This is a genomic window from Burkholderia sp. Bp8994 (assembly GCF_003853805.1).
Classification (GTDB): Bacteria; Pseudomonadota; Gammaproteobacteria; order Burkholderiales; family Burkholderiaceae; genus Burkholderia.
In genome coordinates this window covers 1-50461 of record NZ_QTQH01000034.1, presented here as the reverse complement: position 1 = coordinate 50461, position 50461 = coordinate 1, and the positions used below count along the sequence as shown (strand labels likewise).

The 50461-nt window shown below is 67.7% G+C and carries 43 protein-coding genes and 2 pseudogenes; 17 read left to right on the top strand and 28 right to left on the bottom strand.

The window, feature by feature from the left end; translation table 11 throughout:
- Positions 1-342 (top strand): hypothetical protein (locus DIE04_RS29980; RefSeq protein WP_221621963.1); only part of this gene is annotated, 342 nt, incomplete at its 5' end.
- Between the two features lie 130 nt (positions 343-472).
- Here DIE04_RS29980 and DIE04_RS28450 read toward each other — a convergent pair.
- Genes DIE04_RS28450 through phnS form a run of 7 tightly spaced genes read right to left on the bottom strand, consistent with a single transcriptional unit; the run spans position 473 to position 7764 of the window.
- Positions 473-1024, bottom strand: coding sequence for a phosphonate degradation HD-domain oxygenase (locus DIE04_RS28450; protein ID WP_124489365.1), 552 nt, complete (start codon positions 1022-1024; stop codon positions 473-475).
- 4 nt (positions 1025-1028) lie between these two features.
- Positions 1029-2483 carry a phosphonoacetaldehyde dehydrogenase gene (gene phnY / locus DIE04_RS28445; RefSeq protein WP_044845721.1) on the bottom strand — a complete coding sequence of 485 codons (1455 nt, stop codon included), beginning with the start codon at positions 2481-2483 and terminating at the stop codon, positions 1029-1031.
- Entirely contained in the window at positions 2480-3790 is a 1311-nt protein-coding gene (gene phnA / locus DIE04_RS28440) for a phosphonoacetate hydrolase (RefSeq protein WP_124489364.1), read from the bottom strand. Before phnA ends, phnY begins: the two co-directional genes overlap by 4 nt.
- Complete coding sequence (phnV, locus tag DIE04_RS28435) at positions 3787-4647, bottom strand: 2-aminoethylphosphonate ABC transport system, membrane component PhnV (protein ID WP_044845723.1); 861 nt, start codon at positions 4645-4647, stop codon at positions 3787-3789. Before phnV ends, phnA begins: the two co-directional genes overlap by 4 nt.
- The gene (locus tag DIE04_RS28430) at positions 4637-5557 is read right to left on the bottom strand and encodes a 2-aminoethylphosphonate ABC transporter permease subunit (protein ID WP_124489363.1); all 921 of its coding nucleotides are present in this window, start codon (positions 5555-5557) and stop codon (positions 4637-4639) included. Before DIE04_RS28430 ends, phnV begins: the two co-directional genes overlap by 11 nt.
- Positions 5535-6638, bottom strand: coding sequence for a 2-aminoethylphosphonate ABC transport system ATP-binding subunit PhnT (gene phnT, locus DIE04_RS28425; protein WP_124489362.1), 1104 nt, complete (start codon positions 6636-6638; stop codon positions 5535-5537). Before phnT ends, DIE04_RS28430 begins: the two co-directional genes overlap by 23 nt.
- Positions 6639-6672: 34 nt before the next feature.
- Positions 6673-7764: a 2-aminoethylphosphonate ABC transporter substrate-binding protein gene (gene phnS / locus DIE04_RS28420; RefSeq protein ID WP_044845726.1), complete on the bottom strand. Its 1092-nt coding sequence runs from the start codon at positions 7762-7764 to the stop codon at positions 6673-6675.
- A gap of 255 nt (positions 7765-8019) precedes the next feature.
- Between phnS and DIE04_RS28410 the strand changes: the two genes are divergently transcribed.
- A complete protein-coding gene (locus DIE04_RS28410) occupies positions 8020-9129 on the top strand; it encodes a 2-aminoethylphosphonate--pyruvate transaminase (protein WP_124489360.1) in 1110 nt (369 codons plus the stop codon).
- 102 nt (positions 9130-9231) lie between these two features.
- Here DIE04_RS28410 and DIE04_RS28405 read toward each other — a convergent pair whose 3' ends face one another.
- The 3 genes from DIE04_RS28405 to aroQ are packed head-to-tail and all read right to left on the bottom strand — an operon-like array spanning position 9232 to position 11920.
- Positions 9232-10572, bottom strand: coding sequence for an MFS transporter (locus DIE04_RS28405; protein WP_124489359.1), 1341 nt, complete (start codon positions 10570-10572; stop codon positions 9232-9234).
- Positions 10573-10613: 41 nt separating this feature from the next.
- Positions 10614-11468: a shikimate dehydrogenase gene (locus DIE04_RS28400; protein WP_124573307.1), complete on the bottom strand. Its 855-nt coding sequence runs from the start codon at positions 11466-11468 to the stop codon at positions 10614-10616.
- Positions 11465-11920, bottom strand: coding sequence for a type II 3-dehydroquinate dehydratase (gene aroQ, locus DIE04_RS28395; protein WP_044845730.1), 456 nt, complete (start codon positions 11918-11920; stop codon positions 11465-11467). Before aroQ ends, DIE04_RS28400 begins: the two co-directional genes overlap by 4 nt.
- 257 nt (positions 11921-12177) lie before the next feature.
- Here aroQ and DIE04_RS28390 point away from each other — a divergent pair, with 257 nt between their 5' ends.
- A complete protein-coding gene (locus tag DIE04_RS28390; protein ID WP_124489357.1) occupies positions 12178-14070 on the top strand; it encodes a bifunctional sugar phosphate isomerase/epimerase/4-hydroxyphenylpyruvate dioxygenase family protein in 1893 nt (630 codons plus the stop codon).
- Positions 14071-14354: 284 nt separating this feature from the next.
- Entirely contained in the window at positions 14355-14618 is a 264-nt protein-coding gene (locus tag DIE04_RS28385) for a hypothetical protein (RefSeq protein ID WP_059528378.1), read from the top strand.
- Between the two features lie 62 nt (positions 14619-14680).
- On the opposite strand, the gene DIE04_RS28380 is transcribed toward DIE04_RS28385, so the two are convergent.
- Positions 14681-15475 carry an AraC family transcriptional regulator gene (locus DIE04_RS28380; RefSeq protein ID WP_044845733.1) on the bottom strand — a complete coding sequence of 265 codons (795 nt, stop codon included), beginning with the start codon at positions 15473-15475 and terminating at the stop codon, positions 14681-14683.
- 649 nt (positions 15476-16124) lie between these two features.
- Between DIE04_RS28380 and DIE04_RS28370 the strand changes: the two genes are divergently transcribed.
- Both DIE04_RS28370 and DIE04_RS28365 read left to right on the top strand, forming a co-directional pair.
- Positions 16125-17261 carry a branched-chain amino acid ABC transporter substrate-binding protein gene (locus DIE04_RS28370; RefSeq protein WP_044845855.1) on the top strand — a complete coding sequence of 379 codons (1137 nt, stop codon included), beginning with the start codon at positions 16125-16127 and terminating at the stop codon, positions 17259-17261.
- Positions 17262-17582: 321 nt separating this feature from the next.
- Complete coding sequence (locus tag DIE04_RS28365; protein ID WP_044845735.1) at positions 17583-18893, top strand: MFS transporter; 1311 nt, start codon at positions 17583-17585, stop codon at positions 18891-18893.
- Positions 18894-19019: 126 nt separating this feature from the next.
- Here the strand turns inward: DIE04_RS28365 and DIE04_RS28360 are convergent, their stop codons facing one another.
- From DIE04_RS28360 to garD, 4 genes are all read right to left on the bottom strand, one after another.
- The gene (locus tag DIE04_RS28360; protein ID WP_044845736.1) at positions 19020-19457 is read right to left on the bottom strand and encodes a DoxX family protein; all 438 of its coding nucleotides are present in this window, start codon (positions 19455-19457) and stop codon (positions 19020-19022) included.
- A gap of 225 nt (positions 19458-19682) precedes the next feature.
- Positions 19683-20138 carry an RbsD/FucU family protein gene (locus tag DIE04_RS28355; protein WP_124524219.1) on the bottom strand — a complete coding sequence of 152 codons (456 nt, stop codon included), beginning with the start codon at positions 20136-20138 and terminating at the stop codon, positions 19683-19685.
- A 79-nt stretch (positions 20139-20217) separates the two neighbouring features.
- Complete coding sequence (locus DIE04_RS28350) at positions 20218-20610, bottom strand: nuclear transport factor 2 family protein (RefSeq protein ID WP_124489353.1); 393 nt, start codon at positions 20608-20610, stop codon at positions 20218-20220.
- Between the two features lie 224 nt (positions 20611-20834).
- Positions 20835-22388, bottom strand: a complete 1554-nt coding sequence (gene garD / locus DIE04_RS28345; protein WP_124489352.1) for a galactarate dehydratase — start codon at positions 22386-22388, stop codon at positions 20835-20837.
- Positions 22389-22621: 233 nt separating this feature from the next.
- Here garD and kdgD point away from each other — a divergent pair, with 233 nt between their 5' ends.
- Positions 22622-23536, top strand: coding sequence for a 5-dehydro-4-deoxyglucarate dehydratase (gene kdgD / locus DIE04_RS28340; RefSeq protein ID WP_124489351.1), 915 nt, complete (start codon positions 22622-22624; stop codon positions 23534-23536).
- 118 nt (positions 23537-23654) lie between these two features.
- Here kdgD and DIE04_RS28335 read toward each other — a convergent pair whose 3' ends face one another.
- Both DIE04_RS28335 and DIE04_RS28330 read right to left on the bottom strand, forming a co-directional pair.
- Positions 23655-24209: a hypothetical protein gene (locus tag DIE04_RS28335; RefSeq protein ID WP_124489350.1), complete on the bottom strand. Its 555-nt coding sequence runs from the start codon at positions 24207-24209 to the stop codon at positions 23655-23657.
- Between the two features lie 289 nt (positions 24210-24498).
- Positions 24499-26076, bottom strand: a complete 1578-nt coding sequence (locus DIE04_RS28330; RefSeq protein WP_124489349.1) for an aldehyde dehydrogenase (NADP(+)) — start codon at positions 26074-26076, stop codon at positions 24499-24501.
- A 278-nt stretch (positions 26077-26354) separates the two neighbouring features.
- On the opposite strand from DIE04_RS28330, the pseudogene DIE04_RS28325 reads away from it, so the two are divergent.
- Both DIE04_RS28325 and DIE04_RS28320 read left to right on the top strand, forming a co-directional pair.
- Positions 26355-26568 (top strand): annotated as a pseudogene (locus tag DIE04_RS28325) (MFS transporter); the annotation flags it as partial.
- A 132-nt stretch (positions 26569-26700) separates the two neighbouring features.
- Entirely contained in the window at positions 26701-27549 is an 849-nt protein-coding gene (locus tag DIE04_RS28320) for a helix-turn-helix domain-containing protein (protein ID WP_124489348.1), read from the top strand.
- A gap of 6 nt (positions 27550-27555) precedes the next feature.
- On the opposite strand, the pseudogene DIE04_RS28315 reads toward DIE04_RS28320, so the two are convergent.
- From DIE04_RS28315 to DIE04_RS28285, 7 genes and pseudogenes are all read right to left on the bottom strand, one after another.
- Positions 27556-27855 (bottom strand): annotated as a pseudogene (locus DIE04_RS28315) (LysE family translocator); the annotation flags it as partial.
- A gap of 33 nt (positions 27856-27888) precedes the next feature.
- Positions 27889-29100 (bottom strand): acyl-CoA dehydrogenase family protein, encoded by a 1212-nt coding sequence (locus DIE04_RS28310; RefSeq protein WP_185500438.1) that lies wholly within the window; start codon positions 29098-29100, stop codon positions 27889-27891.
- Positions 29097-29954, bottom strand: a complete 858-nt coding sequence (locus tag DIE04_RS28305; protein ID WP_124489347.1) for a hypothetical protein — start codon at positions 29952-29954, stop codon at positions 29097-29099. Before DIE04_RS28305 ends, DIE04_RS28310 begins: the two co-directional genes overlap by 4 nt.
- Before the next feature lie 53 nt (positions 29955-30007).
- Positions 30008-30664 (bottom strand): methionine ABC transporter permease, encoded by a 657-nt coding sequence (locus DIE04_RS28300; protein ID WP_124489346.1) that lies wholly within the window; start codon positions 30662-30664, stop codon positions 30008-30010.
- Positions 30657-31865 (bottom strand): methionine ABC transporter ATP-binding protein, encoded by a 1209-nt coding sequence (locus DIE04_RS28295; protein ID WP_124489345.1) that lies wholly within the window; start codon positions 31863-31865, stop codon positions 30657-30659. Before DIE04_RS28295 ends, DIE04_RS28300 begins: the two co-directional genes overlap by 8 nt.
- An 18-nt stretch (positions 31866-31883) precedes the next feature.
- Complete coding sequence (locus DIE04_RS28290; RefSeq protein WP_124489344.1) at positions 31884-33302, bottom strand: LLM class flavin-dependent oxidoreductase; 1419 nt, start codon at positions 33300-33302, stop codon at positions 31884-31886.
- Between the two features lie 10 nt (positions 33303-33312).
- Complete coding sequence (locus tag DIE04_RS28285) at positions 33313-34143, bottom strand: MetQ/NlpA family ABC transporter substrate-binding protein (RefSeq protein ID WP_124489343.1); 831 nt, start codon at positions 34141-34143, stop codon at positions 33313-33315.
- A gap of 434 nt (positions 34144-34577) precedes the next feature.
- On the opposite strand from DIE04_RS28285, the gene DIE04_RS28280 reads away from it, so the two are divergent.
- The 6 genes from DIE04_RS28280 to DIE04_RS28250 all read left to right on the top strand — a co-directional run bounded on the left by DIE04_RS28280 (position 34578) and on the right by DIE04_RS28250 (position 41104).
- Positions 34578-35942 (top strand): 2-hydroxycarboxylate transporter family protein, encoded by a 1365-nt coding sequence (locus tag DIE04_RS28280; protein WP_124523783.1) that lies wholly within the window; start codon positions 34578-34580, stop codon positions 35940-35942.
- A gap of 146 nt (positions 35943-36088) precedes the next feature.
- Positions 36089-37975 carry an ATP-binding protein gene (locus DIE04_RS28275; RefSeq protein WP_124489341.1) on the top strand — a complete coding sequence of 629 codons (1887 nt, stop codon included), beginning with the start codon at positions 36089-36091 and terminating at the stop codon, positions 37973-37975.
- A complete protein-coding gene (locus tag DIE04_RS28270) occupies positions 37965-39326 on the top strand; it encodes a sigma-54 dependent transcriptional regulator (RefSeq protein ID WP_124489340.1) in 1362 nt (453 codons plus the stop codon). The genes DIE04_RS28275 and DIE04_RS28270 overlap by 11 nt, the downstream gene beginning before the upstream one ends.
- Before the next feature lie 25 nt (positions 39327-39351).
- On the top strand, positions 39352-39687 hold the full coding sequence (locus DIE04_RS28265) for a DUF3579 domain-containing protein (protein ID WP_124489339.1): 336 nt from the start codon (positions 39352-39354) through the stop codon (positions 39685-39687).
- A 272-nt stretch (positions 39688-39959) separates the two neighbouring features.
- A complete protein-coding gene (locus tag DIE04_RS28255) occupies positions 39960-40256 on the top strand; it encodes a hypothetical protein (RefSeq protein WP_124489338.1) in 297 nt (98 codons plus the stop codon).
- The gene (locus tag DIE04_RS28250; RefSeq protein WP_044845756.1) at positions 40253-41104 is read left to right on the top strand and encodes an alpha/beta fold hydrolase; all 852 of its coding nucleotides are present in this window, start codon (positions 40253-40255) and stop codon (positions 41102-41104) included. The genes DIE04_RS28255 and DIE04_RS28250 overlap by 4 nt, the downstream gene beginning before the upstream one ends.
- Before the next feature lie 249 nt (positions 41105-41353).
- Here DIE04_RS28250 and opcM read toward each other — a convergent pair whose 3' ends face one another.
- The 4 genes from opcM to DIE04_RS28230 are packed head-to-tail and all read right to left on the bottom strand — an operon-like array spanning position 41354 to position 48260.
- Positions 41354-42892, bottom strand: a complete 1539-nt coding sequence (opcM, locus tag DIE04_RS28245) for a multidrug efflux transporter outer membrane subunit OpcM (RefSeq protein ID WP_124489337.1) — start codon at positions 42890-42892, stop codon at positions 41354-41356.
- Positions 42893-42902: 10 nt separating this feature from the next.
- Positions 42903-46103 (bottom strand): multidrug efflux RND transporter permease subunit CeoB, encoded by a 3201-nt coding sequence (gene ceoB / locus DIE04_RS28240; RefSeq protein WP_124489336.1) that lies wholly within the window; start codon positions 46101-46103, stop codon positions 42903-42905.
- Positions 46104-46149: 46 nt separating this feature from the next.
- Complete coding sequence (gene ceoA, locus DIE04_RS28235) at positions 46150-47367, bottom strand: multidrug efflux RND transporter periplasmic adaptor subunit CeoA (protein ID WP_044845762.1); 1218 nt, start codon at positions 47365-47367, stop codon at positions 46150-46152.
- Positions 47368-47399: 32 nt separating this feature from the next.
- On the bottom strand, positions 47400-48260 hold the full coding sequence (locus tag DIE04_RS28230) for an alpha/beta hydrolase (RefSeq protein WP_044845763.1): 861 nt from the start codon (positions 48258-48260) through the stop codon (positions 47400-47402).
- Between the two features lie 173 nt (positions 48261-48433).
- Between DIE04_RS28230 and ceoR the strand changes: the two genes are divergently transcribed.
- On the top strand, positions 48434-49438 hold the full coding sequence (gene ceoR / locus DIE04_RS28225) for a putative multidrug efflux transcriptional regulator CeoR (protein ID WP_044845764.1): 1005 nt from the start codon (positions 48434-48436) through the stop codon (positions 49436-49438).
- Between the two features lie 418 nt (positions 49439-49856).
- Positions 49857-50153, top strand: coding sequence for a DUF4148 domain-containing protein (locus DIE04_RS28220; RefSeq protein ID WP_044845765.1), 297 nt, complete (start codon positions 49857-49859; stop codon positions 50151-50153).
- Positions 50154-50461: the final 308 nt, after the last annotated feature.

The following is a 50461-nucleotide window of genomic DNA, read 5'->3' as shown; positions in this document are numbered from 1 at the left end:
GACAGGAATATGAATCACTTCATAAACCTGACTTACTTTAGTGTGAGACTCTTGATACTTTCGCTATCTGATCCGAAGATCAGCTCGCTGCCATCAAGCGCCCACACTTATCGGCTGTTAATTTTTAAAGAGCATTTCTGCGAGGACCCGGAGGTTTTCTCAGCAGCGCTGCGTTTTCAGCAGCAGAGAAGCGAGATTATGAACCGCTTTTTTTCAGTTCGTCAACAACTTTTTAACTACTTCGTTGCGACGGCTGGGGTTCAACTTCCTGCACCGCCGAGGCCGCTACGACCCGCCCGACAGCACCGCTTCCCTTCTTCTCCCGCGCTGCGTTTCCGTTAGCGCGAAAGAGGCGTGATTCTAAGCACCTGCCGGCAATCGCGCAAGGGGTTTCGTGAAAAATATAAGGCCCCGCACGCTGCCGCGTGCGGGGCCTTATATTGCGAGGCCTTATATGGATGCAGCCGAATCGTCAGCTCACGCGCACCTGGCGCGCCACGATCTCGATATAGTGATCGAGATCCGGCGTCGCCTTGCCCTCTTCCTTGGCCGCATCGTCCCAGCGGCGCAGTCGCAGCGCGTCTTCCGCGAACGGGCGCTGCAGGAATGCCGCCGTCTCCGCTTCACTGAAGATGCCGCCCTGCAGCGCGAGGCTGCGCACCGAATCCGGCGACAGGCTCTCGAAGTAGCCGGCGTCCGTGCGGCACAGGCAACGCTTCGCGTCGACGTGCAGCCGGATCGGCTCCAGAACCGCGTCCGAAAACAGCGGCCGCAGGAACGGCAGCACGTAATACTGATGCAGGTCGTCGATCCCGCGCGCGCTCGGCGTCTCGCCCTGCCGATTCAGCAAATGCCCCAGGTCATGCAGGAACGCCGCCGCGACCAGCGCCTCGTCGGCACCCGCCTCCTCCGCCAGCAAGCCGCTCTGCAACGCATGCTCCAGCTGCGTGACCGGTTCGCCGCTGTACGCGACATGGCCGTGCTCGCGATACAGTCCGTCGATCTCTTCCACCGTCAATGCCATCCGCTCACTCCCAAGGCAGCGAAAACGTCTTCAGGTTCGTGAAGCTCTTCATCGCTTCCTGAACGCCTTCCTTATAGCCGAGCCCCGAATCCTTGATCCCGCCGAACGGCGACAGCTCGATCCGGTATCCGGGCACCTCCCAGACATTCACCGTCCCGACGTTCAGCTCGTTCACGAACCGCACGACCGCGGCCGTACTGTCCGTACAGATACCCGACGACAGCCCGAACGCCGTCCCGTTGCTGATCCGGATCGCGTCGTCGATCGTGTCGAACGCGATGACGGGTGAAACGGGGCCGAAGGTCTCCTCGCGCACGAGCGTCATCGACGGATCGACGTTGTCGAGCACGGTCGGCGAATAGAGCGCACCGCGCCGCACGTTGCCGGTCAGCAGGCGCGCCCCCTGCGCGACCGCCTCGCCGACCCGGGCCTCGAACAGCCGCGCCGCGACGTCGTCGATCACCGTGCCCATTTCGTTTGCGGGATCGAACGGATCGCCGTACTTCCAGGCGCGCGTCTTCTCGACGAGCAGCTCGGTAAACGCCGGCGCGACCGAGCGCTGTACCAGGATCCGCTTGACGGCCGTGCAGCGCTGCCCCGAATTCCGGTACGAACCGAGCACGGCCAGGGATGCCGCACGTTCCAGATCGGCATCGTCGAGGACGATCAGCGGATCGTTGCCGCCCAGTTCCAGCACGATGCGCCGGTAGCCGGCCCGCGCGGCGATCGCCTTGCCGATCGACACGCCGCCCGTAAAGGTAATCAGCGATGCATGCGGATGCGTGACGAGTTCGTCCGCGATTTCGCGCGGGTCGCCGGTCAGCACCTGCAGCATCGGCTCCGGCAAACCGGCTTCATACAGCAGGTCCGCCAGATAAAACGCCGACAGCGGTACCTTCTCCGACGGCTTCACGATCACGCGGTTGTTGGTCGCGATCGCCGGCGCGATCTTGTGCGCGACCTGGTTCATCGGGTGATTGAACGGCGTGATCGCGACGATCACGCCGTCGAGCGGCTGGCGCTGCGAGAACACGCGGCGCGCCTTGCCGTGGGGCGTCAGGTCGCACGAGAAGCTCTGCGCGTCGTCGCGCAGCGCTTCGACCGACGCAAACTTCAGCACGTCGGCAACGCGACCGATCTCGTAGCGCGAATCCTGTTTCGACAATCCCGACTCGAGCGTGATCAGGTCGGACGCCTCCTCGGCACGCTCGCGCAGCAGCGCGGCCGCGCGCTCGAGGATCTGCGAACGCTCGTAGCGCGTGAGCGCGGGCCGGTATGCCATCGCGTAGTCGAACGCGGCGCGCACATCGTCGACGCTCGCCAGCGGCGCCGTACCGACGCGCGTGCCGGTGTACGGATCGGCGACGTCGAGCACACGGTCGCGCGTCGCGCGCGTGCCGCACCAGCGCAGCGTCTCGGCGCGGAACGCGGGGTGATCCTGTCGAGGGTGAGCCATCATGTCGCGACCCGATTCAGCACGAAATCGAAGACGTCGAAGTTGCGCGGACGACGTGCAGGGTCGTCCCGCTCGATCCGACGGTTGAACAGCAACGGCACCTCCTGCTCGGACACGCCGCCGTGCGAACGCAGCGGCACGGTCAACCCGGACAAGTCGTGTTCGCGCTCGCGCGTGCCGAGCGTCATGTCGCGCCGCGCGATCACGACGAGATCCCCGATCCGGTCGGCCGGCAGTTCGAAGCGCGCGGCCGCTTCCGCGTTGTCGAGTACGAGCTCGACGCCGTCGAGCCCGCCGACGCGCCACATCGCTTCGACCCGGTCGACGCCGGGCGCCAGGTAGACGGTTGCGAACGAGCCGAGCGCGCCGTGGTGCACGACGTACGGATCGGTGATCGGCAAGATCACGCGTGCGGCCCGCACACCGAACCAGCCGTCGAACGCGTCCTGAAGATAGATCACGTTCGGGCGACCCGTGGCCGGATCGTGCTTCGCGTTCATCCCGTGGTCGGCCGTGAGCCCGATCGCCCAGCCGAGCGCATCGAGCTGCGCGAGATAGCCGTCCATCATTGCGTAGAACGCGTTCGCGCCGGCACTGCCCGGCTCGCACTTGTGCTGCACGTAGTCGGTGGTCGACAGATACATCAGGTCGACCTGGCGCGTCTGCGCGAGCCGCACGCCGGCCGCGAACACGAATTCGGACAATGCCGCGCTGTACACGTCCGGCGACGGCAGGCCGACCCAGTCGAGCACGTCGACGATCCCGTTTTCCGCGAGATTCGCCTGCGCGGCCTTCTCGGCGGAAAAACAGATGCCGTTCATCTGCCAGCCGAGCAGCCGGCGCAGCTTGTCCTTCGCCGTGACGACGGCCACCCGCGCGCCGGCGTCGGACGCCGCCGCGAGCAGCGTGCCGGCCCGCAGGTAGGCCGGGTCGTTCATCATCACTTCGGCGCCGCGACCGCCGTCGGCGGCCGGATCCCAGAAGTAGTTGCCGCAGATTCCGTGGACCGACGGCGGCACGCCGCAGACGATCGACAGGTTGTTCGGGTTGGTGAAGGTCGGCACGACGCAGTCGGCGCGCCACGCGGTGCCTTGCGCGATCATCCGGCCGATGAACGGCGCGACGCCCGCTTCCACCGCACGCTCGAGATAGTCGTACTCGCAGCCGTCGACGCAAATGACGACGGTCGGTTCGACCGGTAGCCGGTGGCGTCGGCCGTTGACGTCGACGGAACGTCCCGCGAGATCCGCCGAACCCTTGCCCGCGGCCGATTGCTCGCCGGGCTGTCGCAATGCGAACGCGGCGTTCATGATGCCGCCCGCTTGCCGCGCGGCACGCGCGCGGCGATCAGCAGCAGCGCCGCGAGCGACGCGCCGAGCATCAGCAGCGACAGCGCCGAGGCGGGCAGGTAATAGCCGCGCTCAACCTGGCCGATCACGACGATCGGCACGGTCGCGAAACCCGGCGGGTAGACGGTCAGCGTCGCGCCGAGTTCGCCGAGCGACAGCGCGAAGCCGAGCGCGAGGCTCGCGCGCAGCGCCGGCACGAGCTGCGGCAGCAGCACGCGGCGCAGCACCATCGCGGGCGGTGCACCGAGGCTCGCCGCCGCTTCGCGCAGCACGGTCAGCTCCGGACGCAGCGCGGCGGCCGCGCAGCGATAGCAGAACGGCAGGATCAGCGCGAGCTGCACGAGCACGACGATCGCCGCGGAGCTCGACAGGTCGAGCGGCTTCTGGTGATACGCGATCAGCACCGCGAGCCCGAGCACGACGCTCGGCACACCGTTCGGCACCATCACGAGCGCGTCGACGACCGCGCCGAGACCGCGCCGGTCGCGCCCCTCGAGTGCAAGCGCAAGCCACAGCCCGAGGATCGTGCCGATCGCCGACACGCCGAAGCCGATTTCGAGGCTCGTCAGCAGCGCGTCGTATTCCGGCGACCCGAGCCGCTCGAACCAGCGCAGGCTGTAGCCGGCCGGCAGGATCGTGCCCGACCACTGCGTCGACACGCTCGACAGCGCGACGACGATGACCGGCAGCACGAACAGCCAGAAGCAGGCGAACGCGGCCAGCGCGAGCGCGGCGCGCGACGCATGCTTGAGCAGCGTGTCGCTCCAGCCGATCCGATGACGCGGCACGGCTTGCCCGATATGGAATTCAGCGGACATCGTTCCCTCCCGTCGCACGCCGGTTCACCCGGCGATAAACCGTATAGAGCGCCAGCGACAGCGCGAGCATCACGACCGCGCCGGCCGACGCGGTCGGCAGGTCGAGGTCGACGGTCGCGCTGCTGTAGATCGCGACCGGCAGCGTGACGAGCCGCGCGCTGCCGAGCACGAGCAGGATCCCGAACTCGTTCAGCGTCAGCAGGAAACACAGCACCGTGCCGGCGGCGATGCCCGGCCACGCGATCGGCAGCACGACGCGGCGCGCGAGCATCCAGCCGGACGCGCCAAGGCTGCGCGCCGCTTCGATCAGGCGCAGGTCGAGCGTCGCGAACGACGCGAGCGTCGGCCGCACGACGAACGGCGTATAGAACACGGTCTGCGCGAGGATCACGCCGCCGATGCCGAACAGGAAGTCGAGCGGCGGGTTCTCGAGATGGAACAGGTGCTGCAGCGCGATGCTGATCGAGCCTTGCGAGCCGTACAGGAAGATCAAGGTGAACGCGACGAGGAACGACGGGAACGCGACGTACAGTTCCAGGAAGCGCGTGACGAGCGACGCGCCCGGGAACGGCTTGAAGAACAGCAGCGCGGCCAGCAGCACGCCGAGCACCGATGCGGTGCCGGCGCTCGCGAACAGCACGCCGACCGTCGTCAGCAGCACGTTGCGCGTATCGGGGTTGCCGAAGAAGGTCCGGTATGCGGCGAAGCTCAGCCCGTGATCGCCGGACACGCTCAGCAGCACGAGCCGCACCAGCGGATAGACGACGAGCGGGCCGAGCACGACGATCGCGAGCGCGGCGAGGTGCAGGTCGCCCATGCGCTTGCGGCGCCGCGCGGCGGCGGCATGCGCGGCGGCCGACGCGAGCACGTGCGGCGGCAGGCCGGCTTCAGGGCTCGATAAGGACGACATCGTCTGCCTCGCAATGCAGGGACACGCGCGCACCGCGCTCGGGAGCCGCGCCGCGGCCGCGTTGCATCGTCACGCGCACGGGTTCGTCGGGCGCCGCGTCGATCATGACCGCGATCGACAGGTCCGCGCCCTGCCATTCGACCGACGACACCGTGCCGTGCAGGCCGCCCGCCGCGAGCGGCATCACGGTCAGCCGCTCGGGGCGCACGCACGCGACCTTGCCGCGCACGTCGTGACGCGGGTCGCCGAGCGGGAAGATCACGTGCGGCGGCAGCAGGTTGGCCAGGCCGAGATAACGCGCGACGTAGCCGTCCCGCGGCGCGTCGTACAGCTGCTGCGGCGTGCCGAGCTGCGCGATGCGGCCGTCGCGCATCAGCAGCGCGCGGTCGGACAGCACGAGCGCGTCGTCGCGGTCGTGCGTCACGCAGACGACGGTCAGGTTCGGCAGGCGCTCGTGCAGCGCCTTCAGTTCGCTGCGCACCGATGCGCGCAGATTGGCGTCGAGCGCCGACAGCGGCTCGTCGAGCAGCAGCACGTCCGGCTCGATCACGAGCGCGCGCGCCAGCGCGACGCGCTGCTGCATCCCGCCGGACAGTTGCGCGGGCAGATGGTGGCCCGCGTCGCCGAGTTGCACGAGCTTCAGCGCGTCGGCGACGCGGCGCGTCACCTCCGGCGACGCCATGCCGCGTGCGCGCAGCCCGAATGCGACGTTCTCGAACACCGACAGGTGCGGGAACAGCGCGTAATTCTGGAACAGCAGACCGAGGTTGCGCTTGTGCGGCGGCGCATGGGTCAGGTCGCGTCCGGCCACGGTCAGCGTGCCGGTCAGGCCGTCGGCCTTCACGAACCCGGCGATGAAGCGCAGCAGCGTGGTCTTGCCGCAGCCGCTCTTGCCGAGCACGGTCAGAAATTCACCGGCGCCGATCGACAGCGACAGATCTTCCAGCACCGTGCGTGCGCCGTAGCGCACGCTCAGGTGCTCGATCTGCACGCCGCCCGGCGCGCCGGACCGCAGCGTTGCTTGCGGTTCGGCGGCGCCGAATGCGCCGGGATGGGTCAGGGTGGTTTCCACCGGGTTCATCCTCTTGCTCACTAATACAGGCAGCGTGCGCCGATCACTTCGGCTTGACGACGTCGAGCTGCTTGCCCGAGCTGCCGATCACGTCCTTCTTCCAGCGCTCGATCCACACCGGCTTCTTCGCCATCACCTGGGTCCAGTCGACCGGGATCAGCTTCACGCCCGCGATCGCCTTCTTGACCGCCTCGCCGTTCTTGCCGGCCAGCGGCACGTCCGTGCGGCCCGGGATGCCGTACATGTCCGGCACCTTCGACTGCACGTCGGTCGACATCAGGTAGTCGATCAGCTTCTTGCCGGCGTCCTGATTCGGGCCGCTCTTGATCAGGCCGATGCCGTACGGCAGCTGGAACGTGGTCGGCTGGTCGCCGTCCTTCGCGGCCAGGAAGATCGGCTTGACGGACAGCGCGCCGTGCTCGGCGTCGTCGAGGTCCATCTGCAGGTCGCCGTTCGCGACGCTGATCTCGTTACGCGACAGCAGCACATTCAGGTAGCCGGTGCCCTTCGTGTGGAACTTCACGCTCTGCGACAGCTTCGCGAGGTAGTCGAACGCCTTGTCCTCGCCCATCAGCGACGTCGTCAGGATCAGCACGGCCATCCCGTCGCCGGCGGTCGCCGGGTTCGAGTACGCGACCTTGCCCGCGTAGGCCGGCGACAGCAGGTCGGCGAACGTCTTCGGCTGGTTCTTCACGACGTCCGGGTTGATCGCGAACGAGAAGTAGTTGTTCACGAACGTCGCCCAGGTGCCGTCTTCCGCCTTCGCGATCGCCGGCACGTTCTTGTAGTTCACGCTCTGGTACGGCTGCAGCAGGCCCATCTGGCCGGCTTGCTGGATGAACGGCGGCAGCGTGACGATCACGTCCGCCTTCGGCGAATTCTTTTCGATGTTCGCGCGGTTGACAACCTCGCCGCTGCCCGCCGTCACGATGTTGACCTTGACGCCTTCTTTCTTCTCGAACGCCGGCAGCACATCGCGATAGAGGTTCTCGAGACCGTCCGCCGTATACAGCACGACCGCGTTCGCCGCGTGCGCGGGCATCGCGGCACCTTGCAGCAGACCGGCGGCGCAGGCGGCCAGCGCGAGCTTGCGGAACGCGCCGGCAGCGGCGCGCGAGGAATTCTGCAGTGTCATCTCACTTCTCCGTAGGCGGAACACCAAACGGCCGGGGCACGATCCGGCTCCTTTCAGTCGGACAGACCGACAACCGGCCCGTCTCGCTGCCGCGCTGCAGGTGGTCTCGCGCGGCAACCGAAGGATCACAGCGTTCGATGACAACGCCGTGACGTGTGCCACAATTTCCAAAAAATGACACATTTTGCCAATATCATGCAAGTCATTCAGAAATGCCGCCCTGGCGTTTCATCCGACCTTTGCTGGAGAAAAATCATGTCGGACCCGATTCTGCTCACGCCCGGCCCGCTCACCACGTCCGCCACAACACGCCACGCAATGCAACACGACTGGGGCTCGTGGGACGCCGCTTTCAATCAACTGACGGCGAGCGTCTGCGCGGATCTCGTCACGATCGCGCGCGGCGGCGACGCATACGTGTGCGTGCCGATGCAAGGCAGCGGCACGTTTTCGGTCGAAGCCGCGCTCGGCACGCTGGTGCCGCGCGACGGCGTCGTGCTGGTGCCGGACAACGGCGCGTATTGCGCGCGCATCCTGAAGATCCTCGGCCGGCTCGGCATCGAGTCGATCGCGCTGCCGTTCGGCGAGAACGCGGCGGTCGACCCCGGCGCGGTCGAAGCCGCGTTCGCGCGCGAGCCGCGCATCACGCACGTCGCGCTGGTGCACCTGGAAACAAGTGCCGGCATCCTGAATCCGCTCGACGCGATCGCGGCCGTGTGCCGGCGGCACGGCAAGCGGCTGATCGTCGATGCGATGAGTTCGTTCGGCGCGCTGCCGATCACCCTGGCGGACAGCGGGATCGACGCGCTGATCTCGGCGAGCGGCAAATGCCTGGAAGGCGTGCCGGGGATGGGGTTCGCGATCGTGCGGAGCGCTGCGCTCGACGCGTGCGAAGGCAACTCGCGGTCGCTCGCGCTCGACCTCCACGATCAGTACGCGTACCTGTGCAAGACGGGCCAGTGGCGCTTCACGCCGCCGACCCACGTGATCGCCGCGCTACGCGCCGCGCTCGACCAATACCTGGCCGAAGGCGGCCAGCCCGCGCGCGGTGCGCGCTATGCGGAAAACTGCCGGACGCTGGTCGAATCGATGCGCGCGCTCGGCTTCACGCCGTTCCTCGACGCCGGTGTGCAGGCGCCGGTGATCGTCACGTTCCATGCGCCCGACCATCCGGCCTACGATTTCCGCCGCTTCTACGACGCGGTGCGCGACGCGGGCTTCATCCTGTATCCGGGCAAGCTGACGCAACTCGAGACGTTCCGCGTCGGCTGCATCGGCGCGATCGATGCCGGCGACATCCGGCGGGCGGTCGCGGCGATCGCACAGGCGGTCGAATCGCTCGGGATCACGATGCGGCACGCGTGAGCGCGGCGGCCTGAACCGCTTCGCAGTCGCGAGCGGATACAAAAAAGCCCGGCGACCCACAGGTCGCCGGGCGAACGCACCGAGAGTGCGTGGAGCCGGTGCTTACAGTTCGATCCGCTTGATGTCGCCGACGACGAAGATGTACGACAGCGCACCGATCAACGCGATCACGCCGATGAACACCAGCGCACCGACGAACGAGCCGGTCGATGCGACGATGAAGCCGACGACGAGCGGCGTAATGATGCCGGCCAGGTTCGCCGCGAAGTTGAAGATGCCGCCGGTCACGCCGAGCAGGCCGTCCGGCGCGATGTCGGACACGAGCGTCCAGCCGAGCGCGGCCATCCCCTGCGCGAAGAACGCGACCGACATGATCGCGATCACGGCTTCGTTGCTTTGCACGTAGTTCGCGAGAATGATCGTCGACGCGAGCAGCAGGCCGGCGATGATCGGCAGCTTGCGTGCGAGGTTCGCGGACTTGCCGCGGCGCAGCAACCAGTCGGAGAAGATCCCGCCGAACATCACGCCGACCGACGCGGCGATGAACGGCATGATCGCGAAGAAGCCGATCTTCAGCCAACCCATGTGGCGCTCGGTCGCGAGATAGGTCGGGAACCAGGTCAGGAAGAACACGAGCGTCGAGTTGCCGGCGAACTGGCCGAGGCAGATCCCCGCGAGCTGGCGCTTCTTCAGCAGCTGGCCGGCCATCGCCCAGCTGAACTTGGCCTGGGCGGGCTTGCCGCCCTTGTCGCCGTCCTTGCGCGCGCCGTGCACGAGACCGCCGCCCGCTTCGATGTACGCGAGTTCTTCCGAATTCGCGGCCGGATGGTTGCGCGGCTCGTGATAGAACTTCCACCAGACCAGGCCGAACACGATGCCGACCCCACCGACGACCCAGAACAGCGAACGCCAGCCGAACGCACCCATCAGCGCGAACAGCACGGGGCTGAAGAACGCGAGACCGATGTACTCGCCGACGGTGTAGGTGCCGGTCGCCATCGCACGTTCATTCTGCGGGAACCACGTCGCGACGACGCGGCTGTTGGTCGGGAAACACGGCGCTTCCGTCACGCCGAGGCCGAGCCGGCATGCGAGCAGCGTCCCGACGCCGGGCACGAAGCCCTGCAGGAGCGTGCACAGCGACCACAACGTCATCGACCAGTAATAGGTGATCTTGCTGCCGAAGCGGTCGAGGAACAGGCCGCCGGGCACCTGCATCGCGACGTACGTCCACGAGAACGCAGAGAACATGATGCCCATCACGGCCGCGTTGATGCCGAGCTCCTTGGTGAGCTGCGGCGCAGCCACCCCCAGCACGGTACGGTCGAGATAGTTGATCATCGTGCCGATCGCGAGCAGCGCGAGGATCTTGTAGCGCGCCGAGGTCCGCCGGACCGTACCGGCCGCCGCGGGCGCGGCGTTCGTGTGGGTGGTGTGCTGCATGGTTGTCTCCTGGTCTATTTTTCAGCTGGTCGCTAGAAGGGTCAGCGTGCGACGAGCGACTGAAAGTGTTCGAACATCCGCTCGTCGTCCGGCGTTCGTCCGGTGAAGATCTCGAACGCATCGACGGCCTGGTACACGGCCATCCCGCCGCCCGGCAGCGTCGCGCAGCCGGCCGCGCGCGCGGCGCGGATCAGTTCGGTTTCGAGCGGGAAATACACGATGTCGGCGACCCACATGCCCGCGCGGAGCAGCTCGGCCGGCAGCGGCAGGCCCGGATGCTTGGCCATGCCGGTCGGCGTGCAATGGATCAGGCCGGTCGCGGCCTGCATCGCGGCCGCGAGATCGCTGCCCGGCGTGACCCGGGCGGCCGGGAAGCGCTGCTGCAGTTCACCCGCGAGCGCGGTGGCGCGCGTGCCGTCGACGTCGAAGATCGTCATGTCGGCGGCACCCATCTGCAGCGCCGCATGCGCGACGGCCGCACCCGCGCCGCCCGCGCCGAGCTGCACGACACGTTCGAGCGACGCATCGGGCAGCCCGCGGCGGAACGACTTCGCGAAACCCGACCAGTCGGTGTTGTGGCCGATCCGCTTGCCGTCCTTGAACAGCACGGTGTTGACCGCGCCGAGTGCGCGCGCGTCGTCCGACAGTGCGTCGAGGTGCTCGATCACGCGCTGCTTGCAAGGATGCGTGATGTTGAGCCCGTTGTAGCCCATCCGCTGCGCGGCATCGAGCAGTTCCGGCAGCGCGTCGGCGCTCACGCCGAGCACGTCCAGATCGATGCGCCGGTACACGTAGCCGAATCCCTGGCGGAAGCCTTCTTCCTCGTGCATCGCGGGCGACAGCGAACCGCCGATGCCCTGGCCGATCAGGCCGATCAGAAAAGACGGGCGGCTCATCGTGCGGCTCCTTGGGCAAAAATGGTCGACAGGCGCTGCAGCGCGAATACGTAGCCTTCGGTGCCGCAGCCGCAGATCACGGCTTCGGCCACCGCCGACACATAAGAGTGGTGACGGAATGCCTCGCGGCGATGCACGTTCGAGATATGCACCTCGATCACGGGTTTCGCGATCGCGGACAGCGCGTCGGCCAGCGCGACCGACGTGTGCGTGTAGGCGGCCGGATTGATCACGATGCCGTGCGTGTCGTGACGCGCGGCATGCAGCCAGTCGATCAGCTGGTGCTCGGCGTTCGACTGGCGGAAATCGATCTCCAGCCCGAGCCCGTCGGCCGCCGTGCGGCAACGCTGCTCGAGGTCGGCGAGGGTTTCCGCGCCGTAGATATGGGGCTCGCGGGTCCCCAGCAGATTCAGGTTCGGGCCGTTCAGCACCAGCACCTTGTGCTTGCTCATGGTGTTTCTGCTCCTAAAACAGGGGCGAATCGCTAGTCGACTTCGCCCTCTGACGTCAAGATTTGGCGCTAGTGTGCGCTTGCGCAAGCGCAATGTCTTTTCGGGTTTTCGCTAATTTGTACCACCTAGTTAGTTTGTATAATTTCACTCACTCCCCTAGTAAATTCGGGATATGGCGCTCACCGGTAATTCAACGACTGGTTCATTCCGGCCCGATCCGGCCGACGCCACACCCCGCTCATCCGCAGGATTCGCCCATGCAGCGCTCGATCGCCACCGTGTCACTGTCCGGCACGCTCGCCGAGAAGCTCGCCGCCATCCAGGCCGCCGGCTTCGACGGTGTCGAAATCTTCGAGAACGACCTCGTCTACTTCGACGGATCGCCCGCCGACGTGCGGCGCATGGCCGCCGATCTCGGCCTCGACATCGTGCTGTTCCAGCCGTTTCGCGACTTCGAGGGCGTGAGCCCGGCCCAGCTCGCCCGCAATCTCGACCGCATCCGCCGCAAGTTCGACGTGATGCACGCGCTCGGCACCGACCGCATCCTGGTGTGCAGCAGCGTGTCGCCCGACACGATCGCGGACGACGCGCTGCTGGTCGACCAGCTCGGCGCGCTCGCCGAAGCCGCGCGGCAGGCGGGCGTGGTCGCCGCGTACGAGGCGCTCGCGTGGGGCCGCGTCGTGAACCGGTACGGCCATGCGTGGCAGCTCGTGAACGCGGTGAACAACCCGCACCTCGGCCTCGCGCTCGACAGCTTCCATACGCTATCGCTCGACGATTCGCCGGACGCGATCGCCGACATCCCGGGCGACCGGATCGCGTTCGTGCAGATCGCCGATGCGCCGAAGCTCGCGATGGACGTGCTCGAATGGAGCCGTCACTACCGCTCGTTCCCCGGCCAGGGCGACTTCGACCTCGCGCGCTTCACCGCCCGCGTGATCGAGTCCGGTTACAAGGGGCCGCTGTCGCTCGAGATCTTCAACGACGGCTTCCGCGCCGCGCCGACCGCGATCACGGCCGCCGACGGCCACCGCTCGCTGCTCTATCTGGAAGAACTGACGCGCGCGCGACTCGCGCAGGACGGCCGCGCGCCGGCCGCCGACCAGCCGCTGTTCGCGCCGCCGGCACCGCCCGCGCACGTCGGGTTCCAGTTCATCGAATTCGCGGTCGACGCGCAGGCGGCGGCCACCGTCGGCGAATGGCTCGGCCGGATGCGGTTCCGGCTCGCAGGCCGTCATCGGTCGAAGGACGTGACGCTGTTCCAGCACGGTGCCGCGTCGATCGTGCTGAACGCCGAGCGCGACTCGTTCGCCGACGCGTTCTTCCAGCAGCACGGGTTGTCGCTGTGTGCGTCGGCGTTCCGCGTCGACGATGCGAAAGTGGCATTCGAGCGCGCGGCCGGCTTCGGCTACGCGCCGTTTTCCGGGCGCGTCGGCCCGAACGAGCGCGTGCTGCCGGGCGTGCAGGCGCCGGACGGCAGCCTCGAATACTTCGTCGACGAGACGCCGAACGCACCGACGCTGTATGAATCGGATTTCGTGCTGACCGACATCGACGGCCCGAGCGAGGTCGGCCCGCTGACGGGCATCGACCACGTCTGCCTCGCGCTGCCGGCCGACGCGCTCGACACGTGGATCCTGTTCTTCAAGACCGCCTTCGGCTTCGAGGCCGAGCGCAGCTGGCTCGTGCCCGATCCGTACGGCCTGATGCGCAGCCGCGCGGTGCGCAGCACGGACGGTTCGGTGCGCATCGCGCTGAATGCGTCGGTCGACCGTCATACGGCCGTCGCCGAATCGCTCGACCGCTATCACGGCACAGGGCTGAACCACGTCGCGTTCCGGACCGACGACATCGTGAAGACGGTCGCCGCGTTCGCGGCCGACGGCGTGCCGTTCCTGCGGATCCCGCCGAACTACTACGACGATCTGGCCGCGCGCTACGCGTTGCCGGACGAGCTGATCGACACGCTGAGCGCCCACCACCTGCTGTACGACCGCGACGAAAACGGCGGTGAATTCCTGCACGCGTATACCGAGCTGGTCGATAACCGCTTCTCGCTCGAAATCGTCGAGCGGCGCGGCGGCTACGACGGCTACGGCGCGGCCAACGCGGCTGTGCGGCTCGCCGCGCAGGCCCAGCGCAGGAAATAAGGGAGCAGGCAATTTCGTCCAGGGGTCGAATCGAATGAGAAAAACACGACGACCCTGCGACGCGCGCCGCGCGACCGCACCATCGTGGTGAATCCCGCCGCGGCGCCCGCCCGGCAAGGCCGGCCGCCGGCGGCCGGAAACGGCCGCCCGGCGGGCGTTACATCCGGTAACGCACACCGCACCGCAACATCCGCGCGACCCCGGCGGTTTTAAGAATCGCTTAAGTCTCCGACGGCACCATCCGCAACCAGTACCCGACGGATATCCCGAAAAGGAGGACAGCGATGAGCGCCGTAGATGCACCCGCGGGCCGCCCGGCCGCCCCCCCAGTGAAAAAGACGATGCTGCGCCGTTTGCTCAGCCATCATGAAATCGCGACGCTGCTCGTGCTGCTGCACGCACCGATCGGCGCGAACGCCAAACCCGAATTGCCCGCGCTGCAGGAAGCCGGCCTCGTCGAGATGATCAAGCTCGATGCCGACACGGCGCCGAGCTTCCGGCTGACCGAAGACGGCACGGCCGTCCTGAAAGGGCTCGGCTACCGCTGAGCCGCCGCACGCCGAATCCCGTCTCGCCCCTTCAGATCCGCCGGCCCGGCCGGCGCGTCACTTCACCCTGCCCGGTCCTGCAGCATCAGCCGGTATTCCGTCGGCGTCACGCCGACCGTCGCCTTGAACTGGCGCGTGAACGCGCTGTGATCCGTATATCCGCATAGCGCCGCGACGTCGGTCACCTTGTCGTGCGTGACCAGCAGCGCCGTGGCCGCATCGAGCCGCGTCTTCAGCAGCACCTGGCGCGGCGTCAGGTGAAACACCTTGTGGAAGTAGCGCTCCAGCTGCGCGACCGACATCCCCGCCATCTGCGCGAGCTGCTTCAGGTTCAGCGGCTGCACGTAGTGATCCTGGATGTGCTGCACCACGTCGGCGAGCTTGCTGTAGGCTGGATGCGAGCCCTCGTGCGCCTTCAGGTCGCGCGAGATGCCCGCGAGGCCGACCACCTTGCCGGCCGCGTCGCGCAGCGGCTCCTTGCAGGTCAGGCACCAGCCCGGCTGGCGGCCCGGATACAGATGCAGCTCGAGCTGGTCCATCAGCTGCTGGCCCGCGGTGATCGTCGCCATGTCCTGCTCGAAATAGGTCTTGCCGAAGCGGCGCGGAAACACTTCGTCGGTCGTCTTGCCGAGCAGGTCGCGCTTGTCCTTGTAGCCGCAGCGCATCGCCAGCGTGCGGTTGACGAGCGCATAGCGCCCGTTCGCGTCCTTCACGAAGAACGCGACGTCGGGCAGCGCATCGAACACCGGCTCGAGCAGGCGGAAGTGCGCGAGCATCGCGCCGAGATCGGCGTTGTCGGGCTGGTAGCGCAACGTATCGGACAGGCTCATGGGCGGTGCGGCAAGCAAGGTCGTCATCCCGGCATCTGCGAAGGGGGTGGCTGATGGCGTCGATTATAGGAGCGCCGTCTCGAACGCGTCGTGGCGATCGGGCGGCCCGGCGAATGGCGGCAAGCGCAACCCGCCGTCGCTCGGCACCGATCGGGCGATTCGCATGGGCCGGCAAGCACGTCATGCGCCGTGCGGTTGTGCGCGCAACCACTGCGCCGCACGCACGTCCGGCGGGCACGATTTCGCATCGGCAGGTTGCCTGGCGTCGCGCACGGCCGGCGCTGCCGACGCTATCGGCTCACCCCGCCGGCGCCGAGACTACGCGCGCCCGAACCCGCCATCCTAAAAATGCCGGCGTGTCGCGTCTTGGCGCGTTTGCGCACTCGTCATGACGATTTCAGCATATATCAGGGTTATCGACGATATGCCGAAATCGTCGCCGCCCGCGCTCCGAACGCGCAAGACGCGCGCATTTTCGCTACCTAGACTTCGATCAACGGTTACGAGACGACATCCCGCCGCCGCCGCGCACGCCGATTCCGGCACAACCCGCGCAGCGCATGGCACACCCCGCACGGCTTTCGGAAAGGCCTGCAACCCGATACGTCTCGCCCGGTTTACCGCGCCGGCCAGCTGGCCGGCGGCGGCCCAACCATGCCATCAAGGGGAAGTGAAAGTGAAGCTGAAGGTATCGCACGTCGCGCTGGCTGCTGCCTGCGCACTGTCGGGCGCACACGCCATCGCCGCCGACGTCGTCAAGATCGGTTTCGCCGCACCGCTGACGGGGCCGCAGTCGAACTACGGCTCGGACATGCAGAAGGGCGTGCAACTCGCGATCGCCGATTTCAACGCGACGAATCCGACGATCGGCGGCAAGCCGGTCACGTTCCAGCTCGACTCGCAGGACGACCAGGCCGACCCGCGCACCGGCACGACGGTCGCGCAGCGGCTGATCGACGACAACGTCCGCGGGGTCATCGGCCACTTCAACTCGGGCACGAGCATTCCGGCGTCCGACCTGTACGATCGCGCGGGGCTGCCGCAGATCTCGATGGCGACGTCGCCGCAATACACGGCGCGCGGCTACAAGACGACCTACCGGCTGCTGACGAGCGATGCACAGGCCGGCCGCATCGTCGGCACGTATGCGGTGAAGACGCTGCACTTCAAGCGCATCGCGATCATCGACGACCGCACGGCCTACGGCCAGGGCATCGCCGACGAATTCGCGAAGGCCGTGCAGGCCGCGGGCGGCACGATCGTCAAGCGCGACTTCACGAACGACAAGGCGCTCGACTTCTCCGCGATCCTGACCAACCTGAAGGGCATCAACCCGGACGCGATCTTCTACGGCGGCGGCGATGCGCAGTCGTCGCCGATGATCCGCAAGATGCGCCAGCTCGGGATGAAGTCCGCCTTCGTGACCGGCGAGATGTCGCGCTCGCCGACGTTCCTGAAGGTCGGCGGCGACGCGGCCGAAGGCGCGATCGTCTACATGGGCGGGCTGCCGAAGGAAAAGATGCCGGGCTTCGCCGGCTACGCATCGCGCTACAAGGCACGCTTCAACGAAGACGTGATCACCTATTCGCCCTACTCGTACGACGGCACGATCGCGCTGCTCACCGCGATGAAGGACGCGAACTCGACCGACCCGAAGGTCTATACGCCGTATCTCGGCAAGGTGTCGATCAAGGGCGTGTCGGCCCCGAGCATCGCGTACGACGCGAAGGGCGACCTGAAGGATGCGCCGGTGACGATCTACAAGGTCGAGCACGGCGCGTTCAAGCCGGTCGACACGATCGCCGGCAACTGATCGCGCAGACCCTGTCACACGCGGCGCGGCAAGCGGTGCTCCCGCCTGCCGCGCCGCGTGCGTTTCGGGCTCGACGAAGTTCGAAGCATGCCTCGGCGCGGCCCCGCGCGCGCGCATTTCGCGCTCCTGTAGAATCCCCCCACCCGCTTTGACGCTTCGTCTGCGTCGTGCCCCATCCCGGTGCGACGGTGCGTGTCACATGCCCCATCCGGCATTCGACGCACGCTCGACGACGCAGGCCGCGCCTTGCCAGTCCATGCCGATAGCGGGTTCTGGAGACGCAGCACCGACAACTACATTCGAAAACCGATCGTCCTGACCATGCAAGCTTCCGAATTGAGCGGCGTGCCTCGCGCCGCCGAACGCGCGCTCACGCGCAGCGACTACAAGACCCTTGGCCTTGCCGCACTCGGCGGCGCCCTCGAGTTCTACGACTTCATCATCTTCGTGTTCTTCGCACCCGCGATCGGGCAGCTGTTCTTCCCGCACGACATTCCCGACTGGCTGCGCCAGTTGCAGACGTTCGGCATCTTCGCGGCCGGCTATCTCGCGCGCCCGCTCGGCGGCGTGATCATGGCGCACTTCGGCGACCTGTTCGGCCGCAAGCGGATGTTTACGCTGAGCGTGCTGATGATGTCGGTGCCGACGCTGCTGATGGGCCTGCTGCCGACCTACGACTCGATCGGCATCCTCGCGCCGGTGTTGCTGCTGCTGTTCCGCGTGCTGCAGGGCGCGGCGGTCGGCGGCGAAGTGCCGGGCGCATGGGTGTTCGTGTCGGAGCACGTGCCGTCGCGCCACATCGGCTACGCGTGCGGCACGCTGACCGCGGGCCTTACGGCCGGCATCCTGCTCGGCTCGCTGGTCGCCGCGGGCATCAACAGCCGTTACTCGGGCGCCGAAGTCACCGCATTCGCGTGGCGCATTCCGTTCCTGCTCGGCGGCGTGTTCGGCCTGTTCTCCGTGTACCTGCGCCGCTGGCTGCACGAGACGCCGGTGTTCGCCGAGATGAAGGCGAAGAAGGCGCTCGCGGCCGAGATTCCGCTGAAGGCCGTGCTGCGCGACCACGGCCGCGCGGTGATCGTGTCGATGCTGCTCACGTGGATGCTGTCCGCGGCGATCGTCGTCGTGATCCTGATGACACCCGCGCTGCTGCAGAAGCAGTTTCACCTGACGCCCGCGACCACGCTGTTCGCGAACAGCGTCGCGACGCTGTGCCTGACGGCCGGCTGCATCACCGCCGGCTCGCTCGCGGGCTGGATCGGCGCGAAGCGCGTGCTCGGCATTGGCGGCCTCGTGCTGGCCGCGTGCTATTACCTGCTGTTCGCGCAGGTCGCGGCCGACGCGTCGACGCTGCCGCTGTACTACGGGATCGCCGGCTTCATGGTCGGCACGATCGGCGCGGTGCCGTTCGTGATGGTCAAGAGCTTCCCGCCCGTCGTGCGCTTCTCGGGCATCTCGTTCTCGTACAACGTCGCGTATGCGATCTTCGGCGGCCTCACGCCGGTGATCGTGTCGCTGATGATGAAGTCGAATCCGCTCGCGCCGGTCGTGTACGTCGCGGCGATCTGCGTGCTCGGCGCGATCGCCGTGCAGTTCTCGAAGGATGCGAAGGACCCGAAGGACACGCGCTGAACGTCGGCGCGCACGCGCCCGCTGGATGAACAAAGGGCCGAATCCCGCGGCGTGCGGGATTCGGCCCTTTTGTTTGGGCTTCAGCGCGGCGACGTGCGCGCGTCGCGCCGTTCAACCGGGTTCAATTCAGCGCAGCGCGCCGTACGACGAACTCGGCCGGCGCAGCGCGTCGATGCTTGCGCCGCCGGCGCCGGTCACGAACAGCAGCAGGAAACCGCCGGCGATCGCGACGTTCTTCCAGAAGTGGATCACCATGTCGTGCTGGACCGCGGCGTCCGTCGCGTCCCAGAAATTGTGTCCGACCATCGCGGTCGCGATCGTATAGAACGCCATCAGCAACGCGAGCGGCTTCACCTTGTAGCCGACGATCAGCAGCAGCCCGCCGAGCGCTTCGATCGTGACGACGACCGGCCCCGTCACCTGCGGATAGGGCACGTTCAGCCCGTGCAGATAGCCGATGAAATCGCTGTAGCCGAGCAGCTTCATCACGCCGCCCCACAAGAACAACGCCGCCAGCGCCAGGCGCGCGAAAAAAATGACGCCGGAATCGACGGAACGCGTCATGCCTCTCTCCTCGTATGCAATTCGGCCGTCCGCACGAGGCGTGCCCGTGCGGTTCGGGGTCGCGCGGCCCTGCCGGGCCGGCGGCAAATGGGCCAGCATAGAGGGTCTTTCCGCGGTGTCCAAGAAAAAGGTTGTAGCAAATCTTTACACTGCGGCGGTCATTCACGCGCGGCGGCACCGCGAAACACGGTGTTCGGCCCTGGCGGATAGATAACGGAACAGGCCCTAACCGGCGTCGCTCAACAGCACGCCTTTCTTGAAGATGAAACAGCCGTAGCCGCGCGACTCGCCGGTGACGATCACCGCATACGCCTGCTGCGCGCGCTCGTAGAACGCGAAACGGTCGACGCCCGTGAGCGGCACCGCGCGCCCTTCCGCACGATCGATCTCGGCCTGCACTTCGCGCTGCACGGGCGGCACCGCGGCCGGATCGCCGACGACTTCCATCCGCCAAGCGGGTGTGTCGACGAACGTGTCGAGCGGCAGCACCGATAGCACCGCGCGCGCGACGCGCGCCGAGTCGGCGCCGTCGATGCGCAGCGCGCGGCCGACCACCGTGTGCTCGGCGACGGATTCCGCCGGAAAATTCGCATCGCAGATCACCACTTCATCGCCGTGGCCCATCGCGCGCAGCGCGTGCAGGATGTCGGCGTGCAACAGCGGATCGAGATTCTTCAACATGTGGGAAAGGCTCCGGGATCGGGAACGAATTGCATAACGTTACCCGATCCCGGCCGCCGCCGGGCATGCGTCGCTCGCATCACGACGCCGCGGCCGGCATTTCGTCGATGAAACCCGTGACCGACTTCAGGCGGCCCGACGCATCGACCGTGCCGAAGTCCGAACCTTTCACGACCGCCGCGCCGTCGGGCGACACGAGCGCCCACGAGAAGCGCAGGTGCTGGCCGAACCCGTCGACGTCGGTCGTGCGGCGAAAGCGATACGCGGGGAAACGCTCCTGCACCGCGGCGATCATCGTCTCGATGCCCGCATGGCCGTCGCCGGCCATCAGCGGATCGCGATAGGCCGCGTCGCTCGCGTAGGTCGCATCGATCAGCGCGCGCCGGCGTGCGGCGTCGGGTTCGTTCCAGGCATCGAAATAGCGGTCGATCAGGTCGGCGTGAGCCGACTGGGCGGTTTCGGCGGTGTTCATGGCGAGGCTCCTTGTGTCGATGGGGGGACGATGTCGCAAACGTTTCGTGTTCGCGTGCCACCATCGTCGCCGGCCTCGCGTGGGCGGTCGATTACGTGCGAGGTAAGGAATTCGTGCCGGCCGCGGAAAATACGCATGCGCCGAACCGCGAACCCGCCGCCACCATCAAAAACGGGCGCCCGAAGGCGCCCGCATCGCATCGTCTGCCGCCGTCGCGGCGCGCGTCAGGTCACCGGCGCCGGATTGAACAGCGTCAGCGCATTCGCGAGCTTCCATTGCTCGGCCCACGTGCGGCGCTTGCCGCTCGCGACGTCGAGCATCAGCCGGAACAGTTCCCAGCCCACGTCCTCGATCGACGCCGCGCCAGTGGCGATCTGCCCCGCGTCGAGATCCATCAGGTCGTGCCAGCGGCGCGCGAGATCGCTGCGCGTCGCGACCTTGATCACCGGCACCTGCGCAAGGCCGTACGGCGTGCCGCGCCCCGTCGTGAAAACGTGCAGGTTCATTCCCGCCGCGAGCTGCAGCGTGCCGCAGATGAAGTCGCTCGCGGGCGTCGCCGCGTACAGCAGCCCCTTCTGCCGCGCCCGGTCGCCGGGGCGCACGACGCCCGCGATCGGCGCGCTGCCCGACTTCACGATCGAGCCCATCGCCTTCTCGACGATGTTCGACAGGCCGCCCTTCTTGTTGCCGGGCGTCGTGTTCGCGCTGCGGTCGACGCGGCCGCGCTGCAGGTAGCGGTCGTACCAGTCCATCTCGCGGATGATCTCGCGGGCGACGTCCTCGTTCGCCGCGCGCGACGTGAGCTGCGCGACGCCGTCGCGCACTTCCGTCACCTCCGAGAACATGATCGTCGCGCCCGCCCGCACGAGCAGGTCGGCCGCGAAACCGACCGCCGGGTTCGCGGTGAGCCCCGAGAACGCGTCGCTGCCGCCGCACTGCACGCCGACGACGAGATCCGACGCCGGGCAGGTTTCGCGACGGCGGCGGTTCAGCCGCTCGAGATGCGATTCGGCCATCTTCATGATCGAGTCGATCATCGAGTTGAAGCCGACGTGCGCGGCGTCCTGCAGGCACACGACGCCGCCGTTTTCCGGCGCGCCGTCGGCCGCCACTGGAATCGAGCCCGGCGGCAGCAGGCGCTCGGGCTGCAGCTTCTCGCAGCCGAGGCTCACCGTCATCACCTCGCCGCCGAAGTTCGGATTCAGGCTGATGTTGCGCAGCGTGCGGATCGGAATGTCGGCATCGGGCGCATCGATCGCGACGCCGCAGCCGTATGTGTGCTCGAGCCCGACCACGTCGTCGACGTTCGGGTAACGCGGCAGCAGTTCGTCCTTGATCCGCTTCACCGCATGCTCGACGACGCCCGACACGCATTGCACGGTCGTCGTGATCGCGAGGATGTTGCGCGTGCCGACCGAGCCGTCGGCATTGCGGAAGCCCTCGAACGTATAGCCTTCGAGCGGCGCCAGCGGCGGCGCGGCACGCGTGGCGAGCGGCAGGTCGTCGAGCCCCGGCGGCTCGGGCATGCGCATCGTGCGCTCGTTGACCCAGCTGCCGCGGCGCAGCTCGACGAGCGCGTAGCCGATCACGACGTTGTAGCGGACGATCGGATCGCCGGCCGCGAGGTCGACCAGCGCGACCTTGTGCCCTTGCGGCACGCCTTCGCGCAGCGTCAGGCCGTCGGCGAACGTCGCGCCCTCGGGCAGGCCGCCGTCGTTGACGACGATCGCGACGTTGTCGTCCGGATGCACGCGGATATAAAGCGGGGAAGCAGTCATCGGAATTCCTGGGAGGCTACCGGTCAAATCGTTAGTCATCATATGACATTCGACACCAAGCCGCGATGCTGCGTAAACCCTTATCCGGAAAGACCCTATCTCTCGCCGGCCGGCAAACCGCTTGCGCCGCGCTTTTCCGCGTTGTACGATGACATACAACGACATCGCCAATATGGCCCGGATGCCGTACCCGACGAACCCATCAGCACTCGCGCTGGACGGACGACCCAACCATGACTTCACCGCAAGAACTCAAACAGATCATCTCCCACGGCCTGCTGTCGTTTCCGCTGACGGATTTCGACGCGGACGGCAGCTTCCGCCCGGCCACCTATGCCGAGCGTCTGGAATGGCTGGCGCCGTATGGCGCGACCGCGCTGTTCGCGGCCGGCGGCACCGGTGAATTCTTCTCGCTCACGCAGCGCGAGTATTCGGACGTGATCCGTGTCGCGACGGAAACCTGCAAGGGCAAGGTACCGATCCTGGCCGGCGCCGGCGGCGCGACGCGCGTCGCGATCGAATACGCGCAGGAAGCCGAGCGCCTCGGCGCGAGCGGCGTGCTGCTGATGCCGCACTACCTGACCGAAGCCAGCCAGGAAGGCATCGCCGAGCACGTCGAGCAGGTGTGCCGCGCGCTGAAGATCGGCGTCGTGGTGTACAACCGCGCGAATTCGAAGCTGAATGCCGACATGCTCGAGCGCCTCGCCGATCGTTGCCCGAACCTGATCGGCTTCAAGGACGGCGTCGGCGAAATCGAGAGCATGGTCACGATCCGCCGCCGCCTCGGCGACCGCTTCGCGTACCTCGGCGGCCTGCCGACGGCCGAAGTCTACGCGGCCGCGTACAAGGCGCTCGGCGTGCCGGTGTACTCGTCGGCCGTGTTCAACTTCATCCCGAAGACGGCGATGGAATTCTACGAAGCGATCGCGAAGGACGACCACGCAACGGTCGGCCGCCTGCTCGACGAGTTCTTCCTGCCGTACCTGAAGATCCGCAACCGTCGCGCGGGCTACGCGGTCAGCATCGTGAAGGCGGGCGCGAAGCTCGTCGGCCACGACGCCGGCCCGGTGCGCGCGCCGCTCGTCGACCTCACCGACGCCGAAATGGCCGAACTCGACGTGCTGATCAAGAAGATGGGGGCGCAGTAAGCGGCAGGCTGACCAACGGCACGCGATCCGGTGCGTGCCGGCCCGCGCGGGACCGGCGGTTCCGCCCGGCGCCTCCCTTTCGACGGCCGCCCCGTGCTTCGCGGGCCGGCCGTTTTCATTACATCTGTGCGATGGTTCCGACGATCCGGTAGCGCAGGCTGCCGAGCCTGAGACGGGTCGCGGCGATATCGGTGCCGGCCGCCGACCGCCGGAAGCGCGTGTTCGGATCGTCGGCGAGAATCTGATCCAGCACGTCGGGATCCACGACCACATCGAAAAACCGGCCGAGCGTGAGCGTCGCATACTGTTTCGCGGTCGCGAGCTGGCTGTTGGCCTGCATCAGCGCCTCGGTGCGCAGGCCCGGATCGCGTTCATCGATGCTGCGGCGATGCTTCAGCGCAAACACCAGCGCCTCCATGTCCAGCCGGAACCGCTTGACGGCCTGGCCGAACCTGAGCGAATGCGGATCGGCGCCGGTGACGGGCCGCCCCTGATTGATCGTCACGTCGAATTCACTGCCGCCCAGGTCGCGCTGCAATTCGAACAGCGCATTGGCCAGCACGCGCCCTTCGCTGGTCTCGCCGATCTGGGTGCGCACCGATTTCGCGACGTCGCCGATCGCTTTCCACAATCCGGCCGCGAACAGGTGGTCGCCACGCTTGCTGATATTCATCGGAGGGCTCCTTGTTGGTTTTTGTCGGTCTCTCAGGCTCGCCTGCGGACCGGCGGGTCCGAGGCCTCGCTAATGTAGGAGAAATTCCGGCGGCGTGGAAGCCGCCATCCATCTCGTCAAGGCGGCGCATCATGAGAAGCATCATTCGATGCCCCCCGCTCTCTAATCGAGCAAAACCGGCCCTCCATCAAAAAGGCGGCGGGGTACCCGTGGGCACCGTGCGCCGCCTTGTTTCAACCTTGCCGGAACGCGCCCCTCCCGGGACGCGGCCTTCAGTCGTCCTGTGCCGTCACTCCGCCTTCCCGTCCCGCAGCCGCGGAATGTCGAGCGGATTGCTTTCCTGCAGCCCTTCGGGCAGCAGGTCGTCCGGGAAGTCCTGGTAGCACACGGGCCGCAGGAAACGGTCGATCGCGGTCGCGCCGACCGACGTGACGGCCGGGTTCGACGTCGCCGGGAACGGCCCGCCGTGCACCATCGCATCGCACACCTCGACGCCGGTCGGGTAGCCGTTGACGAGCAGGCGCCCGGCCTTGCGTTCGAAGATCGGCAGCAGGCGGCGCGCGAGCGGCTTGTCGTCAGTGTCCAGTTGCAGCGTGGCCGTCAGCTGGCCCTCGAGTGCGTCGAGCACGCGCGCGACTTCGTCGAGATCGCGGCAGCGCACGATCAGCGACGCCGGCCCGAACACCTCGTGGCCGAACGCCGGTTCGGCCAGGAACGCCTGCGCGGCGACTTCGTACAGCGCGCCGCCTGCCTGGCATTCGGTCTGCGCCGCCTCGCCCGCGCCGATTTCGCGCACGCCCGGCAGTTCGGCCAGCTTGCCGCGGCCGCTGCGATACGCGTCGGCGATGCCGCGCGTCAGCATCACGCCGGCCGGCTTCTTCGCGAGCGCCTGTGCGGCGACGGACTCGAAGCGATCGAGATCGGGGCCGTCGACCGCCAGCACGAGACCCGGGTTCGTGCAGAACTGGCCGGTGCCGAGCGTCAGCGAATCGACGAAGCCGGTCGCGATCGCGTCGCCGCGCGCGGCCAGCGCGGCCGGAAACAGCACGACCGGGTTGATGCTGCTCATTTCCGCATAGACGGGAATCGGTTGCGGGCGCGCGTTCGCGAGCTGCACGAGCGCCATGCCGCCCTGCCGCGACCCGGTGAAGCCGACGGCCTGGATCGCCGGATGGCTGACGAGCGCCGCGCCGATCACGCGGCCGGGGCCGATCAGCAGCGAGAACACGCCGGCCGGCATCCCGCATTTCGCCACCGCCGCGCGGATCGCGCGGCCGACCAGCTCGGACGTGCCGAGGTGCGCCTCATGGGCCTTCACGATCACCGGGCAGCCGGCCGCGAGTGCCGACGCGGTATCGCCGCCGGCCACCGAGAACGCGAGCGGGAAGTTGCTCGCGCCGAACACGGCGACGGGCCCGAGCCCGACCTTCTGCAACCGCAGGTCCGAGCGCGGCAGCGGCGTGCGCGCGGGCTGCGCGGGATCGATCGACGCGGCGAGGAAGCGCCCGTCGCGCACGACGCGCGCGAACAGCCGGAGCTGGCCGACGGTGCGGCCGCGCTCGCCCTGCAGCCGCGCGACGGGCAGGCCCGTTTCGGCGTGCGCGCGTTCGACCAGCGCGTCGCCGAGTGCGACGATTTCGTCGGCGATCGCCTCGAGAAACGCCGCGCGGGCCGCGAGCGGCTGCGTGCGATACGCGTCGAAGGCGTCGCGCGCGAGTTCGCACGCGCGCTCGACATCGGCCTGCGTCGCGACGCCGAAGGCCGGCGCATCGATCGGCGCGCCCTTCGTCGGGTCGAACGCGCGCAGGGTACCGGCCGAGCCGGCCACCGCGTCGGCGCCGATCAGCATCTCTCCAGTCAGTTGCATGGGTGTGCTCCGTGGTTCGGGAATGGTTCGCTCATTGTAGCCCAACAGATATGATGTCTGCTGACGACATGGCGATATCCCCGTCGCGCCACAGTTACTCGACCGCAGGCCACAAACCCTTATCCATTCGGCACAAGCAGGAAATTCTTGCCTCTCCTTCGGCCGTCCGAAGGGAAAACCCGAGGTGTGCGCACGCCCTCGTTGCAGGTAAGTTTTGGCTCATGTCATACGACGACATATATTAAGCATTCAGTCGGCGCACCTCTAGAGATCTTCCGATCAAACTCGCCGGCAGCGCGCGTGCCGCACCGCCGTGCGCTACTGGATCCGGGCGCCGCTGTCCGTCGTCACGACGCTCAACGATGCGGACCGCACGACGCCGTCGGTCACCGGCATGCCGATCCGCAAGGCGTTCGGCATGATCCGGTGACGACGGGCCGGATCTTCCCGGCGCTCAGCCGGGCGTACGTGCTCGCGCAACTGCCGAGCGGCCGGTTCCCCGATTCGTCGATCGAGTTGCCCATCGGGCGCAGGCAGCGGGCAGCATCGGCGCTGCACACCGATCCGGAATGCTTACCTCGCAGGTAATGCCCGGCGCGCGCGGGATTGCCTATCATCTTCGTCATGAACTCGACCGCCACCCTCCAATCGCTGCCCCCGTCCGCCGGCCGCGCGTCCGGCATCGGCTCGCTGCTGCGCACCTGGCGTCAACGCCGCCGCCTGAGCCAGATGGCGCTCGCGCTGGAGGCCGAGGTGTCCGCGCGGCACCTGAGCTTCGTCGAATCGGGGCGCGCGCAGCCGAGCCGGGAGATGGTGCTGCATCTCGCCGAGCGCCTCGACGTGCCGCTGCGCGAGCGCAATGCGCTGCTCGTCGCGGCCGGCTATGCGCCGCTGTTTCGCGAGCGGCCGTTCTCCGATCCGCAGCTCGATGCGGCGCGCCAGGCGGTCGAAGCTGTGCTGCGCGGCCACGAGCCCTACCCGGCGCTCGCCGTGGATCGCCACTGGACGCTGCTCGCCGCGAACCGGATGCTCGGCGCGCTGGTCGCGCAGGCCGATCCGGCGCTCCTGCGGCCGCCCGTCAACGTGTTGCGGCTGAGCCTGCATCCCGACGGCCTCGCGCCGCGGATCGTCAACTGGCACGAGTGGCGCGCGCATATCCTGCACCGGCTGCAACGGCAGATCGACGCGAGCGGCGACCGCACGCTGCATGCGCTGCGCGACGAACTCGCGAACTATCCGGCACCGGCCGGCCAGCCCGCCGACACGCAGGCACGCGCCGACTACGCGGACATCGCGGTGCCGCTGCGGCTACGCACGGCAGCCGGCGAACTGACGTTCTTCAGCACGACGACGGTGTTCGGCACGCCGGTCGACGTCACGCTGTCGGAACTCGCGATCGAGGCGTTTTTCCCGGCGAATCCGGAGACGGCGGACGCGATGCGCGCGCTGGCGGACGCGTTGCCGGCGCAGTGAGCATCGTCAACGACGCTCGAACGCCAGCTTCACGCCCAACCCGAGCAGGACCGCGCCGCTCGCCCGGTGCATGCGGGTCAGGATGCGCGGATTGCGCCGGATCGACGTCGACAGCAGGCCGGCGAACAGCGCGACCGGCCCCTTGACGAGAAACGTCAGGCCGGCAAACGTCGTGCCGAGCACGAACAGCGACAGCATCGGATGCGCGGCGCCCGCGGGGACGAACTGCGGCAGGCACGCGAGATAGAACAGCGCGACCTTCGGATTCGACACGTTGGACAGCGCGCCTTGCGCGAAGCGCATCAAGCAGACGGTGCGTCTGCCGATCCAGGCAGGACGCTACGTATAAAGCGACGCCAGCGGCAGTTCCCCCGTCAGCGCGAACCGGCCGACGTCGCGCAGCCGATAGTCGAGCGGATCGTGCAGCGTATGCGTGCGCGCGTTGCGCCAGAAGCGGTCGAGGCCGAGCGACGCAGCCGTTGCACGTGCGCCGCACGTGTCGAACAGCGCCTCGCCGTTCTCGAGCGCCGCGCGCTGCGCGACGATCTTCGCATCCGACACCGCGAGTGCCACCTCGGCCCGTTCGTCGGCCGTCAGCGCGTCATGCCGCGACCATGCGCGCTGCAACGCGACGGCCGCGCGGTCGGCGAGCGCCGCCGCCGCGACCGCCTGCACGCGCATGTCGCCGAAGCGCTGCAGCGTATAGGGATCGTCGCTCGCCTGCGCGACACCCGCGTTGATCCACGGCCGGCCGTGCTTCAGCACGTAGTCGCGCGCCTCGGCCAGCGCGCCTTCCGCGAGCCCGACGAACAGATTCGTCAGCACGAGCTGCGACACCAGCGTGCGCAGCGTCGCGCGTGGCGTCGGCGGTGTCTCGGAGCGGTGCAGCACCTCGTCCGGCGCGAGCGTCACACCGTCGAAGCGCACGCTGCCGCTGTCGGTCTGGCGCTGGCCGATCGGATCCCAGTCCTCGTTGACCGTGATCCCGTCACGATCGGTCGGCACCACGCCGAACACGGCGCGGCCCGTTTCCGGATCGTGCGCGGACACGGTCATCCGCTGCGAGCCGCGCGTGCCCGAACAGAAGCCCTTCACGCCGTCGAGCCGGTAGCCGCCGTCCGGCGTGGCGGTCGCCGCGAGCCGCGTGTCGAGCGGATTGACCGCATTGCCCCACCACCAGCGATGCTCGACCGTGCCGCGCAGATAGCGTTCGCGCTGCGCCGCGCTGCCCCACACGTCGACGCTCACCACCTGCAGGATCTGGAACCCGACCAGATGCGCGAGCGCGCTGTCGACGCGCGCGATCCGCCGGATCGTGTCGTAGATCGCCGGCCACTCGGCTTCCTGTCCGCCGAATTCGCGCGGCACCGCGAGCGTCAGCAGGCCCGCGTCGGCGAGCCGCTGCTTCTCATCGGCCGCGTGACCGCCCGCGCGGTCGCGCTCGGCAGCCGTCGCACGCAGCGCGTCGATCGCACGCGCCAGCGCATCGGCGTCGAGCGCGCATGCGTCGGTTTCCGGCGCCAGCGTCGCCGGGCCGCGGGGATCGTTCATGCGACGGCTTCCTGTGCAACGGTTTCGTGCGCAACGATTCCGCCCGACAACGGCACCAAGGCGCCGAGCCGGCGGCCGGTCAGCCGCGACAGGATCTCGCGCCGCCAGTCGTCGTAGATCGCGCGGTATTCGGCGATATCCGCACCGAACACGTGCGCGGTTTGCGCGTATTCGTCATGCAGATAACCGTCGAGCCGCGCCTGGGTTTCCTCGTCGGCCGCGATCACGCGGTCGACCAGCGCGTCGCGCTCGGCGGGCGGCAGCGCGTTCAACGTGTCGAACCACCACTGGACGATCTGCACGCGATGCCACTCCTCGTCCGGACGGATCCGGTTCTCGCCGTGCTCGCGCATCGCGCCGTCGGCGATGCGGCCGGTCTTGCGCTGGATCCACAGCTTCGCGAGGATGTGCAACTCGTAATGCCATTCGAACGCGAGAAAGCCCGCAACGTCGCGTACCGCGATGTCGCCGATGCGTTCCCAGTGCGCGGCGACGAGCCGCTCGACCTCCGGCAGCGGATCGCGGCCCGTCAGTTCGGTCACGCGCTCGCGCCCGATCACCGCGTGCGCGCCGTCGTCGCCGAGCTGGCGCGACAGGATCAGCTGGAAATGCGGGTCATCGCGAAACAGCGTGTCGATCGCCTTCGCGACGACCTGCACGATGAACAGGTCGTGCGACGCCATCTTCGTGTAGTAGTCGGCGACGGCGGCGAGCTCGTCCGCGCCGTGCGGCTCGCGCGGCGGCGTCGCCAGTTTGTCAGGGAAGCCGGGGCGATGGCGTCGTGCGACGTCCAGAAACAGGGCTTCCTCGAATTGTCCGTTCCATTCGCGCGGCGCGCCGATGGGCAAGGTCATGGGTATCGTTCTCTCAGGGTCTCAATGAAAAGAGCCGGCGCTCGTGGCGCCGCTCAGGTACGCCGGGTCACGCGTCGGACCAGGCGGTCGCCCGTGATTTGCACGGCCGAAACGAGTGCGATCAGGATCACGATCACGGTCACCATGACGGTGGTGTCGAAACGCTGATAGCCATAACGGATCGCGAGATCGCCGAGCCCGCCCGCGCCGACTGCGCCCGCCATCGCGGTCGAGCCGATCAGCGCGACGACGGTGATCGTGAAACCGCCGAGCATGCCGGGCAACGCCTCCGGCAACAGCACGTGCCACACGATGTGGCGGCGTTTCGCGCCCATCGCGAGCGCGGCCTCGATCAGCCCGCAATCGACTTCGCGCAGGCTCACTTCCGCAATCCGCGCGAAGAATGGAATCGCCGCGATCGACAGCGGCACGACGGCCGCCCACACGCCGATCGTCGTGCCGATCAGCACGCGCGTGAACGGCAGGAGCGCGACGAGCAGGATGATGAACGGTGTCGAGCGGAACACGTTGACGAGCGCGCCGAGCACCGCGTTCAGGCCACGCCGCGCGTAAATGCCGCCGGGCGCGGTCGTCACCAGGATCACCGCGAGCGGGATGCCGATCAGCGCGGCGATCGCGGCCGACGCGGCGACCATCGACAGCGTGTCGCGGATCGCGTCGAGCAGTTCGGGCCACCAGAGTTCAAACATAGCCGAGCACCTCCGCATGATTCGCGTGGCGGCGCGCGCGCTCGAGCAACGCGGCGACCGCGCCGCCGCGTGCCGGCGGGTGGCCGGCGTCGTCCGCGCGCGGCGACGCCGCGATCACGAGGCGCCCCTGCGCATGCCCCTGAATGCGCTCGATCCCGCCGTGCAGGAAGCGCACCGAGCCGCCGAGCGCCGCCGCGAGCGCGCCGACGTCCGGCTCGCCGCTGCTTTCGCCCGTATAACGGACGTCCAGCACGACTTGCGCGCCGTCGGGCAGCGCGGCCAGCTCGGGCAACGGCTGCACGCGCGCGGCGAGTTCGGCCGGCAGGTCGTGCACGAGCGTGCTGAGCAGGGCACGCGTCGCGCCGTGGCGCGGATCGCCGAACACGCGCCACACCGGGCCCGTTTCGACGACCTCGCCCTGTTCGATCACCGCGACCGTGTCGCACACCGCGCGGATCACTTCCATCTCGTGCGTGATCAGCACGATCGTCAGTCCGAGGCGGCGGTTGATGTCGGCGAGCAGCGCGAGGATCGATTGCGTCGTCTCGGGGTCGAGCGCCGACGTGGCCTCGTCGCACAGCAGCACTTCCGGGTCGTGCACCAGCGCCCGCGCGATGCCGACGCGCTGCTTCTGGCCGCCCGACAGGCTCGCCGGATACGCGTCGCGTTTCGCGGCCAGCCCGACGAGATCGAGCAGCGCCTCGGCCTTGCGCGTGCGCTCGGCCTTCGGCACGCCGGCGATCTTCAGCGGCAGCGCGACGTTCTCGAACACCGTCTTCGCCGACAGCAGGTTGAAATGCTGGAACACCATGCCGGTGCGACGCCGCAGCGCGACGAGCCCGTCCTCGTCGAGCGTGCCGACGTCGACGCCCTGCACGCGCACGCTGCCCGAACTCGGACGTTCGAGGCCGTTCACGAGCCGCAGCAGCGTCGACTTGCCGGCACCGCTGCGGCCGATGATGCCGAACACCTCGCCGCGCCGCACGTCGAGCGTCACGTCGCGCAGCGCGGCGGCCTGGCCGCGCGGCGTCGCGAACACCTTGCCGACGTGTGCGAACGACACGGCGGCGGCGCCGTCGGCCCGCGCGGCCGCTGCGTTACGCGAATCATGCGCGTCATGCACCTCATGCACGTCCGCACCCGCACCGGCGCGCACGGCCGATGCCTCGATGAAACCCAGCGTGTCGAACAATTGCGTCATCGCTTCGCTCCGTCACGTTCATGCATGCGCGGGATGCCCGGGTTCGGGCGCCGGCACGGCGGCCGGCCGGTGCTGCGCGCCCGTGTGCCACGCGGGCAGCCGCGCGCCGGCGCCGAACAGCTTCTCGCGCAGCGTCGGCGCGGGATCGTAGTCTTCCTTGTAGATGCCGCGGTTCTGCAGCTCGGGCACGACCCAGTCGACGAAATCCTCGAACGACTCGGGCATCACGGTGCGCGTCAGGTTGAAACCGTCGATGCCCGTTTCGTCGATCCACGACTGCAGTTCGTCCGCGACTTGCGACGGCGAGCCGACGATCGGCGCATAGCGGCCGCCGAGCGACATCTGTTCGAGCATCCGGCGCACGGTCCACGTGCCGGTCGTGCTCTTGCGCGAGATCGCGTCGACGGCCGACTGGATCGAGTCGGTCTTCACGTACGAAATCGGCTCGTCGAGGCCGTACTTCGCGAAATCGATGCCGGTCGAGCTCGCGAAATGCGCGAGGCCGGCTTCCGGGCTCGCATAGCGCCGGTATTCGTCGAACTTCTCGCGCGCGAGCCGCTCGGTTTCGGCGGTCACGACGCTCACGCCCGCGAAAATCTTGATCGATGCGGGATCGCGCCCCTGCCGCGCGGCGGCTGCGCGAATATCCAGCGCCGCCGCGCGCGCCGCGGCCTTGCTCTGCCCGTTCACGAACACGCACTCCGCATGCCGCCCCGCGAACTCGACGCCGCGCGCGGACGAGCCGGCCTGGTACAGCACCGGCGTGCGCTGCAGCGACGGCTCGCTCAGGTGGATCGCGTCGACCGAATAGAACGGCCCGTCGTGCTTCACGCGCCGCACCTTGCCAGGCTGCGCGAACACGCGCGCCTGCGTGTCGCGGATCACCGCGTCGTCGTCCCAGCTCTGTTCCCACAGCTTGTAGACGACGTCCATGTAGTCGTCCGCGCGTTCGTAGCGGTCGTCGTGGCCGATCTGCTGTGCGAGGCCCATCCCGCGCGCGGCGCTGTCGAGATAGCCGGTCACGATGTTCCAGCCGATGCGCCCCTTCGTCAGGTGATCGAGCGTCGACATGCGGCGCGCGAACAGGTAAGGCGGCTCGTAGGTCAGGTTCGCGGTCACGCCGAAGCCGAGATGTTGCGTGACCTGCGCCATCGCGGGCACGAGCAGCAGCGGATCGTTGACGGGCACCTGCACCGATTCGCGCAGCGCGGCGTCCGGGCCGCCGCCGAACACGTCGTACACGCCGACGATGTCCGCGAGAAAGATCCCGTCGAACTTGCCGCGTTCGAGCGTCCTCGCGAGATCGGCCCAGTAGTCCAGATCGGTGTAGTGCGCGGAGCGGTCGCGCGGATGCGTCCACAACCCGTGGTTGATGTGCCCGACGCAGTTCATGTTGAACGCGTTGAGCAGGATCTTCTTGCGGTTCGCCGTCGTCATGTCGCCTCCGTCACCACGCGATCGCGTACAGCGAGCCGAACGCGTTGTCGAGCGCACGGCGCACCGCCGGCGAATGCTGGTAGATCGCGATGAACTTGCGGATGCGCGCGTCGTTCACGCTCTCGGGCCGCACGACCCACTGGATCGCGAAGTTCTTGTTCTCGGTGCCGTCGAACAGCAGCGCGCTGTTCGGGTCGGTCGTGCCGGCGAGCTTGATGAAGCTCGGATAGCCCTGCGCGAGGTCGACGTCATCGAGCGAGCGCGCGAGCTGCGACGCTTCGAGCGGGATGATCTTCAGGTGTTTCGGGTTGGACACGATGTCGTGCGTCGTCGCGCGGTAGTCGGCGCCCGGCTTCAGCGTGATGAGGCCCGCGCGCTGCAGCAGCAGCAGCCCGCGCCCGCCGTTCACCGGGTCGTTCGCGATCGCGACACGCGCGCCGTCCTTCAGCTCGTCGAAGCGCTTCACCTTCTTCGAGTAGAGGCCGATCTTCATGATCGTGCCCGGCGCGATCGACACGAAGTTGTAACCGCCCTGCTTCTTCGCGTTCTCGAGAAACGGGATGTGCTGGAAGTAGTTGACGTCGATGTCCTTGTTCGCGAGCGCCGCGTTCGGCGTGTTCCAGTCGGTGAACTCGACGATCTTCACGTCGAGGCCCTGCTCCTTCGCCTCCTTCGCGGCAATCTTCAGCGCGTCGATCTGCGGGCTCGTCGAGATGCCGACCTTCAGCGGCGCGGTGTCGGCACGGGCGCCGTTCAGCATCAGGACGCCGAGCAGCGCGGCTGCCAGCAGGCGGGCCACGCGGCCGGAGGAAAAGCGGGCGGAAAAAACGGCATGCAGCATGGGAACCACTCTCCTGTCCAAAGACGGTATCGACGGATGAGCGGCGCCGCGGCGAACGCGCGGGCGTTCTCCGGACAGTCGTCGTCACATCGGAAAAAGATCAGCCGATGATAGAGAGCGGCAGGAAGGCGGTCTACGAAGCGATTGTGCGAAGAAAATCGCGTGCGGCGATATGGCGCCACGGCGCGCGTCCGATGCGCGGGCGGCCGCCCCGCCGGCCATCGGGCCGAAATCTCGGCCTGCCCGCCGGGCGAATTCCGAAATCTCGGCCAGCCGGGTGTTGCCATCCTTTCCCCAGACGAAACAAAATCCTTATAAATCAATGCCCTAAAAATATTCCGGCAGGCCGGAATGCTTGGCACGGGGGTTGCATTAAGAGACGCCACACGATGCCGCGTAGCAATGCGGGCATTCCAAACATCAGGAGACACGTCTTGCAGACCTCAATCCCCACCCAATCCCGTCCGGAGGCACTTGCCGAAGCCGGTCCCGCCACGCGCACACGCTTCTGGCCGGAAGGCTGGTGGAAGCTGATGGAAATCCGCATCGGCATCATCCCTCTGCCGGTCTACGTGATCCTGTTCGGGCTGATCGTCGGCTTCGCGGTGACGGGCAAGGTGCCCGGCGAGATCTCGATGGCGATCGCCGTGCTCGCGTTCTTCGGCTTCACCTGCGCGGAACTCGGCAAGCGCCTGCCGCTCTTGCGCAACATCGGCGCGGCCGCGATCTTCGCGACCTTCGTGCCGTCGGCGCTCACCTACTACCACGTGCTGCCGAAGCCGGTGCTGAACCTCACCGTCGAGTTCACGAAGTCGACCAACTTCCTGTACCTGTTCATCGCGTCGATCATCGTCGGCAGCATCCTGAGCATGGACCGGCGCGTGCTGATCCAGGGCTTCGTGAAGATCTTCATTCCGCTCGCCGCCGGTTCGGTCGCGGCCGCGATCGTCGGCACGGCGGTCGGCACCGCGCTCGGCCTCGGCGCGCGCCACACGCTGCTGTACATCGTCGTGCCGATCATGGCGGGCGGCGTCGGCGAAGGTGCGATTCCGCTGTCGATCGGCTATTCGGAACTGATGCACCTGCCGCAGGGCGAGATGTTCGCGATGGTGCTGCCGCCGGTGATGCTCGGCAGCCTGACCGCGATCATCCTGTCGGGCGCGCTCGACATGCTCGGCAAGCGCCTGCCGCACCTGACCGGCAACGGTCGCCTGCAGGTCGGCGAAAGCGGCGACATGACGCCGGAAAGCGAGGAGATCCGCGGCCACGTCGACGTCACGCACATCGCGGGCGCCGGCATCACGGCGATCACGCTGTACCTCGTCGGCCTGATGGCGCACAAGCTGTTCGGCCTGCCCGCGCCGGTCGCGATGCTGTTCCTCGCGGTGCTGGTGAAGCTCGCGCGCGCGGTGTCGCCGCCGCTGCAGGAAGGCGCGTTCGTCGTCTACAAGTTCTTCTCGACCGCCGTCACGTACCCGCTGCTGTTCGCGATCGGCGTCGCGATGACGCCGTGGGACAAGCTGACCGCCGCCTTCACGATCGTCAACGTCGTCACGATCGTGTCGACCGTCGCGACGCTGATGGGCACCGGTTTCGTGGTCGGCCGCCTGCTGAAGATGTACCCTATCGACACCGCAATCGTGAACGCCTGCCACAGCGGGCAAGGCGGCACCGGCGACGTCGCGATCCTGACCGCCGCGAACCGGATGCAGCTGATGCCGTTCGCGCAGATCGCCACGCGCATCGGCGGCGCGATCGTCGTCACCGTGACGCTGATCCTGGTCGCGCATTTCGGATGACGCGCCGCTGCGCGCACTGTCGCGCAGGCTGCTTCGCACGCGCCGCCGCCGGCTTTGCCGGCGCGCGGCGCGCGTCGTTGTGGCGGGGCGTTTGGGACGGCCGGAGTTGCGGACGGCCGGTCTCGGACGGCCGGTTGCGGGCATCGATGAGGGCGAACGTGCAGAAGAGCTTCAAGGGAATCCCGTGGTGGGGCTGGGCGTCGGCCGCCGTGCTGTATGTCGGCGTGGCGGGCGCGGCGGTCGATTTCGCGTGGGAACGCGCGATCGACGCGCTCGAGGAAACCGGCGCGCACCGGCTCGACCTGTATGCGTCGAGCCTCAAGAGCGAACTCGGCCGCTTCGAGATCCTGCCCGGCCTGGTCGCCCGGCAAGACGGCGTGCGCGCGCTGCTGCGGGCCGCGCCGCAAGACCGGCCCGCGCTCGCGCACACGGTGGACACGTATCTCGAAGCCGTGAACCGCGACGCGGGCAGCGGCGCCGTCGACGTGATCGACCTGCGGGGCGAAGTGATCGCCGCCAGCAACTGGAACGAGACGATCAGCTTCGTCGGCACCAACGTGTCGTACCGGCCGTACTTCAAGGATGCCCTGGCGCACGGCAGCGGCCGCTTCTTCGGGATCGGCACCAACACCGGCGTGCCGGGCGTCTACTTCGCGAGCGCGGTGCGCGACGGTGGCGTGCCGATCGGCGCGGCGGCCGTGAAGATCAGCGTCGACCCGCTCGAATCCGCGTGGCGCGCGCCGGGCGTCGCCGCGATGGTGGTCGACGGCAACGGCGTGATCGTGATCTCGACCGAGCCGGCGTGGAAGTTCACCGCGCTGCGCCCGATCACCGCGCAGCAGCAGCGCGACATCCAGGCGTCGCGGCAATACGCGGGCCGCACGGTCGACATGCTGCCCTACCGCCACCTCGGCGACCGCAGCGCCGCCGCATGGTTCGGCACGTTCCCCGATCCGCGTCACGCCGGCCGCAGCACGCGCTATCTCGTGATGTCGCGGCCCGCGCCGCAGGCCGGTGATTCGCTGATGGTGCTGCTCGACATCGCCGGCGCGCGGCGCCAGCAGCAGACCGCGTTCGCGTTCGTCACCGGCGCGCTCCTGATCGCCGCGCTGCTGGCCGGCTACGCGATCCAGCGGCGCCGGGCGATCGTCGCGCGGCTGAACGCGCAAGATGCGCTGCGCCGCGCGAACGACCGGCTCGAGCTGACCGTCGCGCAACGCACGGCCGCGCTGACGGCGGCGAACGAGCGGATGCAGCGCGAGATCGTCGAGCGCGAGCGCACCGAGCAGCGGCTGCGCGATTCACAACAGGAAGTCGTGCACGCGGGCAAGCTCGCGGTGCTCGGGCAGATGGCCGCGGGCCTCACGCACGAGCTGAACCAGCCGCTCGTCGCGATCCGCACGCTGTGCGACAACGCGCGTACGTTCTTCGAGCGCGGCCAGCCGGCGCCGGCGTATGCGAATCTCGAACGGATCGGCAAGCTCGTCGACAGCATGGCCGTGCTCACCGGCGAGCTGAAGACCTTCGCGCGCAAACCCGACGTCGAGCGCGTCGCGGTGTCGCTGAACGAGGCCGTCGCGCATGCGCGCCTCATCTACGATGCGCGGATCCGCGACGAAGGCGTGCAGCTCGACGTGAACATCGCGCCCGGCACGACGGTGTCCGCGGAATCGAGCCAGTTGCAGCAGGTGATCGTGAACCTGCTCGGCAACGCGCTCGACGCGGTGCACGACGCGCCGGTGCGGCGCATCGTGATCGAAGCCGCCGGGCCGGACGACGCCGGCCGCGTGCGCTTCTCGGTGGCCGACAGCGGCGCGGGCATCGCGCCCGACGTGCTGCCGCACCTGTTCGAGCCGTTCGTCACGACCAAGCCGCGCGGCCAGGGCCTCGGGCTCGGCCTCGCGATCACGTCGCGCATCGTCGAGGCGTTCGGCGCGAAGATCGCCGCGACGAACCGCGACGAAGGCGGCGCGCAGTTCAGTATCGAATTCGCGGCGGCGACGCCGCAACAGAGGATAGAGCATGGAAGATGAGATTCGCGTGCTGGTCGTCGAGGACGATGAAAACGTCCGGATCGGCGTCGAGCAGGCCGTCGCGCTCGCCGGGTTCCCGGTCGACGCATTCGCTTCGGCCGCCGACGCGCTCGCGCACGTCGCGCCGGGCGCCCCCGTCGTGATCGTGTCGGACGTGCGGATGCCCGGCATCGATGGGCTGCAGCTGCTCGACCGCGTGATGGCTCTCGATGCGCAGATTCCGGTCGTGCTGATCAGCGGCCACGCGGACATTTCGACGGCCGTCGGCGCGATGCAGGTCGGCGCATACGACTTCATCGAGAAGCCGTTTTCGTCGGACGTGATCGCGGGGCGCGTCGCGCGCGCGGTCGAGAAGCGCCGCCTGACGCTCGAGGTGCAGGGGCTGCGCGCGGCGCTGAACAACTGGCAGGGCATCGAGGCGTTCGTGCTCGGCAAGTCGCCCGCGATGGCCGACGTGCGCAAGAAGATCCTGCGGCTCGCCGATACGTCGGTGTCGGTGCTGATCACCGGCGAGACGGGCACCGGCAAGGAACTGATCGCACGCAGCCTGCACGACTTCGGCGGCCGGCGCGATGCCCATTTCGTCGCGCTGAATTGCGGCGGCCTGCCCGAGCAGGTGTTCGAGAGCGAGCTGTTCGGCCATGAGGCCGGCGCATTCACCGGCGCGATCAAGAAGCGCATCGGCAAGATCGAATGGGCGCACGGCGGCACGCTGTTCCTCGACGAGATCGAGACGATGCCGATTCCGCTGCAGATCAAGATGTTGCGCGTGCTGCAGGAGCGCGTGGTCGAGCGGCTCGGCGCGAACGAGCTGATTCCGGTCGACTGCCGCGTGGTGGCCGCATCGAAGGCCGATCTCGCCGAACTCGCGGCCGACGGGCGCTTCCGCGCGGACTTGCTGTATCGGCTCAACGTCGCGCAGATCGAGCTGCCGCCGCTGCGCGAGCGGCGCGAGGACGTGCCGCTGCTGTTCGAGCATTTCGTGCTCGCTGCCGCACGGCGCTTCGGGCAGCCGGCGCCGGTCGTCACGGCTGCGCAGGTGTCCGAACTGATGACGCATGCATGGCCCGGCAACGTGCGCGAATTGCAGAACGTGGCCGATCGCTTCGTGCTCGGGTTGACCGGCGACAGCCTGCTGTCGTCCGGCGGCGCGCCGGCGGCCGGCGGCACGCTTGCCGAGCAGATGGCGTATTTCGAGCGGATGCTGATCGAAGACATGCTGCGGCGTCACAACGGCAACGTGGCGGACGCGAGCGTCGCGCTCGGCATGCCGAAGAAGACGCTTTATCACAAGCTGCGCAACCTGCGGATTCCCGCGCGCGGCGACGCGGCGGCCGACGGCGGCGAATGACGCGAACGAGGATACGCAGAACAGCATGGATCGCATCGAAGTCACCGAACACGGCCGCATCGACGGCCACCTGATCCGCGGCGTCACGCGCGCGCAGAAAACCTTCCGACCGAGCGACTGGCCCGAGCGCCTCGCGGGTGTCATCACGCTGTTCGTCGGCGAGCGGCGGCCCGGCTATCCGTGCGCACTGTCGCGGCTCGCGATGCCGGTCGTCGACGGCAACGTCAAATGCCTGTTCGTGTCGGACGAATTGCGCGACGTATGCGCCGACGCGTTCGACTTCGCGATGCAGTTCGCCGCCGACAACGACCTTCCGGTCGAGCTTCAGACCGCACCCGCGCTGGCGGTGCGGAGCGCCTGAGCAAAAAGCGCGGTCACGCGATCGGCGCGCCCCTCATTGAACGTCTTGAGGCTCGCGACATATGTTTGGCCGTTTTCATGGCCGAGAATGAGGCCCCGCTACGATCGGGCGCCGCAGTCTCCTGGATCAGGCGCCACGCATTCGCTTTCTCGAACAACGCCCGGAAAGCATCAAGCGCCACGCGCGCCAGCATCGGGTTCGGCAGGGGTTTCGTATCGCACTCGCTTGGCCAAGTGAAATCACTTGGCCATGTTAAATAACATGGCCAAGTCATGACCATCGCCGGCGCGCCGCAAGCGTTGCTCGATTCGGCACCGCTTTCACTCGTCATTGTCGATGCCCGGCTCATTGTTCATGGCACCGGCCGAGACCTTCGCACATTCGGGGACGGAACATTAACGTACCCGATCCGTTACTCGACTCGTTCGCTGTCTCTCAGCCGGACAAGGGTTTTCAGCCGAGCCATCAATAAAATTGATCGTCACGATGAAAATTATGCGTTTTCCTTGCAGCTTGCCGTGAGGCATAGTTGCGACGTGATGACGCACCCATTGAGTTTTCAGTCATGAACATGCGAATCGAGCCTTCGGTGCTCGCGAACCCCGACCTGCAATTTGCGACGCTTTCGTCAGGCATCAGCCTGCCGTATGTCGAGCGGGGCAGCGGCGCGCCGATGGTGTTCGTGCACGGATCGTTGTGCGACTACCGTTACTGGGATCCGCAACTCGCGTCGCTGTCGGCCCACTACCGCTGCATCGCGCCGAGCCTGAGCCATTACTGGCCGGCCGTCGAGGCGGGCATCCAGGACGAGTTCAGCTGGCAGAACCACGTCGACGAGCTCGCCGAATTCATCGACGCGCTCGATCTCGGCCCCGTGCATCTCGTCGGCCACTCGCGTGGCGGCAGCGTCGCGTTCAACGTCGCGCGCCAGCATCCGCAGCTCGTCGACACGCTGACGCTCGCCGATCCGGGCGGCCCGCTGCAACAGCCGGGCGTGCGCGAAGCCGCGCTGCCGGCCGCCGCGATCGCGCTGCGCACGCAGGCCGTGAATCTGATCGGGCAAGGCGAAGTGGAAGCCGGCCTCGAGATGTTCGTCGACTCGGTGAGCCTGCCGGGCGCGTGGAAGAAGAGCACGTCGCGCTTTCGCACGATGGCGATCGACAACGCGAGCACGCTGCCGAAGCAGCTGCAGGATCCGCTGCCCGCGTATTCGCAGCACACGGCATCGGATATCGCGTGCCGCACGCTGCTGATCGACGGCCAGCGCAGCCCGAAGATGTTCCGCAACAACGTCGACACGCTTTCGCAGTGGATCGGCGATGCGCAACGGCAGACCGTCGCCGGTGCGTCGCACGGGATGAACGCGGCGAGCCCCGCCGTGTTCAACCGCTACGTGCACGAGTTCGTCGCGGCATAAGTTCACGGGCGGCGTTCGTGTCGCCCGACTTTCCTGCTTCAACCGGTTCAAAGACGGTGCGGGTCCGGGCTGCATCGCTTCTCGTTGGCAGGCGCCGGTCGACTTGACCGTTAGTTGCAACACTCGCCCCCCACACACCACAATCACCAAGCAAAAACCCCGGTCACGCAGGCTTGCGCCCACGTACCGGGGTTCGATTCGTCGACGACCGGGCGGGCGGTGCATCGTATCGCCCGTCGTCGCGCACGCTCAACGCGCGGCCACCGCCTCCTTGACGGACGACGCCGCATCGCCGACCGCCGTCGGCGCCGCGCCCCATCCGCCGCCCAGCGCACGGATCAGGTTCACGGTCGACACGGCCTGCGCCCCGGTCAGCTGGTTCGCCTGCAATTGCGACTGCAGCACCGACCGTTCGCTGTCGATCACGTCGAGATAGGCCACTTCGCCTTCCTGATACTGCGTCCGCGACAGCGTCGCCGCACGGCGCGACGCATTGACGGCCGCATCCTGCGCGCGAATCTGGTCGTCGAGCAGACGCAGGTCGGCGAGATTGTCCTCGACCTCGCGGAACGCGACGAGCACCTGCTGCCGGTAGTTCGCGACCTGCTCGTCGTACTGCGCGCGCGCCTGCTGCACGCCGGCCGCCCGCCGCCCGCCGTCGAACAGCGGCAGCGTCAGCGCGGTGCCGGCGAACGGCCCGAGCAGGAACGTGCGGCTCGACCACATGAACAGGTTGCCGAGCGTCGACGCCTCATAGCCGAATGCACCCGTGATATCCAGCTTCGGGAAGTACGCCGACTTCGCGAGACCGATCCGCGCGTTCGCGGCCGCCATCGCGCGCTCGGCCGCCGACACGTCCGGGCGGCGTTCGAGCAATGCCGACGGCAGACCCGGCGGGACCTTCACCGCGACCGGCACGATCGGCGTTTCCTTGAACGCGAAGTCCGCGGGCGCCTTGCCGAGCAGGATCGCGAGCGCATGCTCGGACGCCGCGCGCCGGCGCGCGACGCCGACCGCATCGGCCTGCGCGGTTGCCAGCTCGTTCTTCGCGCGCGACACGTCGAGCTCGCTGATGTCGCCTTCGTTGAAGCGGCGCTGTACGAGCTTCAGCGCCTGATCACGCAGTTCGACCGTGCGGCGGTACAGGTCCTGGTCCGAGTCGAGCTGGCGCAGTTCGAAGTAGTTCTGCGCGACGTCCGCCTGCAGCGCGAGCTGCACCGAGCGGAACAGCGCCTCGCTCTGCGCCTGGTCGGCACGCGACGCCTCGACGTTGCGGCTCACGCGGCCGAACAGGTCGGCCTCGTACGACACCGTGCCCTGCGCGCGCCACAGCGTCGCGGTGGTCGGGCCCGTGCCCTGCGGCTGGAACTGCGACGCCGACGACAGCCCTTCGCGCGTCGGCCCGAACCCGGCGCCGACCTGCGGAAACCACTGCGAGCGCGCGGTGCGGGTCGCCGCACGCGCTTCCTCGACGCGCGCCGCCGCGGCCTTCAGGTTCTGGTTCGCGGCGAGCGCCTGCGACTCGAGCGAGTCGAGCACCGGATCGCCGAACACCTTCCACCATTCGCCGCGATGCTCGCCGTCCGCCGGTTCGGCGGTCTTCCACGTGCCGGCCTGTTCGCCGGCCGCGAGCGTCGGCGCTTCCTTGAACGCCGCGGGCGTCGACACGTCCGGGCGCTTGTAGTCGGGCCCCACCGCGCACGCGGCGAGCAGCGTCGCGAGCAGGGTGCTCGCGGCCGCCACCTTCGCGAAGCGCATCAGGCCATTCGTGTTGTGCATGTTGTCCATCTTGTTGTCCTCAAGCATCCGTAGCCGGCGCACCGGAAGGCGACACGCCATAACCGGCCGAGTCCTTGCCCGCGACGTGGATCTTGCCGCCCGCCAGCGTGCGCAGCACGACGTAGAACACCGGCGTCAGCATCAGCCCGAACAGCGTCACGCCGAGCATCCCGAAGAACACCGCGACACCCATCGCATGGCGCATTTCCGAACCCGCCCCCGTCGACGTGACGAGCGGCACGACACCCATGATGAAGGCGATCGATGTCATCAATATCGGGCGCAGCCGCAGCCGGCTCGCCTCGATCGCGGCCTCGAACGGCGTCCTGCCGTCATGCTCCAGTTCGCGTGCGAATTCGACGATCAGGATCGCGTTCTTCGCGGACAGCCCCACCAGCACCATCAAGCCGATCTGCGTGAAGATGTTGTTGTCGCCCTGCGTGAGCCACACACCCGTCAGCGCCGACAGAATGCTCATCGGCACGATCAGGATCACCGCGAGCGGCAGCGTCAGGCTTTCATACAGCGCGGCGAGCACGAGGAACACGAGCAGCACGCTGATCGGGAACACGTACATCGCCGAATCGCCTGCCAGGATCTGCTGGTACGTGAGGTCGGTCCATTCGAACCGCACGCCGCGCGGCAGCGTTTCATGCGCGATACGCTCGATCGCCGCCTGTGCCTGACCCGACGAGAAGCCCGGCGCCGGGCCGCCGTTGATGTCGGCTGCGGTGTAGCCGTTGTAGCGCACGACCATTTCCGGGCCGAACGTCGGCGTCACCGTGACGAGCGACGACAGCGGCACCATTTCGCCACGGTCGTTGCGCGTCTTCAGCTGCAGGATGTCGTCCGCGCGCTGACGGAACGGTGCATCGGCCTGCACGCGCACCTGGTACACGCGTCCGAAGCGGTTGAAGTCGTTCACGTACAGCGAGCCGAGATACACCTGCATCGTGTTGAACACGTCGGTGACCGGCACGCCGAGCTGCTTCGCCTTCACGCGGTCGAGATCGACATTCAGCTGCGGCACGTTGATCTGGTAGCTCGTAAACAACGGGCCCAGCTCAGGCGCCTGCTGCGCGCGCTTGATGAAGTCGTTGGTCGCATCCGACAGCTTCGCGTAGCCGACCGCGCCGCGATCCTCGATCTGCATCTTGAACCCGCCGAGCGTGCCGAGGCCGAGCACCGGCGGCGGCGGGAACACCGCGACGAACGAATCCTTGATCGCACCGTACTGCTGGTTCAGCGCACCGGCGATCGCACCGGCCGACAGCGCCTTGCCGTGCCGCTCCGAGAACGGCTTGAGCGTGACGAACACGATGCCCGCGCTCGAGCTGTTGGTGAAGCCGTTCACCGACAGCCCCGGGAACGCGACCGCGCTCTCGACGCCCGGCTGCTTCAGCGCGATCGAACCCATGTCGCGGATCACCTTCTCGGTGCGGTCGAGCGACGCGCCGTTCGGCAGCTGCGCGAACGCGATCAGGTATTCCTTGTCCTGCGCGGGCACGAAGCCGCCCGGCACGACCTTCGACACGAGCACGGTCGCACCCACCAGCACGAGGTACACGCCGAGCATCAGGGTCTTGCGCGACAGCACGCCGCGCACGCCGCGGCCGTAGTTCTCCGCGCCGCGATGGAACACCTTGTTGAAGCCGCGGAAGAAGCCGCCGAGCACGCGGTTCATCACGCGCGTGAGCCAGTCTTCCTTGTCGCCGTGGCCCTTCAGCAGGATCGCGGACAGCGCCGGCGACAGCGTCAGCGAGTTGAACGCCGAGATCACCGTCGAGATCGCGATCGTCATCGCGAACTGCTTGTAGAACTGGCCGGTCAGGCCCGACATGAACGCGAGCGGCACGAACACGGCGACGAGCGTCAGCGCGATCGCGATGATCGGCCCGCTCACTTCCTGCATCGCCTTGTAGGTCGCCGCCCGCGCGTTCATCCCGCTCTCGATGTTGCGCTCGACGTTCTCGACCACCACGATCGCATCGTCGACCACGATCCCGATCGCGAGCACCATCCCGAACAGCGACAGCGCGTTGATCGAATACCCGAACGCCAGCAGCAGCGAGAACGTGCCGATGATCGACACCGGCACCGCGATCAGCGGAATCAGCGACGCGCGCCAGGTCTGCAGGAACACGATCACGACGATCACGACCAGCGCGATCGCTTCGAGCAGCGTGTGCACCACGGCCTTGATCGACGAGCGCACGAACTGCGTCGGGTCATAGACGATCTTGTAGTCGACGCCGGCCGGCATGTCCTGCTTCAGCTCGGCCATCGTCTTGCGCACTTCGTCGGAGATCTGCAGCGAGTTCGCGCCCGGCGACTGGTTGATCGCCATCGCGACGGCCGGCTTGTTGTCGAGCAGCGAGCGCAGCCCGTACTCGGACGCGTCCAGCTCGATGCGCGCGATGTCGCGCAGATGCGTGACGCCGCCGTCCGGCGTCGTCTTCACGACGATGTCGCCGAACTCGTCTTCCGTCTGCAGACGGCCACGCGCGTTCACCGACAGTTGCAGCGGCGTGCCGGGCAGCGACGGCGACGCGCCGATCACGCCGGCCGCGACCTGCACGTTCTGCTCGCGGATGGCCTGCACGACGTCCTCGGCCGACAGTCCGCGCTGCGCGACCTTCTGCGGATCGAGCCACACGCGCATCGCGTAGTCGCCCGAACCCCACAGCTGCACCTGGCCGACGCCCTGGATCCGCGACAGGCGATCCTTCACGTTGATCAGCGCGTAGTTGCGCAGGTAGGTCATGTCGTAGCGGTTGTCCGGCGAGATCAGGTGGACCACCATCGTCAGCGTCGGCGAGCTCTTCACCGTGGTGATGCCGAGCCGCTGCACGTCTTCCGGCAGGCGCGGCAACGCCTGGTTCACGCGGTTCTGCACGAGCTGCGTGGCCTTGTCCGGATCGGTGCCGAGCTTGAACGTGACGGTGATCGTCATGTTGCCGTCGCTGTTCGCCTGCGACTGCATGTAGAGCATGTCCTCGACGCCGTTGATCTGCTCTTCCAGCGGCGACGCGACCGTCTCGGCGATCACTTTCGGGTTCGCGCCCGGATACTGCGCCTTCACGATCACGGACGGCGGCACGACTTCCGGATACTCCGAAATCGGCAGCAGGAACATCGCGATCACCCCGCCGAGCAGGACGATCACCGATAGGACTCCTGCAAAGATCGGCCGGTCGATAAAGAATTTGGAAATGTTCATGGGTTGCTCTGTCTGGTTGAACGCGGAAATCGAAGCGGCGGGCCGCTTACGATTCCGCCTTCGCCGGTGCGGCCGGCTTCGCGTTGTCCGCGAGCGGCGCGGACGGCGCATCGCCGCCCGTCATCGGGACCATGTGCGGCTTCACCTGCTCGCCCGGCCGCACGCGCTGCGTGCCGTTCACGATCACGCGATCGCCGGCGGCGAGGCCACTCACGATCACGCGCCGGTTGCCGTGCTGCATGCCCTGCTGCACTTCGCGATACGACACGCGGCCCTGCTGGTCGACGACGAACACGAACTTCTTGTCCTGGTCGGTGTTGATCGCCGCATCGTCGACGAGCAGCGCCTCGTGCGGTGCGCTGCCGCCCACCTTCACGCGCGCGTAGAGCCCGGGGACGAGCGTGCCGTCCGCGTTGTCGAAGCGCGCGCGCACGCGGATCGTGCCGGACGACGTGTCGAGCCGGTTGTCGACCGAGTCGATCTCGCCGCTGCGCGAGTAGCCGGTTTCATTCGCGAGGCCGAGCTCGACCGGCACCTTGCGGCCGTTGCGCGCGCCGTTGATGTATTGCAGGTAGGTCTGCTCGTCCGCGTCGAACGACGCGTAGATCGGCGACACCGACACCAGCGTCGTCAGCGGCGCGGCGGACGCGCCGGCCGACACGACGTTGCCGAGCGTGATTTCCGCGCGCGACACTCGGCCCGACACGGGTGCGGTGATGCGCGTATAGCCGAGGTTGATGCGCGCCGTTTCCAGCGCGGCTTCGGCGGCCTTCAGGTTCGCCGTCGCTTCGCGCGCCGCGTTCTGCTTCTCGTCGTAGTCGCGCTTCGCGATCGCGTTGTCGCCGATCAAGCGCTGCGCGCGCTGCCAGTCGCTTTGCGCATAGCCGTTGCGGGCCTGCGCGGCGGCGAGCTGCGCGGCCGCGCGGTCGGTTTCCGCCTGGTACGGGCGCGGATCGATCACGAACAGCACGTCGCCCTTCTTCACGAGCGCGCCGTCCTTGAAGTTCACCGCGACGATCGTGCCCGACACCTGCGGGCGCACGTCGACTTTCTCGACCGCCTCGAGGCGGCCCGAATAGCCTTGCCAGTCGGTGACGGTCTGCGGCACGACGGTCGCGACGTCGACTTCGGGCAGCGGCGCTGCCGCCTTTTCGGGCGCGTTCGCGTTCACGCGCATCGCGCCGAACGTGCCGAGGCCGACGACGGCGAGCGTCGCGATCGCCGCGGTCGCGATTCGGGAGCGGGAGGTGCGTAGGATGGCCATGTGGATCTCCAATAAGCGTGGATTGGTTCTGGTTATTCGGAACGGTTCGGCTGGCGCGCCTGGAAGCGGCACTGGAAGAAGCGCACGGCCTCCTCGAGCGCGGCCTCGTGCGTCGCGAGCGCCGCGTGCGTGACGTCCGGGTAGCGGATCACCTGCGTGAGCACGCCCGATGAAATCAGGCAGCCCGCATATTTCTCCGCTTCGACGTGCAGCACGTCGTTCTGCGCGGTGACGACGAGCGTCGGCGGCAGGCCCGCGAGGCGCACCGATTCGAGCGGCGCCGCATACGGGTGCATGCGCTGCGCCGCCTGCGGCAAATAGGCGCGATAACAGGCCGCGCATTCGCGCGCGGTGATGTCCGACGCAAGGCGTTCGGCGTCGCCGATGCGCGTCATGCTCGGGTCGAGCATCGGCCCGAACAGGGCCTGCGCGGCAATCGACACTTCGCCGCGATCGCGCGCGATGAACGCGAGACAGTTCGCGAGCTGGCCGCCCGCATCGTGCCCCGCGACGCCGATCTTCTTCGGATTGCCGCCGAACGCGCGGGCGCGCGTCGCGGCCCACACGGCCGCGCGATACGCATCCTCCGGCGCGGCCGGAAAAGGAAAGGCCGGCGCGAGCGAATAATCGACCGACACTACGAGAGCCGGTAAGCGTTCTGCTAAAAAGCGCGCGGCGAAATCGGCGTCATCCAGCGTGCCGCGCACGAAACCGCCGCCGTGGAAGTAAAGCACTACCGGCAATCCGGTCTTGTCCGCGCGCCGATAGAGGCGCAGCACGATGTCCTGCGCGTAGCCGGGGATTTCCACCTCCGCGACCGTCAGTGCCGCGCCGGCTCTGGCTTCGGCGGGCAACGCGGCTTTCAGGAATTTGCTGAATTCAGAAGCGTCCATGACGATGCAGCATCCATTTCGAGATGGAACGAATTCTGGGTCCGGCAGACATCCGGATAAATGCCTATAATCCGGCAACACAATTCAACGCCCCCGAACAATCCAGGCTGCGCTTACCCATGAGGTAGCGCAGCCTTGTCGTTCGGGCGGCAAATTAGATTGCGGAGGTTGTGATGGACCGGCTTCAGGCCATGCAGGTGTTTACTCGCGTCGTCGATACAAGCAGCTTCACCAAGGCAGCAGAGTCGCTCAGCCTGCCGCGGGCGTCCGTCACGACGATCATCCAGAATCTCGAAGCCTTCCTCGGCGTGCGGCTGATGCACCGGACCACGCGCCGGCTGTCGCTCACGCCGGACGGGGCCGCGTACTACGAACGCTGCGTGCGGATCCTCGCCGATGTCGAGGAAACCGAAGCAAGCTTCCAGAACAACAACCGCAAGCCGCACGGAAAGTTGCGTATCGACATGCCGGGCTCGATCGGGCGGCTGCTGGTGATTCCGTCGCTGTGCGAATTCCACACGCGCTATCCGGACATCGACCTGCAGCTCGGCCTGTCCGACCGGCCGGTCGACCTGCTGCAGGAAGGCGTCGACTGCGTGATCCGCGTCGGTGCGCTGCAGGATTCGTCGCTGGTTGCGCGCCGGGTCGGATTGTTCGAGTGCGTGTCGGTCGCTGCGCCCGCGTATCTCGAGAAGTTCGGCGAGCCGCGGACGATCGAGGATCTGAACGACCACAAGGCCGTCAACTACTTCTCGAGCCGCACGGGCCGCACGATCGACTGGACGTTCCTGACCGACGGCAAGGAAGTCGAGGTCAAGATGAACGCGATCGTGTCGGTCAACGATGCCGATGCGTACGTGACGTGCGGGCTCGAAGGCTTCGGCCTGATCCAGCCGCCGCTGTTCATGGTGCTGCCGCACCTGCGCGACGGCCGGCTCAAGGAAGTGCTGCCCGGCCTCAAGCCGCTGCCGATGCCGATCTCGGTCGTGTATCCGCACAGCCGGCACCTGTCGCCGAAGGTACGCGTGTTCGTCGACTGGATCGCCGAAGTGTTCGACCGCTGCCCGCTGCTGAGCGGCAAGGGCAGCCTCGACGCGACGTGCAGCAAGCGCACGTTCGAGGAAGCCGAGCGCGCACCGGCGCTCGACACGCCGGTCATCAACGAGTGGGTCGCGTAATCGTCTGAACCGCGGCGCGCGGGCTGTGCGGCCCGCGCGCCGTCCTGCCTTCGCGCCGCCACGGCGTCACGTTCGTGCCGCCTTCCCCGCCCCGCACAGCGCCTTTCCTGAATCCGCATCACACCTTTGCGCCGTGCGCGGCAATCGGCCGCGTGCGTGACGACGCGCGTCGCGCTAAATCGCCGGGAGCCCCGCTGCAGGCGGCTGTGCGCGATTTTCGAGTAACCCTGCCGACAGTACGGATCGCGATTGTTCCACCATCACGACAATTCAATTCGCGTCAGCCGCATTTATCGCGCCGGAACGTCCCCCTAGAGTAAACCCTGTCGCGCACCTCGTTGCGCATCGAACAGATCCCGCTTGACGGGACCGGAGCAAGCGCCGACGCGCCAACTCCGACCAACACAGGAGTTACGTCATGAACCGCCGCCATCTTCTCTCCGCCGTCGCCCTCGCACTCGCCGTGTCCGCACCGGCCTTCGCCGATACGACCACCCCGCACGCAGGCGACTACGCGAACACGTCGTGGTACACGCAGCACAACAACGGCCCGCGCACGCGCGCCGAAGTCAGCGCGGAAGTCGAGCAGGCCCGCCGCGACGGCACGCTGGCCTGGCTGCGCAAGGCGAATTCGTATCCGCAAGGGCTCGAACTCGCGCAAGGCCCGTATCGCCCGACACCGGAAGGCAATCAGCTCGCCGGCGCAGGCCGTTGAGCATCGGTCAACGCGCAACGCCGCGCAGCGGATGATCCGCGGCGCGGCATCGAGACACCGCCATCGAACACCCGATTAGTCAGTTAGTTGCAGGAGCCTGTGATGAACGATCAACTTCCTTCGCCGCTCGATCATTGGGACGACACGACGCCCGTCTGGACGCCGTTCCGTTCCGCGCCGCACGCGCATTGAACTTCGCGTCGATCTCTCGCTGAAGACGCTGGCCGTCAACGGCGCGGCACGCCGTCGCGCCATTCGCCCCAGTGCGTGACGATGTCCTGAACGAGCGGATTGCCCGCGCGGTACAG

Bases quoted from the DNA above. Each gene is read 5' to 3' on its own strand.
- DIE04_RS28335 (WP_124489350.1), bottom strand. From the start codon at position 24,209: ATGAATATCAGCAAGCGTGGCGACCACCTGTTCGCGGCCGGATTGTGG.
- DIE04_RS28250 (WP_044845756.1), top strand. From the start codon at position 40,253: ATGAACATGCGAATCGAGCCTTCGGTGCTCGCGAACCCCGACCTGCAA.
- phnT (WP_124489362.1), bottom strand. From the start codon at position 6,638: ATGAACCCGGTGGAAACCACCCTGACCCATCCCGGCGCATTCGGCGCC.
- DIE04_RS28275 (WP_124489341.1), top strand. From the start codon at position 36,089: ATGAGGGCGAACGTGCAGAAGAGCTTCAAGGGAATCCCGTGGTGGGGC.
- DIE04_RS28270 (WP_124489340.1), top strand. From the start codon at position 37,965: ATGGAAGATGAGATTCGCGTGCTGGTCGTCGAGGACGATGAAAACGTC.
- DIE04_RS28255 (WP_124489338.1), top strand. From the start codon at position 39,960: ATGACCATCGCCGGCGCGCCGCAAGCGTTGCTCGATTCGGCACCGCTT.
- DIE04_RS28305 (WP_124489347.1), bottom strand. From the start codon at position 29,954: ATGACCTTGCCCATCGGCGCGCCGCGCGAATGGAACGGACAATTCGAG.
- phnV (WP_044845723.1), bottom strand. From the start codon at position 4,647: ATGTCCGCTGAATTCCATATCGGGCAAGCCGTGCCGCGTCATCGGATC.
- phnA (WP_124489364.1), bottom strand. From the start codon at position 3,790: ATGAACGCCGCGTTCGCATTGCGACAGCCCGGCGAGCAATCGGCCGCG.
- ceoR (WP_044845764.1), top strand. From the start codon at position 48,434: ATGGACCGGCTTCAGGCCATGCAGGTGTTTACTCGCGTCGTCGATACA.
- DIE04_RS28230 (WP_044845763.1), bottom strand. From the start codon at position 48,260: ATGGACGCTTCTGAATTCAGCAAATTCCTGAAAGCCGCGTTGCCCGCC.
- ceoB (WP_124489336.1), bottom strand. From the start codon at position 46,103: ATGAACATTTCCAAATTCTTTATCGACCGGCCGATCTTTGCAGGAGTC.
- DIE04_RS28405 (WP_124489359.1), bottom strand. From the start codon at position 10,572: ATGCAGCACACCACCCACACGAACGCCGCGCCCGCGGCGGCCGGTACG.
- DIE04_RS28360 (WP_044845736.1), bottom strand. From the start codon at position 19,457: ATGACGCGTTCCGTCGATTCCGGCGTCATTTTTTTCGCGCGCCTGGCG.
- DIE04_RS28380 (WP_044845733.1), bottom strand. From the start codon at position 15,475: ATGACGACCTTGCTTGCCGCACCGCCCATGAGCCTGTCCGATACGTTG.
- DIE04_RS28365 (WP_044845735.1), top strand. From the start codon at position 17,583: ATGCAAGCTTCCGAATTGAGCGGCGTGCCTCGCGCCGCCGAACGCGCG.
- aroQ (WP_044845730.1), bottom strand. From the start codon at position 11,920: ATGAGCAAGCACAAGGTGCTGGTGCTGAACGGCCCGAACCTGAATCTG.
- DIE04_RS28450 (WP_124489365.1), bottom strand. From the start codon at position 1,024: ATGGCATTGACGGTGGAAGAGATCGACGGACTGTATCGCGAGCACGGC.
- phnS (WP_044845726.1), bottom strand. From the start codon at position 7,764: ATGACACTGCAGAATTCCTCGCGCGCCGCTGCCGGCGCGTTCCGCAAG.
- DIE04_RS28290 (WP_124489344.1), bottom strand. From the start codon at position 33,302: ATGACGACGGCGAACCGCAAGAAGATCCTGCTCAACGCGTTCAACATG.
- opcM (WP_124489337.1), bottom strand. From the start codon at position 42,892: ATGGACAACATGCACAACACGAATGGCCTGATGCGCTTCGCGAAGGTG.
- garD (WP_124489352.1), bottom strand. From the start codon at position 22,388: ATGACTGCTTCCCCGCTTTATATCCGCGTGCATCCGGACGACAACGTC.
- DIE04_RS28330 (WP_124489349.1), bottom strand. From the start codon at position 26,076: ATGCAACTGACTGGAGAGATGCTGATCGGCGCCGACGCGGTGGCCGGC.
- DIE04_RS28320 (WP_124489348.1), top strand. From the start codon at position 26,701: ATGAACTCGACCGCCACCCTCCAATCGCTGCCCCCGTCCGCCGGCCGC.
- DIE04_RS28350 (WP_124489353.1), bottom strand. From the start codon at position 20,610: ATGAACACCGCCGAAACCGCCCAGTCGGCTCACGCCGACCTGATCGAC.
- ceoA (WP_044845762.1), bottom strand. From the start codon at position 47,367: ATGGCCATCCTACGCACCTCCCGCTCCCGAATCGCGACCGCGGCGATC.
- DIE04_RS28285 (WP_124489343.1), bottom strand. From the start codon at position 34,143: ATGCTGCATGCCGTTTTTTCCGCCCGCTTTTCCTCCGGCCGCGTGGCC.
- DIE04_RS28310 (WP_185500438.1), bottom strand. From the start codon at position 29,100: ATGAACGATCCCCGCGGCCCGGCGACGCTGGCGCCGGAAACCGACGCA.
- phnY (WP_044845721.1), bottom strand. From the start codon at position 2,483: ATGATGGCTCACCCTCGACAGGATCACCCCGCGTTCCGCGCCGAGACG.
- DIE04_RS28265 (WP_124489339.1), top strand. From the start codon at position 39,352: ATGGATCGCATCGAAGTCACCGAACACGGCCGCATCGACGGCCACCTG.
- DIE04_RS28355 (WP_124524219.1), bottom strand. From the start codon at position 20,138: ATGTTGAAGAATCTCGATCCGCTGTTGCACGCCGACATCCTGCACGCG.
- kdgD (WP_124489351.1), top strand. From the start codon at position 22,622: ATGACTTCACCGCAAGAACTCAAACAGATCATCTCCCACGGCCTGCTG.
- DIE04_RS28430 (WP_124489363.1), bottom strand. From the start codon at position 5,557: ATGTCGTCCTTATCGAGCCCTGAAGCCGGCCTGCCGCCGCACGTGCTC.
- DIE04_RS28400 (WP_124573307.1), bottom strand. From the start codon at position 11,468: ATGAGCCGCCCGTCTTTTCTGATCGGCCTGATCGGCCAGGGCATCGGC.
- DIE04_RS28390 (WP_124489357.1), top strand. From the start codon at position 12,178: ATGCAGCGCTCGATCGCCACCGTGTCACTGTCCGGCACGCTCGCCGAG.
- DIE04_RS28410 (WP_124489360.1), top strand. From the start codon at position 8,020: ATGTCGGACCCGATTCTGCTCACGCCCGGCCCGCTCACCACGTCCGCC.
- DIE04_RS28385 (WP_059528378.1), top strand. From the start codon at position 14,355: ATGAGCGCCGTAGATGCACCCGCGGGCCGCCCGGCCGCCCCCCCAGTG.
- DIE04_RS28300 (WP_124489346.1), bottom strand. From the start codon at position 30,664: ATGTTTGAACTCTGGTGGCCCGAACTGCTCGACGCGATCCGCGACACG.
- DIE04_RS28220 (WP_044845765.1), top strand. From the start codon at position 49,857: ATGAACCGCCGCCATCTTCTCTCCGCCGTCGCCCTCGCACTCGCCGTG.
- DIE04_RS28295 (WP_124489345.1), bottom strand. From the start codon at position 31,865: ATGACGCAATTGTTCGACACGCTGGGTTTCATCGAGGCATCGGCCGTG.